Annotated in this window: 38 protein-coding genes and 1 riboswitch (1 of these 39 running past the window's edge); of the genes, 36 read left to right on the forward strand and 2 right to left on the reverse strand. The window is 50.9% G+C overall.

Features of this window, described 5'->3' with window-relative positions; all coding sequences use genetic code 11:
• Positions 1 to 619: 619 nt before the first annotated feature.
• The 12 genes from HI950_RS11450 (at position 620) to HI950_RS11505 (ending at position 21,873) form a co-directional block, all read left to right on the forward strand.
• Entirely contained in the window at positions 620 to 1,750 is a 1,131-nt protein-coding gene (locus HI950_RS11450) for an ABC transporter ATP-binding protein (RefSeq protein ID WP_169082592.1), read from the forward strand.
• On the forward strand, positions 1,747 to 4,698 hold the full coding sequence (locus tag HI950_RS11455; protein ID WP_169082591.1) for an extracellular solute-binding protein: 2,952 nt from the start codon (positions 1,747 to 1,749) through the stop codon (positions 4,696 to 4,698). Before HI950_RS11450 ends, HI950_RS11455 begins: the two co-directional genes overlap by 4 nt.
• Positions 4,695 to 5,666 carry a carbohydrate ABC transporter permease gene (locus HI950_RS11460; RefSeq protein ID WP_223285226.1) on the forward strand — a complete coding sequence of 324 codons (972 nt, stop codon included), beginning with the start codon at positions 4,695 to 4,697 and terminating at the stop codon, positions 5,664 to 5,666. The genes HI950_RS11455 and HI950_RS11460 overlap by 4 nt, the downstream gene beginning before the upstream one ends.
• Positions 5,667 to 5,670: 4 nt before the next feature.
• Positions 5,671 to 6,528, forward strand: coding sequence for a carbohydrate ABC transporter permease (locus HI950_RS11465; RefSeq protein WP_169082590.1), 858 nt, complete (start codon positions 5,671 to 5,673; stop codon positions 6,526 to 6,528).
• A gap of 27 nt (positions 6,529 to 6,555) precedes the next feature.
• Positions 6,556 to 8,571, forward strand: a complete 2,016-nt coding sequence (locus tag HI950_RS11470; protein ID WP_169082589.1) for a YIP1 family protein — start codon at positions 6,556 to 6,558, stop codon at positions 8,569 to 8,571.
• Positions 8,564 to 10,792 (forward strand): DUF5696 domain-containing protein, encoded by a 2,229-nt coding sequence (locus HI950_RS11475; protein WP_169082588.1) that lies wholly within the window; start codon positions 8,564 to 8,566, stop codon positions 10,790 to 10,792. Before HI950_RS11470 ends, HI950_RS11475 begins: the two co-directional genes overlap by 8 nt.
• On the forward strand, positions 10,792 to 11,685 hold the full coding sequence (locus HI950_RS11480; RefSeq protein WP_223285227.1) for a carbohydrate ABC transporter permease: 894 nt from the start codon (positions 10,792 to 10,794) through the stop codon (positions 11,683 to 11,685). Before HI950_RS11475 ends, HI950_RS11480 begins: the two co-directional genes overlap by 1 nt.
• Positions 11,682 to 12,665 carry a carbohydrate ABC transporter permease gene (locus HI950_RS11485; RefSeq protein WP_169082587.1) on the forward strand — a complete coding sequence of 328 codons (984 nt, stop codon included), beginning with the start codon at positions 11,682 to 11,684 and terminating at the stop codon, positions 12,663 to 12,665. The genes HI950_RS11480 and HI950_RS11485 overlap by 4 nt, the downstream gene beginning before the upstream one ends.
• Before the next feature lie 196 nt (positions 12,666 to 12,861).
• Complete coding sequence (locus HI950_RS11490) at positions 12,862 to 14,226, forward strand: ABC transporter substrate-binding protein (protein ID WP_169082586.1); 1,365 nt, start codon at positions 12,862 to 12,864, stop codon at positions 14,224 to 14,226.
• Positions 14,227 to 14,427: 201 nt separating this feature from the next.
• Positions 14,428 to 14,617: riboswitch (cobalamin riboswitch) on the forward strand.
• A gap of 152 nt (positions 14,618 to 14,769) precedes the next feature.
• Complete coding sequence (locus HI950_RS11495; protein ID WP_169082585.1) at positions 14,770 to 17,931, forward strand: S-layer homology domain-containing protein; 3,162 nt, start codon at positions 14,770 to 14,772, stop codon at positions 17,929 to 17,931.
• 76 nt (positions 17,932 to 18,007) lie between these two features.
• Complete coding sequence (locus HI950_RS11500) at positions 18,008 to 19,528, forward strand: S-layer homology domain-containing protein (protein WP_169082584.1); 1,521 nt, start codon at positions 18,008 to 18,010, stop codon at positions 19,526 to 19,528.
• 209 nt (positions 19,529 to 19,737) lie between these two features.
• On the forward strand, positions 19,738 to 21,873 hold the full coding sequence (locus HI950_RS11505; protein ID WP_169082583.1) for a right-handed parallel beta-helix repeat-containing protein: 2,136 nt from the start codon (positions 19,738 to 19,740) through the stop codon (positions 21,871 to 21,873).
• A gap of 57 nt (positions 21,874 to 21,930) precedes the next feature.
• Here the strand turns inward: HI950_RS11505 and HI950_RS11510 are convergent, their stop codons facing one another.
• Complete coding sequence (locus HI950_RS11510) at positions 21,931 to 23,529, reverse strand: esterase/lipase family protein (RefSeq protein ID WP_169082582.1); 1,599 nt, start codon at positions 23,527 to 23,529, stop codon at positions 21,931 to 21,933.
• A 358-nt stretch (positions 23,530 to 23,887) separates the two neighbouring features.
• On the opposite strand from HI950_RS11510, the gene HI950_RS11515 reads away from it, so the two are divergent.
• The 23 genes from HI950_RS11515 to HI950_RS11625 all read left to right on the forward strand — a co-directional run bounded on the left by HI950_RS11515 (position 23,888) and on the right by HI950_RS11625 (position 55,556).
• Positions 23,888 to 25,669, forward strand: coding sequence for a glycerophosphodiester phosphodiesterase (locus HI950_RS11515; RefSeq protein ID WP_169082581.1), 1,782 nt, complete (start codon positions 23,888 to 23,890; stop codon positions 25,667 to 25,669).
• A 27-nt stretch (positions 25,670 to 25,696) separates the two neighbouring features.
• Positions 25,697 to 26,425, forward strand: a complete 729-nt coding sequence (locus HI950_RS11520) for a uracil-DNA glycosylase family protein (RefSeq protein WP_169082580.1) — start codon at positions 25,697 to 25,699, stop codon at positions 26,423 to 26,425.
• 28 nt (positions 26,426 to 26,453) lie between these two features.
• Positions 26,454 to 27,242, forward strand: coding sequence for an SGNH/GDSL hydrolase family protein (locus tag HI950_RS11525; RefSeq protein WP_169082579.1), 789 nt, complete (start codon positions 26,454 to 26,456; stop codon positions 27,240 to 27,242).
• Entirely contained in the window at positions 27,239 to 28,150 is a 912-nt protein-coding gene (locus tag HI950_RS11530) for an ABC transporter ATP-binding protein (protein WP_169082578.1), read from the forward strand. Before HI950_RS11525 ends, HI950_RS11530 begins: the two co-directional genes overlap by 4 nt.
• Positions 28,143 to 29,114 carry an ABC transporter permease gene (locus HI950_RS11535; RefSeq protein ID WP_169082577.1) on the forward strand — a complete coding sequence of 324 codons (972 nt, stop codon included), beginning with the start codon at positions 28,143 to 28,145 and terminating at the stop codon, positions 29,112 to 29,114. The genes HI950_RS11530 and HI950_RS11535 overlap by 8 nt, the downstream gene beginning before the upstream one ends.
• A gap of 72 nt (positions 29,115 to 29,186) precedes the next feature.
• Positions 29,187 to 29,540, forward strand: a complete 354-nt coding sequence (locus tag HI950_RS11540) for a hypothetical protein (protein WP_169082576.1) — start codon at positions 29,187 to 29,189, stop codon at positions 29,538 to 29,540.
• A 238-nt stretch (positions 29,541 to 29,778) separates the two neighbouring features.
• Positions 29,779 to 31,164, forward strand: a complete 1,386-nt coding sequence (locus HI950_RS11545; protein WP_169082575.1) for a family 4 glycosyl hydrolase — start codon at positions 29,779 to 29,781, stop codon at positions 31,162 to 31,164.
• On the forward strand, positions 31,161 to 32,165 hold the full coding sequence (locus tag HI950_RS11550) for an aldo/keto reductase (RefSeq protein ID WP_169082574.1): 1,005 nt from the start codon (positions 31,161 to 31,163) through the stop codon (positions 32,163 to 32,165). Before HI950_RS11545 ends, HI950_RS11550 begins: the two co-directional genes overlap by 4 nt.
• Positions 32,162 to 32,527, forward strand: a complete 366-nt coding sequence (locus tag HI950_RS11555; protein ID WP_169082573.1) for a cupin domain-containing protein — start codon at positions 32,162 to 32,164, stop codon at positions 32,525 to 32,527. The genes HI950_RS11550 and HI950_RS11555 overlap by 4 nt, the downstream gene beginning before the upstream one ends.
• A gap of 12 nt (positions 32,528 to 32,539) precedes the next feature.
• Positions 32,540 to 34,345: a glycoside hydrolase family 36 protein gene (locus tag HI950_RS11560; protein WP_223285228.1), complete on the forward strand. Its 1,806-nt coding sequence runs from the start codon at positions 32,540 to 32,542 to the stop codon at positions 34,343 to 34,345.
• A 102-nt stretch (positions 34,346 to 34,447) separates the two neighbouring features.
• Entirely contained in the window at positions 34,448 to 35,404 is a 957-nt protein-coding gene (locus tag HI950_RS11565) for an ABC transporter permease (RefSeq protein WP_169082572.1), read from the forward strand.
• Between the two features lie 30 nt (positions 35,405 to 35,434).
• Positions 35,435 to 36,304 (forward strand): carbohydrate ABC transporter permease, encoded by an 870-nt coding sequence (locus HI950_RS11570; RefSeq protein WP_169082571.1) that lies wholly within the window; start codon positions 35,435 to 35,437, stop codon positions 36,302 to 36,304.
• Between the two features lie 156 nt (positions 36,305 to 36,460).
• Positions 36,461 to 38,059, forward strand: coding sequence for a type 2 periplasmic-binding domain-containing protein (locus HI950_RS11575; RefSeq protein ID WP_169082570.1), 1,599 nt, complete (start codon positions 36,461 to 36,463; stop codon positions 38,057 to 38,059).
• Positions 38,060 to 38,547: 488 nt separating this feature from the next.
• A complete protein-coding gene (locus HI950_RS11580) occupies positions 38,548 to 39,567 on the forward strand; it encodes a response regulator transcription factor (RefSeq protein WP_169082569.1) in 1,020 nt (339 codons plus the stop codon).
• A gap of 1 nt (position 39,568) precedes the next feature.
• Positions 39,569 to 41,392 carry a cache domain-containing sensor histidine kinase gene (locus HI950_RS11585; RefSeq protein WP_169082568.1) on the forward strand — a complete coding sequence of 608 codons (1,824 nt, stop codon included), beginning with the start codon at positions 39,569 to 39,571 and terminating at the stop codon, positions 41,390 to 41,392.
• A 264-nt stretch (positions 41,393 to 41,656) separates the two neighbouring features.
• Positions 41,657 to 43,957, forward strand: a complete 2,301-nt coding sequence (locus HI950_RS11590; protein ID WP_223285229.1) for a hypothetical protein — start codon at positions 41,657 to 41,659, stop codon at positions 43,955 to 43,957.
• 11 nt (positions 43,958 to 43,968) lie between these two features.
• A complete protein-coding gene (locus HI950_RS11595; RefSeq protein ID WP_187768072.1) occupies positions 43,969 to 45,543 on the forward strand; it encodes an extracellular solute-binding protein in 1,575 nt (524 codons plus the stop codon).
• A 33-nt stretch (positions 45,544 to 45,576) separates the two neighbouring features.
• Entirely contained in the window at positions 45,577 to 47,790 is a 2,214-nt protein-coding gene (locus tag HI950_RS11600) for an alpha-galactosidase (RefSeq protein WP_169082567.1), read from the forward strand.
• Between the two features lie 23 nt (positions 47,791 to 47,813).
• Positions 47,814 to 49,037 (forward strand): glucuronate isomerase, encoded by a 1,224-nt coding sequence (locus HI950_RS11605; protein WP_169082566.1) that lies wholly within the window; start codon positions 47,814 to 47,816, stop codon positions 49,035 to 49,037.
• A 6-nt stretch (positions 49,038 to 49,043) separates the two neighbouring features.
• The gene (locus HI950_RS11610) at positions 49,044 to 50,084 is read left to right on the forward strand and encodes a glycoside hydrolase family protein (RefSeq protein ID WP_223285230.1); all 1,041 of its coding nucleotides are present in this window, start codon (positions 49,044 to 49,046) and stop codon (positions 50,082 to 50,084) included.
• 3 nt (positions 50,085 to 50,087) lie between these two features.
• Complete coding sequence (locus HI950_RS11615; RefSeq protein ID WP_169082565.1) at positions 50,088 to 51,062, forward strand: Gfo/Idh/MocA family protein; 975 nt, start codon at positions 50,088 to 50,090, stop codon at positions 51,060 to 51,062.
• Positions 51,062 to 53,194 (forward strand): glycoside hydrolase family 31 protein, encoded by a 2,133-nt coding sequence (locus HI950_RS11620; protein WP_169082564.1) that lies wholly within the window; start codon positions 51,062 to 51,064, stop codon positions 53,192 to 53,194. The genes HI950_RS11615 and HI950_RS11620 overlap by 1 nt, the downstream gene beginning before the upstream one ends.
• A 31-nt stretch (positions 53,195 to 53,225) precedes the next feature.
• A complete protein-coding gene (locus tag HI950_RS11625; RefSeq protein ID WP_169082563.1) occupies positions 53,226 to 55,556 on the forward strand; it encodes a glycoside hydrolase family 95 protein in 2,331 nt (776 codons plus the stop codon).
• Positions 55,557 to 55,770: 214 nt separating this feature from the next.
• Here the strand turns inward: HI950_RS11625 and HI950_RS11630 are convergent, their stop codons facing one another.
• Positions 55,771 to 56,604 carry a sugar phosphate isomerase/epimerase family protein gene (locus HI950_RS11630; protein WP_169082562.1) on the reverse strand — a complete coding sequence of 278 codons (834 nt, stop codon included), beginning with the start codon at positions 56,602 to 56,604 and terminating at the stop codon, positions 55,771 to 55,773.
• A 593-nt stretch (positions 56,605 to 57,197) separates the two neighbouring features.
• Here HI950_RS11630 and HI950_RS11635 point away from each other — a divergent pair.
• Positions 57,198 to 57,671, forward strand: partial view of an ABC transporter substrate-binding protein gene (locus HI950_RS11635; protein WP_317618336.1) — the beginning only. Its footprint extends 885 nt past the window's final position; the window shows 474 of its 1,359 coding nt (coding positions 1-474); it begins with the start codon at positions 57,198 to 57,200; its stop codon lies beyond the right edge, outside the window.

The raw sequence follows: 57,671 nt of genomic DNA on the forward strand, positions 1-57,671 counted from the left end.
TCTAGAAACTAGATCTATTCTCGTCAAACTAGCTCGATTCACAGAAATAGGTCTAGAAAGTAGACCTATTATAGGCGGGCAACCCGCAAACTGGGCAGAAAAGTGCTCCGCCAGCGGAAATAGATCTAGAAACTAGATCTATTCTCGTCAAACTAGCTCGATTCACAGAAATAGGTCTAGAAAGTAGACCTATTATAGGCGTGCAACCCGCGAACTGACCTCCTGAGCACTCCGCCAGCGGAAATAGATCTAGAAACTAGATCTATTCTCATCAAACTAGCTCGATTCACAGAAATAGGTCTAGAAAGTAGACCTATCGCATGCGCGCAACCCGTCAAATGAGCAGCAGGACAGTCTTTTCAATCTTTTCAAGGTAGGAGTGGGAATTTGAATAGAGGCAGCCCTTAGCTTGGGCTGATCATTGAACAGCTCTCGCTTATGTACTCTTGCCCATTTTGGAAAGCGCTTTCCAAGCGGGAGGCGAAATTCGCAAATTTTGACCAATAGAAGCTAATTTTTGACTGCAAAAGAAAATATCGCCTCATATTTGCCAATGACTGGATGCGGTAACATGAATGGTAGCAAGAGGAAGAAAATACGCCATGAGAGGTGAGTGAGGGTGGGAAGCATTACGTTTAGCCATGTATATAAGCACTACAAAGGGGAGTCGCGTCCGGCGGTCAACGATTTCCACCTTTCCATTGAGGAGGGGGAATTCCTGGTGCTCGTCGGACCATCCGGCTGCGGCAAATCAACAACGCTGCGAATGCTGGCCGGTCTTGAGGAAATCACCGAAGGGGATCTGTACATCGATGATAAGTTCGTCAATTACGTCTCGCCAAAGGACCGGGATATCGCGATGGTATTCCAGAACTACGCTTTATACCCCAATCTAACCGTCTATGAAAATATCGCGCTCGGGCTGAAGCTTCGCAAGACAGCCAAGCACGATATCGAGCTTAGAGTAAACCGCGTTGCGAAAATATTGGAAATCTCGCATTTGCTGGAGCGCAAGCCGAGCCAGCTCTCGGGCGGGCAGAAGCAGCGGGTTGCTCTCGGCAGGGCCATCGCGCGTGAGCCGCAGGTGTTTCTCATGGATGAGCCGCTGTCGAATCTTGATGCGAAGCTGCGTGCCCAGACGCGGGCAGAAATTATTAAGCTGCAAAGCGACCTGAAGCGGACGATGGTATACGTTACGCATGATCAAGTGGAAGCGATGACGATGGGGACAAGAATTGTCGTCATGAAGGACGGTGTCATCCAGCAGGTTGCGCCGCCAAGGCAGCTCTACGATGAACCGGCTAATTTGTTTGTCGCTGGATTTATCGGCTCGCCTCAGATGAATTTTGTAGAGGGCAGCCTGATTTTGGAGGACGGACGATACTATTTCCTCAATAAACGCATGAAGCTGCTAGTTCCAGAGCGATATTATGAGCATTTTGCCATTAAAGGCGGATCGCTGCGCAACTGCGTGCTGGGCGTGCGGCCGGAGCATGTAAGGCTGAAGCGTGAGACGGCGGGGGATTTGGAGGAAGGCTTCGTTCGGTGCGACGTCCTGATGACGGAAGTGACGGGAGCCGATTCGTACGTTTACGTGAAGGCAGGAGATCACACGGTTATTGGCAGAACGGAGCCGGAGACGGTGTATGTCAAGGAGGAGAAGCTCGTTATGGGCTTCAACATGAGCAAGGTGCATTTCTTTGATCAACAAACGGGCGTATCCTTGGCGGCCGGAGGAGAGGAAGGATGAAGAGGATGAGGATGCTCGGCATCGGTCTTCGTCTTCTAATAGCCGTGGCGCTTATATTCGGAGCCATCCGCTGGATAACGGCTAGCGAGCCGATCCTTCACGCGACCTCCGTGAGCACCGAGCAGCTGCTTGGCTTCGAGAGCAAAGCAGAGGAGCTGCCTTACGCCAAGCTGATGCTTCAATATCCGGAAGCTGCCGAGACCGCTGAAAGCCTAAAACCTATCGCAATTACGCCAACTGATTACACGGCAGCTGCTGAGGAAGCAGAATTGAAAGCCGGAAGCGAGCAAGGCGAAGCGGCGCTGAGCTGGGAAAATGAGCAGGGCTGGGTAGAGTGGGCGTTTGAAGCGGAGCAGGCGGGCTGGTATGAGCTTCACTTTAACTACAAACCGCTTGAGGCAGGCAACGCCTCCGTCGTCCGCGGCGTGCAGATCGACGGCCGATATCCGTTCGTGGAATCGGAACGCATCGAGCTGGAGCGGCTGTGGAAGGATTCCAAATACCCGTATGACCGCAATGAAATCGGACAACAGATTCGTCCCGCTCAAGCGGAGCTTGCAGGCTGGAACGATAAGGCAGCAGCGATCTACTCAGCATCATCCGAGCCTGTGCTTTACCGCTTGGAGAAGGGGCAGCATACGCTGAGGCTTGTTGGGGTAAGGGAGTCAGTCGCAGTCCGCGAGATTGCCTTCAAACCGAGGGAGGCGATACCGAGCTACGAAAATTACAAGCGCTTACATCCAGAACCGGAAGCACAGCCTGGCTGGTACAGCATCATTGAGGCGGAGCAGTTCAAGCGAAAGTCCAGCCTCGCCATCCAAACCGATTTTTGGTCGGAGCCTTACATTTCGCCAGATCCGAAAGGTCGGATCACATACAATGTGCTGGGCGGCCAGCGATGGCGCTTGCCAGGCGAGTGGGTCGAATGGGAGCTCGACGTGCCGGAGAACGGCTGGTATGAAATCGATCTAAAAACGTTCCAAAACTATCGGAACGGCTTTGAGGCTTACCGAACGATCTCCATTGACGGGAAAATACCGTTTCAAGAGCTGCTCCATTACGGCATCCCGACCGAAAAGGAATTTCTAATTGGAACGCTTGCGGACAACGAGAAAACGTCATTTCAGTTTTATTTGGAAAAAGGAGCTCACACGCTACGGATGACCGCCGATTCGTCGATGGTTCAGCCGGTCTATCTGGCCTTAAAGGATACGCTGGATCAGCTGGCTGCATTCGACCGACATATCCGGCTGTTAACGGGCAATTACAGCAAATCGGGCTTCGATGCGAACATCGATTCGACGCGGACATGGGATATGAAGAAGCTGGAGCCCGATGTGGAGCTGAAGATGGCAGGTTTCATCACCCGTTTAACCGAGATTCGCAATTATATTAACGGACTGAACAAGAAGGATTCCGACTTATCGGAAGCGATTAAGGGCTCGGTTGCGATCTTGGAGAAAATGCACGGGGACGTAGATGAAATTCCGAATAAAATCAACGATTTCGCAACCATTCAGAACAATATCGGAACGTGGATGGCGACGCTGACGCAGCAGCCGCTGCTGATGGATTATATTGTGGTGCGGACGCCGGGTACGGAAACGAATCTGAAGGTGGCAAGCACGCTGTCGAGAGTGCCCTATTCCATCGCCGATTTCGGCCGCACCTTCTATATGGACTACGACACGCGCAAGCATAATCGCAAGGAGGCATTAACGATCTGGGTTCAGCGAGGGCGCGATTACGTCGAGCTGCTGCGCGAGATGGTCGATCAGGATTTTACGCCACGGACGGGAATCGAAGTCAACATCAATCTGATGACGAATCCCAACATGCTCATACTTGGAAATGCAGCAGGGGATGTGCCGGACATCGCGCTTGGGGTAGGAGAATCTACGCCAGCCGACTATGCGATGAGGGATGCTGTGCAGGATCTTACCGATTTCCCGGGCTTCGAAGACGTCTTTGACCGGTTTATTCCCGGCGTCGGGCGTTCGCTCAGCTACGATGGAGGCATCTACGGGCTGCCGGAGGTGCAGAACTTCCAGATGCTGTTCTATCGGACGGACATTTTGGAGAGCTTGAACTTAAAGGCCCCGGACACTTGGGATGACGTGTTCGACATGCTGCCGACGCTTCAGGAGAACGGCATGACGATGAACTATCCGAAGAGCGACTTCTCCACCCTGTTTTTCCAAAATGGGGCTGAGGCCTATTCGCCGGACGGCTTGAAGGCGAATCTGTCGAGCGAGGCCGGTCAGCAAGCGTTCAATCGCTGGACCGAGCTGTACCGGAAATACAATCTTCCTATTGATATTCCGGCTTTCTTCCAGCATTTCCGCGACGGGGATATCCCGATCGGAGTGGCGGATTTTAATACGTACGTCCAGCTTCTTGTTGCAGCGCCCGAAATAACCGGCCATTGGAAAATCATGCCATTGCCAGGCATTAAGCAGGCGAGCGGCGAGGTAGCCAGATGGTCGCCGCAGGGCATTTCCGCAGCGATGATCATGAAGAAGAGCGAGCGCAAGGATGACGCTTGGACGTTTCTGGAGTGGTGGACCTCTGAAGAGGTGCAGTCGCAGTACGCGAAGGATATTGAATCCTTTTACGGGATCGAATTCAGATGGAATACTGCAAACGTGGATGCAATGAAGGCGCTGACCTGGCCGAGCGAAGACCTGAAGGCGCTTCAGGAGCAAGCTCGCTGGGCGAAGAACATGCCTTATGTACCGGGTTATTACTTCCTGACGAGGGAGATGGAGTTCGCATGGAACCGCACCGTGCTCGAAGGCATTCCGGCGCAGGAATCGCTTGAGCAGGCCCAGCTTTCCCTGCAGCGGGAAATGAACCGGAGACAGAACAATTTTGGCATTATGCGTGACGACGATCTTCAGATTCCACAAATTACACAACCTTACGAATGGGAGGAACCGCAGAGATGAATACGCAGCTTTCTCCCAGCATAGCCAAGCCTAAGCCAAAATCAGCCCTCCGATTAAAATGGAATCGATTTTGGCGGGAAATGAGGCGCGACGCATTCTGCTATTTGTTTCTTGCCCCATTCCTGATTTGCTTCCTGCTGTTCATCGTCATTCCGGTCGTGATGGCCGGGACGCTTGGCTTTACGTCGTACGATGGCTTTGGCTCGCTTCATTTTATCGGGGTAGACAACTACATCAGCCTGTTCACGCAGGACATTATCTTTTTGACCAAAGCGATTCCGAATACGTTTTTGTTCGCGCTAATCGTTGGTCCCGGCGGGTATATTCTGGCGTTTCTATTCGCTTGGCTTATTCATCAGCTGCCGATCCGCATTCGCGATTATTACACGCTGGCGTTTTATGCGCCGTCGATGGCAGGCGGCGTAGCCTTGTCGGTCGTCTGGATCGCAACGTTCAGCGGCGACCGCGTCGGCTACTTCAACAACTTCCTGCTGAAGATGGGCTGGATCGACAGTCCGGTCATCTGGCTGCAGGACCCTAAATATTTGCTCAACATTATGATCATCGTATCGCTTTGGGTCAGCTTCAGCGTCGGCTTTCTCGCGATGCTAGCGGGGCTGCAGACGGTGAACCGAGAGCTTTACGAGGCGGGGCGCATCGACGGGATTTCGAGCCGGCTGCAGGAGGTTTTCTACATCACGATCCCTTCGATGAAGCCGCAAATGCTGTTCAGCGCCGTCATGTCGATCGTCGGGACGTTGAAGGCAGGCGGAATTTCCACCCAATTAACGGGGATGGCAATAACTCCTTCCTATTCGGGGCATTTGATCATCAACCATATCGACGATTACGCTTTTATCCGCTTTGAGCTCGGCTACGCATCGGCTGTCTCGGTCATGCTGCTGCTTATCAGCTATTTCGCCATGCGATTTGCCTACCGGCTGTTCGGATCAAAGGAGGAGCTGTAAAACTATGATTCGAAAACTTCGCAAAGTGACCTCGTTTCAGGTCATCCTTATCACTGTTTTTACCGCGCTTGCCGCGTTCATGTCGCTGCCGATCATCTTTATTTTGAACCATGCGTTCAAGCCGCAAAATGAGCTGTTTCTCTTCCCGCCGCGGTTTTTGGTGCAAAATCCGACGCTGCGCAATTTTGAATCGCTTATCCTGCATGCATCGAATGCGACGGTACCGTTCACGCGCTATCTTTTCAACAGCATAATCGTTGCAGGGCTCACGCTCGGTACTGTCATTATCGTCAGCACGATGGCGGGGTATGTGCTCGCGAAATACCAGTTTCATTTTAAGCAGCTCATCTTGGCGTTGATTACGTTATCGTTGATGTTCGCGCCGGAGACGGTTGGCATACCCAGATACTTGATCATCAGCGGCCTCGGCATCAACAACACGTATTTAGGCCATATTTTGCCCGCGCTGGCTTCGCCGATCGCCGTATTCATGCTGGTTGGCTTTATCTCGCAAATTCCAGGCGAGCTGCTTGAGGCGGCGAAGATCGACGGGGCAAGCCATTTTGGCATCTTTACGAAAATGGTGCTGCCGCTATCGGTTCCCGCCATCGCGACGATATCGATCTTTACTTTCCAGGGCGTGTGGGGGGACGTGGAAACCTCCACGCTGTTCATGCAGGAGGAAACGATGAGGACGCTGGCCTTCTATGTCAATAGTTTATTGAGCGGCCTTCAGAACAGCGTTTCGGGCCAAAACGTAGCCGCCGCTGCCGGTTTGCTCATGTTCGTGCCCAACCTCATTATTTTTCTGCTCTTCCAGCGGAGAGTGCTGGAGACGATGGTTCATTCCGGAATTAAGTAATTCAAACCAGCAAAGGAAGTCGTGACGATGAAGAGATTTCTAATATTCCTGCTTCTTGCGGCGACCTCCATGCTTGTCGCACCAGAGGCGATATACGCGGAGCTTCCCTACCGGACGACCTATTATGACAGCAACCAATCGAGCTGGCTGCGCATTCAGCCGATCTATACGCCGGCAGAAACGAAGGGCGCGCGCTTTATCGAGCCGGTCGACCTGCAGGTGGGCGAAGACGATAAGGTGTATGTAGCTGACAAAGGGTCAAGCAGAGTGATCGTGCTGGATAATGACGGAGCGCTTCTGCTAACGATTGGCGAGGAAGAGGGAGCCGGCATGCTTAGCGCGCCCGAGGGCTTGTTCGTCACTCCGGAGGGAATCGTTTATGTTGCAGATTCGGGCAATCAGCGCATTGCCGTGTTCGGTGCAGACGGCTCGTTCTTAAGGGAATACAAGAAGCCGGAGTCGACCTTTCTGGAGGGGGAGCATTTTGTCCCTGTCAAGCTTGTCGTTGACCGGCGCGGCGTCATGTACGTCAGCCTGAACTCCTCCTACCAAGGTCTGCTTCGGATGAATGAAGCTGGACAATTTATGGGCTTCTTCGGCGCCAACAAAGCGCAGCAAACGGTGCTTAACTGGCTGAAAAAGCTCATTCTCAACAAGGAGCAATTATCCAAGGAACTGGCCAGCCTGCCTCGGCCGATTACGAATGTCGCTATCGACGATGACGGTTTTATTTTTACGGCAACGGCTGCTGGATTCGGGCAGGGCGCTATAAGGAAGCTGAATGCCGGCGGCGTAGATGCGTTCAAAAACAAAACGCTCGTTAACGGCCACGGCATCGTCGACGTAGCAAGCGATTCGAAAGGGTTCTTGTACAACATCGATATGTTTTCGGGCGGCATTAACATTTATGACCAAAATGGAGAAGCGCTGTTTGAATTTGGCTTCATCGACAACGAAACGCAGCAGTACGGCGTACTCGGCTTCCCGACGAGCATCGGCGTGGATTCCAAATATGGCGTCTGGATTTCCGACAGCCGGACGGGAACGATTCACAAATTTGTCCGCACCGAATTCGGAAGCGACGTCATGAATGCGCTCGCTCTTTATTTGGAAGGCAAATATGAGCAGAGCAAGCCCTACTGGGATAGCGTTTATGCCCGCAATGACATGTACAACGGAACCTTTCAAGGGCTGGGCAAGGTGTATTTGCATGAAAATAACTACGAGGATGCCTTGTCTTTCCTGAAGACAGCCTTTGATACGAAAGGCTACTCCAAGGCTTATTGGCAAATCAGGCTCGACTTTCTGCAGCAGCATTTCGTATGGCTTGCAGTTTCCATTGCAGCTTTTCTGCTATTGCTCAAATATGGCACGCGTGCGATCCGAAAACGGTTCGAGCGCAGGCCATTGCCAGAAAAATGGCAGCGTCCGCTTGGCGATTTGCGGAACCTATGGTTCGTCATGCTTCATCCTTATCATGGCTTTTACCGGCTCAAGGAAGCGCGGGTTGCGCCTTGGATTATTATTCTGATCCTCACGGCGACGGTAGCAGTGAAGATCGGAACGATTTATTACACCGGCTTTTTGTTCCATCCCGTGGAGCTGTCGCAAATCAACCTGTTTGGCAGCTTAGGCTTATTCATAGTTCCGTGGATCACCTGGATCATTGCGAATTATCTCGTATGCAGCGTGAAGGACGGAGAAGGGAAATTCAGAGAGGTCATCCAAGGCAGCACGTATGCGCTTGCGCCGTACCTATTTTTCTCCATTCCGACCTTGCTGCTCTCTAATATCGTGACGCTTGACGAGCGGGTAATCATTGATTCGCTGAACACGATCATGTTTCTGTGGATGGGCGTCATGCTGATCGTCATGACGCAGGTCATTCATAATTTCGATTTTGTGGAGACGCTCAAAAATATCGCCATTACGGTGTTTACGATCGGCACGATTTGGCTGTTTGCTTTTCTCATTTTTGGTTTGTCCTACAATTTATACGACTTCTTCTATCAGCTTTACAAGGAGGTGACCTTCTATGGTTGAGCTCATCAAGCGTACTTCCCTTCGAGTAAAGCTCACAGCAATCGCAATGGGCGTGATCATTGTCATTATTCTCGCTGTCTTCCTGCAAGGTGATGAGCTAACGCCGGCAAAGGCACTAGAGAAGGCGGGAATTGAGGAGCCGATAGCCAGCCGTGCCCCGCTCTATGAAGGAGAAGCGTGGAAGCCGCAAGCTGGCGCCGATGGCTTCGCGGAGGCGCTCGCTAGCGACGACTTTGCGCTCTCCATTCATCCTGCCAGCACGCAGATCGCATTGGTGGATAAGCGGACTGGCTACAGATGGAGCAGCAATCCGACCGAAGCGCAGCTGAGCAGCGAGACGGTGAAGGGTGTACTGCTCGCCAATCTGAAATCGCCCTTTGTCCTGACTTATGTAAGGACGCAGGGGAAGGATCAGACGATCAGGGAAGTGCTGAACGCAAATGATCCTAAAATGCAGTCGACGCTGATCAAGACGGCGAATGGTCTTCAAGTATCGTATGTTTTTCCCGAGCGGCAGCTTGGCTTCACTATTCAATACGAGCTTACGCCGAAGGGGCTGAAGGTACGAATTCCGACGGATGGCATAAAGGAGGACGGCGAATACGCGATCTTTACGGTGGATCTGCTGCCTTACTTTGGAGCCGCCACTTCGGAGGAAGACGGCTATATATTCGTCCCTGACGGCCCTGGCGGCTTGATCCGTTTTGACACCGAACGCGCAGGCGTCTCAAGAGGTTACATCCATCAAGTATACGGGATGGAGTTGACCAATTCGGGCAATTGGAGCCGTTCCGGGGAAAGACGGGAAAATATCGCATACCCCGTGTTCGGCATGAAGCGCGGCAGCCATGCGTTTATGGCGGTTCTTACAGAGGGCGGCGCTTCGGCGAATATTGCGGCTATGCCGCCAGGCCTGAAATCGGGGCTGTACAATGTGTTCTCCAATCAGATTTACCGCGAGGAATATTTGTACAGAATGAGCCGGCTGGCTGCGCCTCTCAAGGCGGTGCAAAAGCAGCGCTTGGACACGGATAGAGAGGTGGAATATCGCTTCCTGAACGGAGAGGATGCCGGTTATGTCGGGATGGCAAAGGCCTACCATGATTATATGGCGGAGACAGGCAGGCTGAAGGAGCCGCTGAAGCCGGTGGAGCATATCCCGCTTTATCTCAAAATTATGGGTGGCAACTATACGGAGGCTTTTAACAAAATCAAATATATTGCCGCTACTACATTCCCACAGGCGACCAAAATCGTGAACAGCCTCATGGAGCAGGGCGTTGCTAATTTAAAGGTCATTTATTACGGCTGGCAAAATCAAGGCGACTATGACCTGTATGACCGATTCCCGATAGAGGAATCGCTTGGCGGCGAAGCCGCCGCGAAGGACTTTGTATCCGCAATGAGCAAGGAAAGCATTGACGTGCTGTTCGAGGATGACTTCGTGTGGATCGATTCGGAAAATTCGAATCTATCGGGCAAGTCAAACGGCATTCGCGGCATTGACGAGACGGTATTCATCGATGAGGGCTGGTTCATCAGCAAGCCGGCACGAACCGTCGCGATGGCTTATCAAACGATTGAAAAGCTGAAGGAAATCGGTGTATCGGGCATTTTGTACAACTGGCTTGGCGAGATGGTATTCCATGATTATGATCCGTCAGGCATCGCGACCCGTTCGGATACCATTGCGGTTTATGACGGACTGCTTGCTTACACAAGGCAGACGCTTGGCTCGGCTGGCGTATACCGCGGCAATGACTATGCGGCCCAGCAGACCGATTATATTGCCGGCTTGCCTTACGAATCCAGCTACGATTTTATGGTCGACGAGACCGTTCCCTTTTACCCGATTGCGCTGCATGGTTACGTATCCTACTCCTTTGGAGATGGAAATCTTCGCAATGACGTGGAAGCCGAATTTCTGAAAGCCATTGAATACGGCGCTGTTCCTTCCTTCTTCCTGACGCATGATGATTCTAGGAAGCTTAAGTATACGTCTGCGGGTTTTCTATTCAGCAGCCAATACGAGAAGTGGATGGAGCGGATTCAGAAGGAATATCAAGCGTTTGACTCGCTATCATCCTTGTTCGCTCAAAGGATCGTGAATCACGAGAAGCTGTCGGAAAATCGGTTCGCCACCGTTTATGAGGATGGCACGCGCGTAATCGTCGATTACGGCAGCAAGTCGTTCACTGTAGAGAAAGGAGAGGGCGCCTAATGCAAGCGAAGGAAAGAGGCCGTGCAGAGCGTCTATATCTCCGCAAACGATACGGGATGGGCCTGCTGTTCATGCTGCCTTGGATAATCGGCTTTGCGATGTTCGTGCTGATCCCGATTAGCTGGTCGTTATTTATGTCCTTTAACAAGGTCCAAGTAGCGGTCGGGGGATTCAAATATGAATGGATTGGATTCCGCAACTACCGTGACGCCTTCTTGAAGGACAATGTTTTTCCGATTGAGCTGATCACCTATATCCAGGAAATGCTGCTGATGGTTCCGATCATTGTCATTTTCGCTTTGCTGATCGCTTTGATGCTGAATCAGAAGTTCCCGGGGAGGTTCATTTACCGCGCGTTGTTCTTTCTGCCGGTCATTTTCGCAACGGGGCAGGTGCTCTCGGAGCTGTTCCTGCAGGGGGCGGGGGATATTCCGTTCCTTGAGCAGTACAATTTGCTCCCGTTAGTAGAGGAGTACGTAGGCAAGCAGTTTGCAGAGACGGTTATGGCCGTGCTTGGCAAAGCGATTCTGATTTTGTGGTATTCGGGCGTGCAGATATTGATCTTTATCGCCGGCTTCCAGACGATTTCGCCGACGATATACGAAGCCGTCCGCATTGACGGCGCTTCGCCATGGGACAGCTTTTGGAAAATTACGCTGCCGGCCTGCGTGCCGTTTATCAGCCTGAATGTGCTTTACACGATCATCGATCTGTTCACATTCCCGCTGAATCCGGTGCTAAAGCATATCAAGGACAATATGTTTAAGGTCGATACCGGTTACGGCTATGCCAGCGCGCTCGCTTGGATTTATTTTGGGCTCATATTCGCGCTGATCGCCCTCGTATTATGGCTGTTCAACCGAAGCCTCAAGACAAGGAGGGTACATTCATGATAACCGCGATGAAGGCTGAGCTAGAGAGGGCGGGCCGCAGTATCAGAGGCGTATTTTGGAGCCGCAGGGCGCAAAAAACAAAAATGCTCGTCATGGGGCGAAGCGTGTCCGACGGCCTGCTTGCAAAGCTCGTCCTCTATTTGCTGCTCTCGATTGTCGCTTATCTCTATTTGCAGCCCATTCTTTATATGGTCAGCACGATGTTCAAAAATATGAGCGATCTGCTCGATCCGACCGTGAAGTGGATTCCGCGCGAGATCACTTGGGAAAATGTTTCAAAAGCGCTGAAGGGCTTGCAATATCCGGAAGCGCTTAGAAACACAGCTCTGATAGCGGTGACATGCTCGCTCGTGCAGGTCGTCATATGCGCAATGACCGGCTATGCGCTCGCTAGGCTTGCGCTGCCTTTCAAGGGACTCTTTACGGCGCTCATTATTTTGACCTTTTTGATTCCGCCGCAGGTTATCATCATTCCGCTTTACGTCATTTTTAGCAAGCTCGGGCTGCTGAATTCGATATTTGTGTTTCTCATTCCTGCTATTTTCGGGCAGGGGCTTAAGGGAGCGCTGTTCATCCTTATTTTCCGGCAGTTTTTTAAGGCACAGCCGCCAAGCTTGGAGGAGGCCGCGAAGCTGGACGGAGCGTCCACTGCTAGGCTGTTCTTTGGAATTATGCTTCCGCTTGCCCGCTCGGCGTGCTTAGTCGTATTCCTGTTCTCGTTTATCTGGTACTGGAACATGTATTACGAGCCATCGATGTTTCTGACGAAAGGCTTTACGCCGCTGTCCATAAGGCTGGATATGCTCGAGGAGGTGCTGAACCCGTCCCTGCTCGGCAATACCCGCACGATTGTGAATCCGATTACGGAAAGCACGAAAATGGCTGCAGCATTCCTCATTATCCTCCCGCCGATCATCGTGTTTATGTTTTTGCAGCGCTGGTTCGTAAGCGGCATCGAGAGAACGGGAATCGTCGAGTAGCCCGCAAGTGGTTGATGAATGAGTGAAGGGCGCTTATCGGGGAGGTGATGTTCGGGCAAGGGTGTCGGGCTTATACAGCAAGGCGAACAACGAACATTGAGGGGAAGGTACGGAGCTAGCTTTTTTTTGCAGAAGGCCAATAGAGACTTACGTAGTTAGTGAGTTTTGCTCCACAAAACTTTAGGAGGTTAAAACAGTGAAGAACAAACGCGGATTCACATGGATGTTGACTATCGTTTTGATGTTTTCTGTCATTCTATCGGCTTGCTCCGGCAACAACGGCGGCAGCAACGCCCCGAGCAATACAGGCGAGGCGACCGATCCTCCAGCCGCAACCGAAAACCAGCCGGCTGAGGGTGAAAAGCATGATCCGGTTACGCTCAAGCTTATTTCTTGGTCGGATTCCTACACGGAATTATACAAAAAATTTAACGAGAAATATCCGTGGATTACCATTGAGCAGGTGCCGGTCAATAGCCAGCCGATCATGGAAATTATCGCTACCTTGGAAGCAGCCGGAACGCCTGCCGACTTGACATGGATCGACAGTGACTTGATTTCGTTTGACCAAGCCGGCCTAGTGGAAGATTTGACTCCATATATTGATAAGGACCCGACTTTCCAAGACGTTCAGCTTCCTGAAGGGTTTTTCGATACGATGACGTACAAAGACAAAAAGCTTGCCGTTCCTTTTGTAGACGTTCCCATGTGGATATTGGTGAACAAGGATCTGCTCTCTAAGCATGGCGTCGAAATGCCTCCGAATGATTGGACCTATGACGATTTTCGCGAAATTGCGAAAAAAATTACAGATCCGGAAGCAGGCGAGTACGGCTTGACGACGCAGCCGGAATTCCAAATGCGCGTGCTTAGCACAAAGGCAATCGCCGATGGGCATGCGGCCAACATTCATTATATGAATGAGGATTTGACGCAAAGCTTGCTGAATACCCCTGATGTCATGAACGATGTAAGATGGCTTGCTGATTTCGTCTGGAAAGACGGCTCGATGCAAAGCAACGCCAAAGCAGCGGAGCAGGGCGATGTAACGAGAGAGTTCATCAACGGCAAAACGGGCTTTGCAATCGGCGGAGACTGGGTGCTGCCTGGCCTCAAAAAGGATGCGAAATTTGAATGGGATGTTCTGCCTTTCCCTCGCGGTAAAGTAAGCCAGCCTGGCTACAGCATTTATGGCCCGCTTTCCTTGCTTAGCGGCTCGAAGCATAAGGAAGAAGCGTTCCTTTGGATCAGCTTCCAATTCTCGAAGGAAGCGCAAAAGTGGAAAATCGATCAAGGCGCGAACGCTTCCGTTATTGATCCGGAATTGACAGCTTACTATGACCAAACCCCAATGTGGGAAGGCAAGAATAAGGAAGCGGTCAAAATTGCGAAGGAAAACGCTAAAATTCAGCCAGGCGTAACGGTGCCGGCATGGTCCGAATACAACTGGAACAATATTTTGAACGAAATTATATTTGACGGGGCTGATATAAATAGGCTCATTCCGGAAACGGAAAAATGGAATAAACGGACGCTAGAGGTACGTGAGTCATTGAAATAAGCGTACTGCTGCCCCATAAGCTCGTTGCGAAAACACCCTTATGCTGCTTTTTAAGCAGCATAAGGGTGTTTTTTGATGCGATTTAATATTGCAGATCATTTGGATGATCCGGCTTGGCTTACTATAGTATAAAAAAACAAATAGAACCTTTGTCATATGGACTGGAATTTGATACAATTCACAAGTCAACATCTTACAATTTCATAGATTAGCTAGTATGGTGCTGCAATTTTATTGCAGCTTAATAGGGAAGTTCGGTTAAAGTCCGACGCGGTCCCGCCACTGTATCGCAGAGCTGACTATCATTAATCCACTGTTCGGATTGGACGGGAAGGAGATAGCTGAAGCTATGAAGCGAAGCCAGGAGACCTGCCATATAAGCGCTCTATATTTTCTCACGAGGATGGGAGGGAGATGTTATTCGTGCTGCGTCAATAGGGGTATCCCTATGCCATGCACCGAATGTAACAGCCCAAACATCTTTCCAGAAAGCGGAAAGATGTTTTTTTGTTGTCAAAAAAGGAACAAGAGGGAGAGAAAACATTGCTAACTTTTAAGAAATTCATGAAAAAAAGCTTGCCCGCCATTATTAGTTTTCTATTAATATTTACTTTATTTGCGCCGCAGGCCAGTCATGCGGCAGATCATTCCGCGAATGCTTCATTAAATGGAATGATCGACAAAACGGTTGATTTTTATAAAAAACAAAATCAGCCCTTGGAATCATGGTGGGAAATCGTAGCGCTATGGGGTGCAGGGCAAGACCTTGAGGATGGCAGCTGGAAGCTTCCTAGCTGGAAGACTTTAGAGCCGACAGGCGACGAAGCGTTAGAGCCTAATGCTAGCGGAACCGAGCATATCCGATATATTTATTCCTTGCTCGCGATGGGAGAAGATCCCGCCCACGCATGGCAAACGGATCGTAACCTGTATGCCGAGCTTGCTGCGCAGCAAAATCTGAATACTGGAGCATTTGCAGGAACTTTAAACAAGCATATGTGGGCGATGCATGCGCTCGACACAGGTGCGAAGCTCGGCAGTGACGTAGGAACTTGGGATACAGCAGCAAAGAAGAAGGCAGTAGACTATTTGCTTAGCAAGCAGCTGCCAGACGGCGGCTTTGCATTTTTCGGAAGCACTTCCGAGCCTGATATGACGGGGATGGGGATGCTTGCGCTCGGTAATTACCAGAGCGATAGCGCTGTTCAACAAGCTATTGCAAAAATAAAAGCTTATTTAAAAACAAAGCAGTTAAACCAAGAAAATGTCATGTATGGAGACAACTCGAACAGCATGTCCGCTGTCGTATCCGGATTGACTGCAATTGGCGAAGATGTATTGTCTGATACTTGGGCTGCCAACGGCAAAACCGTCCTTGATACCTATTCATTGTTTCAGCTTGCAGATGGTTCATTAAAGTGGATTGAAAGCAATACGTCTGGAAATTTAATGGCAACTGAACAAGGCCTTATTGCGCTAACCGATATTAAATACCAGAAAACCGTATGGCAACGCTTTGGCGATGAAATCAAACAGCCCGTTCCTGTTTATGTTACCGCTAAGCTTCAAGTAGATGGTCTAACCGGTTCTGTCTATGGTGAACAAGCAGTAATGGTTAAGAGTGCCGGGAAGCCAGCAACTGCGTTAGATGCACTTCAGCAAGGACTGGATCAAGCCAATCCGAAGATCAGCTACAAAATAGTAGATAGCAGCTTCGGGCCTTATGTATCAGCTATTGACGGGCGAGCAGCCGGCAGCCTGGGCGGATGGGATGGCTGGATGTATGAGGTGAACGGGATAGCTCCACTGGTTGGAGCAGGCGCATATGAGCTCAAGGAAAATGATAAGGTTCGTTTCTATTACAGCACCTATCCCGCTCTTTCAACAGAATCGAAGATTGCAAATGGTGCTTTGAATCCAACGATTAATGTGAAGCTTGTTGGAGATGAATACACCAGCCAGGCTGGAATCAGCAGCAATTGGACAATTGACACAGGCAATACAGAGCTTAAGGTTAACTCATTTGTTCGTGATGGAAGCCAAATCATCATTTCGTTTACAGGAACGGCAAAAGGCGGCGCTATTACGATTAAAGCGCTGGGGGCCGCGCTTGTCGGCGGCTACGATAGTGAGTCATTCAATGTTGCGGTACCTCGCGTTGTCAGTGAAACAACGGATCAGGCGATTGCCATCAATAAGAATGAGACAGAGGTAGTCATTGGAGCAGCAGGCGAGGGTCAAGTCACTAACAATGTGACTCTTAACTTTGAAACGACGGCATTGCCAAAAGTAACGGCAACTCGCGGAAACACCGTGCTTGAGATTCCAGCTTCTACGGTAGTGACTACGACAACTTGGGACAAGGCGATAGAGCTTCCCAAAAATTTAAACACAGCTGAAAGCGGTCTGTCTAACAAGCTGGATTCGGCTTTGTCGGCAGGCAATAAGAAAGTAGAATCTATCGCGGTACGGATCAAAACGGGCGGTGCCGAAAAAATTCAATTTAACCAGCATGTTGCGATAACCATTAAGGGACAAGGCGACAAGGAAGCTGGCTTCATTGATCAAGCAGGCGTATTCACGCCTATCAACAAATATTCGGATTCATCCGTACGTACGGATGAGGTATATGCTTATAATCAAAATGGCGATTTAGTCATTCAAACAAAGCATTTCACTGAATTTTTGGCCTTCAAGACAACTTCAACCTCCTTGCCTGGCGGCACAGGCCCAGCGCCTGTCGCCGATAAGGTAACGTTATCCGTTGAGAAGCGTTCGATAAATGAAGGGGATTTTGTTGCTCCTGCTGCTATGACTATACAGGCAGGTGATACGGCGTTTACCGTACTCAAACGTACGCTTGATGATAAAGGCATGGCTCTTGAATTCTCAGGCTCGGGAGCGAGCATTTATGTAAAAGCGATTGGCGGGCTTAAGGAATTGGATGACGCTCATGGAAGCGGCAGCGGCTGGATGTATTCCGTTAACGGAACTTTCCCTAAAGTGAGCGCGGGTATATACACGCTCAAAAATGGGGATGTTGTTCGCTGGCAGTATACGAAGGATCTCGGCAAAGATATTGGGGCACCTATCGATTCAGATCAAACAGGCGGCCAGAAGCCGGGCGAAAAGCCTGACGAGAAGCCGGAACCATCTACTGTTCCAAAATATACAGATGAAGCAAAAATTTCGAGCTGGGCGCTTGATGCGGTAACAAAAGCAACTGCTCTTGGCTTTATGCAAGGAACAAGTACAGCAAATCCGACATTCGAGCCTAAGCGTCAGCTGACTCGCGCTGAATTTGCAGCTCTAATGGTCAAGTATTCAGGTGCTGAGCCGCTGCTCGCTGATTCCGGGTTTAAGGATGTCAGCAGCCAAAATTGGTATTACGGGTATGTAGCGGCAGCAAAAGAAAAAGGGTTGATGTCAGGCGTAACTGACACAGCGTTTGCACCTAACGAGCCGATTACAAGGCAGGAAATGGCTGCTGTTATCGTTAGGCTGAAGGGCTTGACTGCTTCCAATGCGCCGCAGGCTGCGATCAAAGATCGTAGTGCCTTATCGGCGTGGGCCGTTCCTTATGTGAACGTAGCTTATCAGAATGGTCTGATGACGGGCGATAACGGATTATTTCATCCACAAGCTCTTGTTACAAGAGAGATGGCTGCCGTTACGCTCATTCGACTGCATGAATTGAAATCATAATCAGACAATAAGCTGTCTCATGGGCTAAACTTTAGCCGTGGGACAGCTGTTTTCTTGGAAGGGGAGTGTTTTTAAGATGGAGGCTAAATCCGTTTCGTCTAAATGGTTCATGCATTTGCTCTGCAGCGCATTAATTGCTTCCGTTATTTGCTCGGCTCTATTACCCATGCAGCATGCGGCTGCGGCGGAGAACCTAGACGTCAGCAGCGAAATAAAGGCTGCCGCCGAGCAAATGCTGAAGAGCGGCTCAATCAGCGATTGGGAGGCGATCGCTTTGTTTCGCTCCGGTCATCAAGTGCCAGCAAGCTATTTGAACCAGTTGACTGCTTATTTGAAAGAGAATAATGGCGAGTTCCGAAAGGTAACCGATTTTGAACGATTCGCTCTTGCTATTCGAGCAGCAGGTCAGGATGCTGCAGCCTTCGCCGGCTACAATCTCATTCAAAGCATTTATAATCATGCAAGAATGACGAGTCAGGGCACGAATGGGCCCATATTTGCATTGATCGCATTGGATAGCGGCGGCTATGAGGTACCGGCAAATGCGTTATGGTCGCGAGAGAAGCTAGTTGATTGGCTTGTGAAACAGCAAAACGCCAGCGGTGCATTTCCGCTTTCAGAAAAAGGCGAAGACAATTTGGATATTACCGCTATGGCGATTACTGCTCTTTCTTCCTATAAAGAGCAAGCAAGCGTCAAGAAGGCAATCGACAAGTCTGTAAAATGGTTGTCGGCCCAGCAGCAGGAAAACGGCGGCTATACAGCCTTTGGCGAATCAAACAGCGAGAGCGTCGCGCAAGTTATAATTGCAGTGGCTTCCGCAGGCATGAGCCCGCTGGATGCCAGCTTTGTGAAAAAGAACGGCAACCTGCTCACGAATTTACTCAGCTTCCGTCAAGCAGATGGCGGCTTTGCGCACATGGTTGGTCAGCCTGCCAATGAAATGGCGACAGAGCAAGCGTTGATGGCGCTGGTCTCTTATGACCGATTCATGAAGCAGAAGCCATCCCTATTCAACATTTCTGCTGACACCTCAGTCTCCGACGTGAAGCAAAGCTTCGTCGATAACAGCCTCATTTCAACCTGGGCTTATGATGCCGTGTACCGGGTATTCGATGCGAAAGTTATGGTAGGGGTTAGCGGCTCAGAGCTGCGCTTCGATCCCAAAAAGCAGATGACAAGAGCAGAATTCGCAACGCTGCTTATTAACCTGCTTGATGAAGAACCATCCAATAATGCTTCTAAATTGTTCAAGGATGTTTGGCCGGGCGCCTGGCATTACGGAGCGATTATGCGTGCGAAGGAGATTGGCTTCATCCAAGGGATTACGGTGGATACGTTTAAGCCGAATGAGGCTGTATCCAGGCAGGACATGGCGATCATGATCGCCAAAGCGTTCAAGCTCAAAGGCCGTACCGAGCCATTGCCCTTCCAGGATGCGAATGCCATTCATGAAGGCGCAAAGGCTTATGTCAATGCCGTTTATCATAACGGATTGATGCAAGGCGCGGATGGGAGATTTCTTCCAAAAGCACCGGTGACCAGAGAGATGGCCGCTGCAGTAGCGGATAAGCTGCTTCAGCTGCCTGCGGCGTAAATTCATAAAGCGGAACAAGAAAGCGAGCTGCTCTCTTGCTCCGCTTTTTTATATAAATTCACAGTTGCTGGGAATCATATTTTAATAGCGAACATTTTTTAATTATTTGTTCTTTATAAAGAATGAATAGAATGTTATATTTAAGAGGTGAAGGGGTGGGAAATCTTTCACTGCATCTGATTTATTTCGACAGAAACTAGGAGGTCAAAGTGAATATTTTAAAGCTAGTGTTGGTATTTTTGCTTGGCATGCAGGTATCGCTGCTGTCTAAGGACAGCGTGCAAGCGGCGAATGCTGCTGCATCAGATTCAAAGGAGTATTACTTGATTGAGCTCGCACGCTTTGGCATTTATAAGGATGGAACGCATCCGGTCGAGACGACAAAGGGAATTAATAACGCGCTGCAATGGGCAGCACAAAATGGGAAAACGACAACCTCGCTCCCGCCCGGAAAATATTTGATCGATAAAAATAGCCGCATTAATATGGTTAGCAATATGATATTCGATCTGCCCATGGATGCCGTTCTAAAGAAGGAAACAAACGGCAAAGAGAGCTACCAGCTTATGTATTTGGGCTATGAGACCCAAAATGTAACGTTGAGGGGCGGAACGTATATCGGGGATAAAGAAACGCATGATTTTTCCAAAAAAGATCATAAGCACAGCGCGGGAACACATGAAAGCGGATATGGCATTATTACGCAAGGCGCAACGAACGTGACGATTGATGGCGTTAAAGCCATTAATTTTACAGGTGACGGCCTTGCTCTCGGCGGTTATGGAACGATGATAAAGGATTTGTATGAAGGGCAGTTTATAAACGGCGATTTTGACGATAAGGGAAAAAATATTTCTAATCCCAAGAAGATTAGAACGAAGGAGCCTTTAACGTTCTCACACGCTATTTTCAAAACAGAAAATTCATTTGAATTGTCCAATACAATTAAGCTGCCTAGGGCATTTGATATCTTCTTCTATAAAGCGAACGGTTCATTTATTACGAAGAAGGCTAATGTGAAGGCAAGAGATATTATTCAAATTCCAGAAGGAGCTGCCAAGTTCCATCTTGTTTTCGATCAGGCAACCAAGAAAGCTGCTTACGTGGAATTCTGGTTCCGAAAGGTGACAAGCAACGTCGTTGTTCAAAATTCGGAATTTGCCTATAACCGAAGACAGGGCATAACGGTTGGCGGCGCGAATCAGGTGCTGATTACGAATAATACGCTGCACGACATAAAGGGAACGATGCCTCAGGCGGGCATTGATCTTGAGGGCGGCTTTGGCGAGAATGGGCATCGCAATAGCAACATTACGATTAAGAGCAATAAATTTTACAATAACGCTTCTTACGATGTCATTCTTTATGACGGTAACGACGCTATTGTAGAGGACAATCACCTTGCGTCAAAAGGTGCGATCGGCCTCGCGATTTCCGATCCGTTTAAAGGAGCGTTAGTCAAAAACAACCATTTTGACGGCTCGCGGATTATAGCTGCACATGATGCGACGTTTATCGATAACAAGATGAATGACTCCTACACGACATTTGACGGGCCTAATATCAAAATAGACGGTCTAACATTAACGGATTCCATGTTTGCTATAAGCGCTAAGGTTGCATTTGGCGTCAGCGCATCCAATATTACGATAAACAACAACAATAAGAGCGATTCAGGCTTATCCGTATGGGGGAAGCCGGTTCATCTTAAGGACATTACCATTAACGGCCAAGGCAAGCTTAGAGTCGTGTCGGGCGGAGCTGCAGAAGGCTCGATTTTTGACAATTTAAAGGTAATCGGCTATAACACGACCAATGGCTTATCGCTGCCTCCCGGTACATACAACAATTGCGTGTTCGAAGGCGCAGAAGGCACCGGTAAATACGGCTCGATCAACATTTCGCTCGGAAGCAAATATGTATTTGACCAATGTTCTTTTAAATCTCCGTCAAATCTCAGCACCTACTTGCTCGGCGAACATCCAAAGCTTGATCTTACGATCAAAAATTCAACGTTCGAGCTGCTAGGCAATACGCAGGCGATAAGTATCCAAGCGGCCAAAAACGTGCTATTGGAAAATAATACGATTACGGCAAATAAAATTACGTCCGATAAAACGGAGATTATTCGAATCAATGATCTATGGAAGCGCAATGAGCGGCATGATGTCCTTAAAGCCGTAGTAAGAGGCAATACAATTACAACGAATAGGGCTGCGATCGGCATTGCAACGTTGTATGCTGGTACTGGTGCACCGGCGTATACGATTGAGAACAACACCCTGTACACGTCAAAGCTGCTCGTCAAAAGCAATGATACTGTAAAGAACAATACGTTAAAATAGTAGAGTATTCATGGAAGAAGCCCTGACGAATGTTCGTCAGGGCTTCTTTTGTTGTGATTATGATGACGAATACGTGTTGCCATTCTCATCGATATAAACTGACTTTACGATGGTACGGCGGTATTTGAAGCCTTCATCGGTTTCGCCTTCAACCTCTGCGGTAACGGTATAAACACCGCTGCCTTCCGAGGCAGGAATGACCAACTCATCCGTGGCGGACAGAGACTCCTGCTGCTTTACGCGCTTGGATTGATTTTGCTTGCGTTGATAGTTGCCAGACTTATCGTTCTTACCGTTAACGAAATCAACCTTGTATCGGACAGTTGTCTTCTCATCCTTCAGGCCGTCAACGTCAAGCTTCAGCTTCTTGTTATCCCGAACTTTGTTAAGCTTTGCAGCTCTCTTGCCATTTGTATCATAGGAGATCGTTAGCAGATAAGCGCTGGATCCGTTGCTAGCTGCTGACGCTGTCCATTCGCCAACTGCCGGTCTTGCAATCGTTGCCGTATGATGCCAAGCTCCGTTTAGCACGCCATCATCAGCAATTGAAGATACACTTACGTTTTGGCTTGCGCCATCAGGACCGATAATGTCCAGGCTATCGAGTTTTTTGTTGCCGATCCAGTCAATCGTGACGGAGGCTACATTATTTTCGACTGTGAAGGCCTCAGATGCTGCTCCGCCAAATTGGCCGCCGCGAATGAAGGTTTGGTTCTGCTGCTCTCGTCTTGGAGCCAGCGTCTGAACGGACTGCTCCTTCCCAGCAGCAACTTCATCAAAACGATAGGAGGATTTCGCTGATTGCAGCACCAGATAGGGCTTAATCAATGCAAACATATTAGCGCCTGTCTTCACGCTTGTATGATTCCACTTTCCGATTTTGACCATTCTCCCGTTCGGCAGATGAGCGCTGCTAACCGTCACGACGCCGTCATTATCACCATAGTTGGACAAAAATAATCCGCCAAACAGTTGCGCGATGCTGCCGGATTCATAATCATTGCCGGCAAAGGTGAAAAATTTGTTTTTACCCACATTCGCATGGTTATTCGTAACGGATCGGAAATATTGCATGTAGGAGGTTTGCATGGAGTAAGTACCCGGATTTTGATATCCGATCAAGGTGGAGAGCCAGCTAGCCCAGCTGCTGTACGCTAAATCCGCCAGCTGTGAGCCGTTATGCGGACTGCCTAGCGTAATGACATTGGAAACGTATGGATAAGCATTGTAGTGAACGAGTGCGGTTTGGGTATCAATGCCGCCTTTACTGTGTGCGACAATAACGAGCTTTTTGCCAAAATGATTGCTGATCTCCTTGATTTTCGCTGCCAGAAGCTCGCCATTTGACCACATGTTTTGGGAGGTGCCGGTAATATCATGCAGGTTAATAAATGCGGTTTGGTAGCCATTATTGTAAGCATACTGGTACATATCATTGTCCTGATACCAAGTGGAAGCACTTCCGTTGAGGCCGTGAACGAACAGGATGACCGGATTGTACGGATTGATCGTAGCAGGATCGGTTCCTTTGCTCCATGCTCCGGCAACGCTGCCGACGTTCGGATTCGTAAATCCGGCAGCTTGAGCCGGGGCAATCCCTATACTTAATGCGAGAATGAGCGTGAACAACAGTGAAGACCACTTCTTCAATTTCATTATTCTCCTCCTTATAGTTGAACTTCATTGCTATCATAGACATGAATAGTTTGGGTAAAATTAACTCTGTTTGGATATATTGTTAATTTTACTTAACTATTCACTTGAAAGCCGATGCACTCTCTATGAAACGAAAACTTCCATAATTGGTAATAATATAAGTTTTATAGAAATAAAAGTCAACAAAAAGCGTTGAAATGATAGAATCACGGTTATGGTCTGTAAGCACTTTTTTTTTCGGATCGCGCCGATTCGACGCGGGGGTAGGGGCATAAGCTATAATAAGGAAGAGGAAATTAGGCGCATGCCTCCGCAGTCCATGCTTTGCTTACAAACATGAAGAATAGGATGAATGAACATGCTTCAACTTTTTGGCAAAAGTATCCGGGACTTTCGCGATACGTATAAGAAACATCTGCTGTTTGAATATTTGTTTATGCTGCTGACGAGCTTTGTCATCATCCCGATTATTTCGTTTATTTTTAACCGGATTCTTCGCGTTGTAGGCTCTGGTTCCGTATTGAATGGCGAGGTATACAAAATTGGGCTTAGCTATACGGGGGTAGCGGGGCTAATCGCCATTTGTTTGGTGGCAATGCTGGTGCTGTTCCTCGAATTTGGCGTCGTCATTACGATTGCGCAGCAGCATTATTTTGGCAAGGACGTCTTGATCGCAGATGCGCTGGTCACGACGCTGAGGCAAACGCCTAAGCTATTCGGATTTGGTATTATTCAGCTCCTGTTCTTTCTGCTGTTTCTTGTGCCGTTTATCGATTCGCCGCTGTCTTCATCCTTGTTTGCCCAGTTTAATGTACCGATCTTTTTCAATAGCCGTATCCTTAGCTTGTCTTATATCATGTTGGCTGTATACGGATTGTTATTTTTGGCAGGGGTATATGTCGTATTGCGTTGGATTTTTGTTTTGCATTTCATTATGATCGAAGACAAGTCGATTCGCATGGCAATTAGAAGCAGTTTGTTGTTAACGAAGGGCAAACGCTTGTCGATCTTTATACAGTTATTCTTGCTGAATGCGGTAGTGTTCTCGCTTGGTTTTATGACGATATCGGCGGTCGCATATTTGCCGTCGTGGCTGGACATCAATGTGCTCAAAGCGATATCGGACCATTATTCCTTAACGTTATCGACGGTGCTAACGTATATGTTTACGCTGATGCTCGTGCCGATAAATATTATTTTTTTGACGAGGCAGTTTTATCATTTCAACCGCAAGAAAGGCTCTTTGCCGAGAGATCAGCTGCGGGTATACAAAAGCCGCATAGCGGGTCCGATTGAGAAGCGACTCTTGTTATTTCTAAAAGGAAGAACTCGCAAACATGTGTTATATTCTTCGGTACTGGCTGCGTATTTGGCATTGGCGTTATTCGTCAGCTATGCGGCTAATGACAATTTGGTGTATGTGAAATGGAATGTGCTGCTCTCTGCCCACCGCGGCGATACGCAAGCCGCACCGGAAAACTCGATTCGCGCCGTTCGCAGCTCGGTAGAGCAGGGCATCGATGCCGTCGAAATCGACGTTCAGCTAACGAAAGACGGCATTGTCGTACTGCATCATGATTTTAATTTGCAGCGGATGACAGGCGTGCCGAAGCGAGTGAACGAGATGACCTATGATGAGCTTGCGAAGCTAAGCCTTGGCAGAGGCGGAAATGAAGTAGAGGAAATCGACCGGATTCCGATGTTTGCCGAGGTGCTTGCCGAAGTGCGGGGGAAGGCGAAGCTTATTGTTGATCTTAAGCCGTACGGCCCGGGCGAGGAGCTGGCTAATCAGGTTGTTTCCCTGATTGAACAGTTCGATATGGTGCAGGATGTCTATATTCAGTCATTCGATCGTATGACGCTGCAGCAAATTAGGAAGTTGAACCCTGACATTAAGATCGGACAAATTCTTTATTTTGCAATTGGCGATCTCTCGCTGCTCGATGTTGATTTCTACACGATCGAGCAAGTGATGCTGACGGAGCAGCTCGTTGAGCGTGCGCATAAAAAAGGCCGTGAGGTGTGGGTGTGGACGGTCAATAGCGAGCGCAATTTGAAAGAGGTGCTCAAATTCGAAATCGATGGCATCATTACCGATTATCCTACACGCGCGCACAATATGGTTGAGCTTAATTTATAGCAGCGTGTTGCAAAGGGGCGGATAAGCATGACTCAAATCGAAAAATACAAAGCGTTCATCCTGTCGCTCCCGTCAGGAAACCTGTCCAAGGAGCAGCTGTTCGTGAAGGAGCTGCTCCTTCACGAGCATCAGGATATGTCTATTTACTACGTGCCTTATGAGTATGTGAACGAGCAGGCTAAGGTGATGATCATTGGCATTACGCCGGGCTTTACCCAGATGGAGCTTGCGATTCGAAGCGCGCGCGAGGATCTGCTGAGCGGAGTGCCCATCGATCAAATCGATCGGCGGGCGAAGAAGCTCGCCAGCTTCGCGGGCTCGATGAGGAAGAATCTGATCGACATGCTGGATCAAATCGAGCTGCCTGCTGCCATTGGGCTTGCAAGCTGCGCAGCCTTGTTTGAAGAGCATAGAGATCTGCTTCATACGACCTCCGCCATCCGCTATCCCGTGTTCGTGCATGGCAAAAACTATACGGGCCATAGCCCGCCTATATTAAAATCGGACGTGCTGTACCGCTATGCGGAAGGCATTCTGCTTCCGGAATTGCTGGCGGTGAAGGATTCGCTGATCATTCCGCTTGGGAAGTCGGTATCAGAGGTGGTACAAGCCTTTGTGGATAAAGGCTTGATCAGCAAGGCGCGTTGCTTGTTCGAAATGCCGCATCCTTCGGGAGCGAATGGCCACCGAAAAAAACAATTTGAGCTAAGCAAGTCCGCTATGCAGCAGCAGGTCTGGAAATGGTTCAGCCGCTAAAGGCTGCGACAGAGAGGAGTGAAATGTGATGCACAGCAAAAAGGTTCGGTTTATTACTGCTTTTGCCTTCCTTGCCTGTCTCCTTTGGCTATTTGGATTAGGCTGGACAGTTAAAGATTACTTGCTCGGAGCCAAACCCGCGGCATCCTTACCGTCCGCAACGGAGCAGCCGCTCATTCCATCCGACGAGCTGAAAATCGTCGCCCTGGGGGATTCGTTAACGAGAGGCACCGGTGATATTGAGGGTAAAGGTTACGTTGGTTATGTCAGCGACCAGTTGAAGCAGGACGGCATGGAAATCTCCTTAATTAATTTAGGTATTAAAGGACTGGTTTCGTCGCAGCTGGCGGAGCAAATGAAGGAGACGGAGATCAAGCGTCAAATCGGACAAGCCGATGTTATTATGATGACGATTGGCGGCAATGACTTATTCCTTGGCGGACAGACGCTTTCGGATCTTTCCGAGGCCAGCATCAAGGGGCTGGAGGAGGCGTATCTCATTAACCTAAAAACGATTATATCGGGCATTCGTGCATTGAATAAGGAGGCGGCCATTTACTTACTAGGTCTTTACAATCCGTTCAGTGAGCTGCAAAACGGAGAGCTGATGTCGAGCGTCGTAAGGGATTGGAACGCCAAAACGGCGGAGACGCTGGCGCAGTTTAGCCAGGCTGTATTCATTCCAACCTATGATTTGTTTCAGCAAAATACGAGCAGCTATTTGTTTACGGACCATTTTCACCCGAATGAAAAAGGGTACCGGTTGATGGCTGAGCGGGCAGCCGCATTGATTGCAGGAGCAGGAGGACAACGATGAGCGACGTCACATTATCGGTTCAAGGACTTCGAAAGGTGATCGGCAAGCGCACGATTATAAAGGATTTAAGCTTTGAGCTAAAGCGAGGCGAGGTTTTTGGCTTTCTGGGGCCTAATGGGGCAGGAAAGACGACCACGATCCGAATGCTGGTTGGGCTGATTAAGCCGACTTCAGGTACGATACATATTTGCGGACTGGACATATCGAAGCATTTTACAAGGGCAATGAGGCATTTGGGCTGTATCGTCGAAAATCCAGAGCTGTATCCGTTCTTAAGCGGAATGGAAAATCTTCGCCATTTTGCCGTTATGATTAACGGCATTTCGCAGGAGAGGATCGATGAGGTCGTCCGTTTGGTCGGCATGCAGGATCGAATGAACGATAAAGTGAGCACCTATTCGCTAGGCATGCGGCAGCGGCTCGGCATTGCGCAGGCGCTGCTCGGCAAGCCGGATGTCCTGATTTTGGATGAGCCGACGAATGGACTCGATCCGTCCGGAATTCGGGAAATGCGCGCTTTTATTCGGTTTTTGGCGGAGGAAGAGGGATTAACGGTGCTCGTATCCAGTCATTTGCTGCATGAAATTCAGCTAATGTGCGATCGGGTTGCGATTATTTCCAAAGGAGAAATCATCCGAGTAGATTCCGTAAACAGCCTATTGGCCAGCGAAGAGAGGCTGGTGTGGCGGCTGATGCCCCATGCGTTAGGCAAAGAGGTTTTAAGTGAGCTTACTACGATCATAAGCGAGACGGGGGAAAACGTAACGACAGCCTACGTCGACCACGCGGTAGGGGAGTGGAACCGCAAGCTCGTGGAAGCGGGAGTGAGCGTGCTGGAGATGAATCGGAGGCTGCCCGCGCTTGAAGATTTATTCCTTGAGCTGACAGGAGGCGAAACGATTGATTAATCTCGTTCAAAATGAAATGACGAAGCTAATTGGCAAACGCCGATTTATCATTATATCGATTATTATCGTCGTCCTGCTCTCCATGTTCTCGTATGCGCAGGTGAAACAGTCCGAGTCGACAAGGGAGCGATTGGGCACGGTCGATTGGCGCGCCGAGCTGCAGCAGCAAATCGTCGATATGCAAAACAGGCTGAGCAGCGCAGGGCAATGGCGCGAGCAAATTCAGATTCAGATCAAGCAATCGCAATACTATTTGGATCATGACGTCAATCCTTCCGAGCCCGGTGCGCCAACCTTTATAAGAGGGTTCGTTCAAAATTCAGCAGAGCTGTTTCTGCCGCTTTTGGTCATGATTATCGCTGTTGATCTTGTCTCATCGGAGCGGAGCATGGGAACGATCAAGCTGCTGCTGACAAGGCCGGTGAGCCGCTTTAACATTTTGCTCAGCAAATATATCGCCCTTATTTTATCCGTTTCAATCGTTATTTTTCTGTTCGGCTCGCTTTCCTATGTTATCTCGGCGATTATGTTCGGCAACGCGGGCTGGTCGGCACCTGTATTAACGGGCTTTTCCACGCATGGAGGCGAGCTCGACATTTCGGGCGTCCGCCTCGTATCGCAGTGGCAGTATATCATTCAGCAATTCGGGCTCGCATGGTTTATTTCGCTGGTCGTAGGGACGTTATCCTTCATGCTGTCCATCCTGATGAGAAGCAGCGCTGCGGGCATGGGAACGATGCTTGCCTGCCTGATCGCGGGAGCGATTTTAAGCAATATGGTATCTTCATGGGATTCGGCTAAATATTTGTTTCTGGTCAACCTTGGCTTGATGGACTACATCAGCGGAACGGCTCCGCCAATCGAAGGAATGACGCTGGGATTCTCGCTTGCCGTGCTTGCAGCATGGATGGTCGGCTCGCTGCTCGTCTCGTTTACGGTGTTTATGAGGAAGGACATTTATTAATTGGCGCGAGGCTCGAACGACTTGTCTTAAAATCAATCCCTCTGCATATGCATGTAGTAGAAGAGGAGCGTGATGGCTATGGACAAGACCGTGCGAAGATATTACCAGCAAAAGCAAAAGCAAAAAGAGATAGAGCAGGAGTTATCCGAGCTGCGCAGTGAGATTATGGCTTATTTTACAGAGCAGGGCGTAAATGAATTGGAGACCTTGAGCCATAAGGTGAAAATTGTCGTGCAGGAGCGTAAGGAGTACGACGACACCAAGCTATTCGAGGCGCTGCCGGACCCGGAGCTGTGGCGGCTGTTATCGAAGCCCGATGCATCCAAAATTACGAGCCTGGTCAAGCTGAATGTCATTTCGGAGGATAAGCTGAGGGATACCTTCTCCACGAAGACGGTAAAGCTGCTTCAGGTGGACAAAAAGTAAGCAGGAACAGAGCTTCTATGCGCAGTGGTGGATTTTGCGCGTAGAAGCTCTATTTGTTGGGCGAGGGATGTACGGGCAATGGTGTAGAGAGATGAAGAAGGCCAACCGGCACTGCTGGTTGGCCTTTTGCTGTTCCCGCAGTAAAAAACGACAACTGAGCCAAAGTTTTTCCATACCGCAGTCTATATATGAAATCTATACTGAAGTGGAATCGTTAGCAGAAGGAGGAACGGAACGCATGCGGTATGCAAACGGTAAGGTGAGTGAGATTCAAATTGCTTATATCGGCGGCGGGTCGATGTATTGGGCGAAAAACTTAATCGCGGATCTGGCGCTGGAGGAGCAGCTGTCGGGTACGATTCGATTATATGATTTGGATTTTAGCAAAGCGAAAAATAACGAGAAGCTTGGGAACTCGGTATCTTCTTATGAGGAGACGAAGTCTAAGTGGAAGTACAAAGCGTACGAGACGCTGAAGGAAGCTTTGACTGGAGCGGATTTTGTTTTCATCTCGATTCTTCCCGGCACTTTCGCAGAAATGGCAGTCGACGTCCATGAGCCGGAGAAATATGGCATCTATCAGCCTGTCGGCGATACGACGGGGCCGGGCGGGCTGATCCGGGCGCTGAGGACGATACCGATGTATGTGGAATTCGCGGAGGCGATCGAGCGCCATGCGCCGAATGCTTGGGTATTCAACTACACGAATCCGATGACGCTTTGTACGCGAACGCTGTTTGAGGTGTTTCCCAAAATTAAGGCGTTTGGCTGCTGCCATGAAATATTCGGCACGCAAGGCCTGCTGATCCGGATGCTGCAAAATATGGAAGGCATAGAAGGCGTACAGCGCGATGATATTCATGTCAACGTGCTAGGAATTAACCATTTTACATGGATCGATAAAGCGACCTACCGAAATGTTGATCTGTTCCCCTTATATAGACAGTTTGCCGACAAGTATTACGAGGAAGGCTTCGAGACGAGCAAAAACGGTTGGCGGACGAATACCTATACCGCTGCGAACCGTGTGAAGTTTGATTTGTTCCGCAGGTACGGTCTTATCGCTGCTGCTGGCGACCGACATCTCGTAGAGTTTATGCCGCCGTGGTACGTGAAGGATAAGGAGACCATTGCTTCGTGGATGTTCGGTCTCACTACAGTGTCTAGCCGTGTCGAGAAAAACGAAGCTGCCGCCGCGTTCTACGCGAGGCTGATCAGCGGCGAGGAGAAGCTGCCGCTTAAGGCATCCGGCGAAGAAGAGGTTCGCCAGCTAAAGGGGCTGCTTGGCCTGCAGCCTTTCGTGACCAACGTTAATTTGCCGAACGTCGGTCAAATGAAGGGCATTCCGCTTGGGGCGGTCGTGGAGACGAATGCCGCATTCGCAGGCAACAGCCTGCGTCCCGTACAGGCCGGTGAGCTGCCTGTGGAAGTGAACGCACTTGTGCTGCGCCATGTGATGAATCAAGAGACCATTCTGAAAGCAGCGCTTAACCGTGACAAGAGCTTGGCATTCCATGCCTTCGTCAACGACCCGCTCGTGGCGATTGACGTCAATGAAGCGGAGGCGTTGTTCGATACGATGATGAAACAAACCAAATCTTATTTGCCGGGGTGGAATCTATGACAACCTATTATGCCGCCGATGATCGTTACGAGACTATGACCTATAACCGATGTGGCAATAGCGGATTGAAGCTGCCCGCCATCTCGCTTGGACTGTGGCATAATTTTGGCGGAATCGATGCGCTGGAGAACGGAAGGCGAATTTTACACCGTGCTTTTGATCTCGGCATTACACACTTTGATCTCGCGAACAATTACGGTCCGCCTCCAGGCTCGGCGGAGGAGACGTTCGGCCGCATTTGGAAGCGCGACTTCGCTGGCTATCGGGACGAGATGATCGTCGCCACGAAGGCTGGATATACGATGTGGCCCGGCCCGTATGGCGAGCGCGGTTCTAGAAAAAGCATGCTTGCGAGTTTGGATCAGAGCCTATTGCGCATGAATATGGAATACGTCGATATTTTTTACTCGCATCGATTTGACGCGGAAACGCCGCTAGAAGAAACGATGGGTGCACTGGATCAGGCGGTTCGCCAAGGGAAAGCGCTGTATGTCGGCATATCCAATTATGGGCCAGAGCAGACCAAGCAGGCAGCAGCGATACTTCGGCGACTAGGCACGCCCTGCCTTATTCATCAGTCGCATTATTCGATGTATGAGCGCAGATTGGAGCAAGGCTTGCAAGAAGCGCTGGAGCAGGAGGGCATGGGAACGATTGCTTATAGTCCGCTTGCAAGGGGGCTGCTGACCGATCGGTACTTAAAGGAAATTCCCGCAGATTCACGGGCGGCAGGCGCGAGCACCTTCTTGAAGCGAGAGGACATAACGGAGGAAAAGCTGTCGAAGTCACGAGAGCTGAACAAGATGGCTGAGGAGCGCGGGCAGTCGCTCGCCCAGATGGCGGTTGCGTGGGTGCTGCGGCAGGGCCGCGTCGCATCGGCGTTGATCGGAGTCAGCAAGGCAGAGCAGATCGACGACATCGTAAGCTCGCTAAGCCAGCTTGACTTCAGCAGCGAAGAACTGAACCAAATCGAGCGAATTCTGGGAGGTCGGGCACAATGATCCGTGCAAAGCTAAGCGAGCTGACAAAGAAGGATCATGCAGCTGGGCACTTTCTTGGTGACTTGCTGCCTGGCGATTATTTGACATCGGGCGGGCTTTCGTTTGCAGGGCGCGGCGACCGCAGCCATACGAATGATGGCCCGGACGGCAGAGACTATCATGTTCATCGCGACCGGGAAGCTTTTATTATTTTGCAAGGAACAGGAACGATGGAAATTGATGGCCAGCATCATCCTGTTGCTGCCGGCGATATCATTATCGTCGAGCCAGGGGAGGATCATCATCTTTGCTCAAGCGAGGAGGACCCGATCGTTACGGTCTGGTGCCACGCCGGAGAGAACCGCCATCACAATCAATCCTAGGAGGAATGCGGCTTGATTACGGTATCGACCAAAAAACATCAATTTATGCTCGTGTGCGAAGGCGAGGAAAATGCGGATAACGGTTTCCAAATCTCCTTAATTTCGGAGAATAAAGGAGAAGGCATTGAGCTGATTCGGCTCATCATGAAGGCAGAGCGGGAGCTGAATCCGCCAGCTTTGACGCTGCGCTGGCATCATCCGGCTGAAGATGTTCAGGTAAGCTGGCACCCTGCCCAGGATCGGAACAAGAGCTTCAAGGCGGATTGGATGCGCAACCTGCGCGCTAATGCCGCGACCTCTGCGCCTGTATATGCGCTCTTCAATATCAATGGCACCAACAGGCTGACTTTTGCCTTTTCTGATGCCCTGCATACGACCCTCTATGCAGGGGGCATTCGCGAGGAGACCGCGGAATTCCAGTGCAGCGTACAGCTGTTTAAGGAGCCCACTGCGCCGCTTCAATACTACGAGGCAGCGCTGCTCGTGGACACAAGAGATATACCTTATTACGAGAGTCTGAAGGAAGTGCAGCGCTGGTGGAGCGAGATGCCGGCCTTCATGCCTGCCACTGTGCCGGATACGGCGAAACGTCCCATGTATTCGACTTGGTACAGCATGCATCAGAACGTAACGGCGGAGAGTGTCGAAGCGGAATGCGAGACCGCCCGTTCGCTCGGAATGGATGCCGTTATCGTGGACGATGGCTGGCAGACCGAGGACAATCGCAGAGGGTATGCCTATACGGGCGACTGGGAGCCTTGTGCTAGCAAGTTTCCAGATATGGCTGGACATGTCCGTGCGATTCATTCGCTCGGCATGAAGTTCGTCCTTTGGTATGCCGTGCCTTACGTTGGCAAGCATAGCAAGGCGTGGGATCGCTTCAAGGACAAGCTTGTCCGCTATAACGAGAACAGCAATGCCGGCGTGCTTGACCCTCGGTATCCCGAGGTGAGGGAGTATATTATCAACACCTATGAGAATGCCGTAAGGGACTGGGACTTGGACGGCTTTAAGCTCGATTTCATCGATGCCTTCTATTCCCCCGAATTGCAGCAGCCATCAACAGCGGAAGGCCGCGATTGCGAGTCTATACCGGCAGCAGTCGACCGGCTGCTGACCGATTCTTTGAGCCGGCTGAGGGCGATGAAGCCGGACATTATGGTTGAGTTTCGCCAGCCCTATGTCGGTCCAGCCATGCGCAAATACGGCAATATGTTCCGCGCCTCCGACTGCCCGTACGACGGCATTCAGAACCGTGTCCGCACGCTGGACATCCGGCTTCTATGCGGCGATACCGCGGCTCATGCCGATATGGTGATGTGGCATCCCGAGGAGCCTGTGGAGAGCGCGGCGCTGCAGCTGATCAATCTGCTGTTCTCCGTGCCGCAAATCTCGATGACGCTGAAGTCGCTGCCAGACGAGCATCGCTGGATGCTTAAATACTGGCTCGAATTTTGGACGGAGCATCGGGATGTTCTGCTGGATGGGAATCTGGCGCCTGCGAGCCCAGAGCTTCTCTATCCCGTTGTGCAGGCAGCCAAAGGAGGCAAAACGATCATTGCCACCTATTACGATGCGATGATCACGCTAGCAAGGGCGCAGGAAGCTGGAGCGTCACAGGAGTGGATCATCGTGAACGGCAGATTGAAGGAAGGGGTTTTCGCGGAGGTGGCGGATTCGCTTGGGAGCGCGAAAGTCATCATTAAAAATTGCTGCGGCAATGTCGTAAGCAAGCAGCTTATTCAGCTTGGGGCGGGGCTTCACAAGCTGTCTATTCCGCCGTCAGGCACTGCTGCAATTCGAATCGAATCGTCGTAAAAAAACACAGGCTGTCTCTAAGTTACGCCATGGCTGCCTGACTATTTCACAGCTATGATGATAGGGACAACAAACAATCGAACGAGGAAAGGGGAGGAGAGCATGGCTGGCAAGCTCGAAAGCTCCAACAGCATCACGTATCAATTCGCAACGCCTGATCAAAAATGGAAGTTTATGCGCAAGCATTGGCCGCTGTATGTGCTGTCGATTCCTGGCATCATTTTTTTTCTATTATTCCGATATGTTCCAATGTTCGGATCGGTCATTGCATTCCAAGACTACAATATCTTTAAAGGCATCAAGGGCAGTGATTGGGTAGGTCTCTACCACTTTAGGCGAATGTTCGAATATGCGGAATTTTTGCCGATATTAAAAAATACGATTCTCATCGGCGTATACGATCTATGCTTCGCGTTCCCGGTGCCGATCATTCTGGCGCTGCTGCTGAACGAGCTGCGTATCATGGCCTACAAGCGGATCGTGCAGACGGTCGTTTATATGCCGCACTTTCTATCATGGGTCATCGTCGGAGGGATTGTGGTCGGCGTACTGTCCCCGTCTACAGGAATCGTTAATCATCTTCTGTCGCTGTTTGGCATCGACTCGATCTACTTTCTAGGGGAGAATTCCTATATCCGGACGATCTTAATTGGATCGGGCATCTGGAAGGACAGCGGCTGGGGGACGATCATCTATCTTGCCGCAATCGCAGGCATCAATCCCGATTTGTATGAGGCGGCACAGATGGACGGCGCAACCCGCGTGCGGCAGGTCACCTCGATTACGGTTCCGTGTATTTTGCCAACGATCGTTATTTTGTTTTTGCTGCAAATCGGCAATTTCCTGGACTTCGGCTTCGAGCGCGTGTTTGTGTTTTTGAATCCGCTGAACAGCGAGAATGGAGAGATCATCGATACGTATGTGTACCGAGCGGGTCTCGTCGACCGACAATACAGCTATACGACCGCTATCGGCTTGTTCAAGTCAGTCGTCGGCCTCGCGCTCATCATGCTTGGCAATAAATTCAGCAAGAAAGTAACCGGTGATGGGCTGTACTAATGCTATTGGAGAAACGAGGTGGAATTCGCTATGATCATGACAAAAGGTCAAAAAATATTCAACGCATTCAATATTGCCTTTCTCGGCATCATCGGCCTAAGCATGGTGCTGCCGCTCATTCATATCGTTGCGCAATCGCTTAGCGACGCGGTCGCCATCAACGCGGGAAAGGTCAGCTTCTGGCCGATAGGCTTCACGTTTAGCAGCTACAAGCTTATCCTGCAGGATCCGTCCATTTGGGCCGGCTTCCGGAATAGCGTCATTATTACCGTGTTCGGTACGCTAATTAATTTGATGATGACGGCGATGCTTGCTTACCCGCTGTCGCGCCCGGAATATCTATATCGTAAGTTTGTGCTTATCCTTGTATTGTTCACGCTCGTCTTCAGTGCGCCGCTTATTCCAAACTATCTACTGGTGAAGCAGCTGGGCTTGCTCGATACGCTGTGGGCATTGATGCTTCCGATGGCGATCAGCGCGTTCAATCTGTTTATTATGCGCTCGTTTTTCATGAATCTTCCGAACGAGCTTATTGATTCGGCGAAGATCGATGGCTGTGGAGAGTTTCGGACTTTTTGGAAAATCGTACTGCCGCTCTCTAAGCCGGCAATGGCGACGATGGGAATCATTTACGCGGTCGCGCATTGGAATCGTTATGCGGATGCGGTGTTCTATATTAGCGATCGGCGCTGGATACCGCTGCAGGTGCGTTTAAGGGAAATCGTCTTCACCGATCAATTAGGACAATCGGACGTTACCTCTGAGCTGCTGCTCATGGTATCGCCGGAGGGCATTAAGATGGCCGTTATCGTGGTCGCGACGCTTCCTATTATGATGGTCTATCCGTTTCTGCAGAAGCATTTTATCCAAGGCATGCTGGTCGGCTCCATCAAATCGTAAAGGTTTGCTCGTTTCCTGGGTTTATTCAGGCCACCATAGAAAAATACAAGGAGGCTTAAATTACGACATACAGAATGGCGGTAATTGTTTCTATAATTGCTCCATACAACACGAAAGCGCTTGCAAATAATAATTATGGGAGAGCGGGGTTATGGTATGAAAAAATGGTTGGGCATGGGACTTTCAATGGTTCTGGCAACAAGCCTGGTGGCTGGCTGCTCGGGGAACAAGCCAGCTGAGCAGAAGCCTGCAAACGAGCAAACGGATAACGGAGAGAAGCAGCAGACGGATGAGGGCAAGAAAACGCCAACGAAATTTTCGTATTTGCTGCCAACGACGGTGAGCTCTGGCTATCACACCCGGGTGCCGGATCTAAACAAGGACAAGTGGGTACTGAAGTTGGAGGAGCTAGCGAATGTAGATCTGGACATCAAGGTTATGGAGGACGCGAAGTTTGGCGTCATGTTCGCGAGCAATGATATTCCAGATGTCGTGGGCAGCATCGGCGGTCCGGGCAGCAAGTCGATGTCGGGCTCCGTGGAGAGCGGAATCTTCATGCCGCTGGACGATCTTCTTAAGGAGCACGCGCCGGATCTGATGAAGCTTGTGCCACAGTCCGCTTGGGACACCGTTTCCTACGATGGAAAAATCTATGGCATACCTGAGTTTCTGAAGAGCCCGTCGCGCCGGGCCACTTACATCCGTACCGATCTGCTGGAGAAGACCGGCCTGAAGGCGCCAACGACAGTCGAGGAATTTCTGGACGTGCTGCGCGCCTTCAAGAAGCTTGGCGTCGAGACGCCTTATCAGATGCGCGAAAACTTCAAGTACGCAGATATTATTCTAGGCGCTTATGACGTTCTGCCGTACAAGGACCAATTCGAGCTTGTCGACGGTCAGGTGGTGCCGAAGTTTTTTGACTCGGAGAACATGCAGAAGGCACTCCAAGCCTACAAGACGATGTATGAGGAAGGTCTTATTGCGAAGGAGTTTGCGACGATCTCATCAACCGACTTCACGAAGAGCCTGGATGCGGGCAAGCCGGCCATGTGGTCGCAGAACGCATCGGGCATGCCAGGTTACCGAACAACAGTAGGGCGTGCCGTGCCGGAAGCGAAAATTGATATTATCCCTTCACCGAAGGGTCCTGAAGGCAAGGGCGGTTATTTCCTCTATTCGCCAGTCGTGCGTACGTTCTACATCAACAAAAATGTAGAGGAAGCAAGAGCAATCGAGATCGTGAAGTTCTTTAACTGGATGGTATCGCCTCAAGCGGAGGAGTTTTTCACCTTTGGGATTGAGGGAGACACTTATACGAAGGATGCAGCCGGACTTGTGACTTACAAGTTCCCGGACAGCAAGGAACTTCAAGAGGAAGAGAGCTGGAGAAGCGGTACGATGTGGGCCGTGCACGATGCCACATACAATAAGCTGAGACTGGCGCTTAATGAAGATGGCAAAGCAACGCTTGCTGCGTTCGACAACGTATTGTCACAGGAAGGGTTACCGGGCATCGGGTTCTATCCGGAGCTGAGCAGCTTCAGCAAGTATCCCGATCTTGCCGCACCGCAGCCTGATGTTGGGCCGAAGCTGATCATCGACCACATGGTCAAAATGATCTATGGCAAGGAGCCAATCTCCGACTGGCCGAAGGTAATCGAGGAATATAAGGCGAAGGGCGGCGACGAGATTATTAAAGAAGCGACGGAGCGCTGGAACAACAAGCAGGGCGCCGTTATGATTGATAGAGAATAATAGGCTAGCGGCTATAAGCAGCATTGGCTGAACCAAAGAGCCAAATTGTATAATAGCTATTGAAAAAGCCTCCAACTCCACTGTGAAAGTGGAGCTGGAGGCTTCGTTTTTGTGTCAGAAACGTCTGATGGCAGCTCGAAGCATGCATTTGCTCTTACAGCCTACAAATCAAGTGTTAGTGAGTTGTAAGTGCACATTTGCGCTCTCAGCATGGTTTTTAGTCCTATGAGAAACCTCTAAAGGCAATTACCAACCGATTCAGAAAAGCTTGGGCTTGACATACTATTGGTTGTTTTTTTATGCTCATGTAACAATAAAAATCATAAAAAAACACAAGTGTCCTAAAAAATACCCTTTCGCCAAAAGTATTTATGCGTCATGATAATGATAGTGCAATCATTTCTTACTTCCATTAAAGCAAAGCATAAGCGTAAATAATTTGTAATATTAAACGATTTGATAGACGGACAAACAAGGGGGAACGATCGATGCATGTCCTCATCGTAGACGACGAGCCCGTCATTCGCAAAGGAATTTCGAAGATGACGGAGCAATATGTACCGGCCTTCGCTAAAGTAACGACCGCCGAGAACGGGCAAGCCGCGCTCGAGCGAATTCGGGCGTCGGAGCCCGATATCGTGCTGACAGATATTCGAATGCCGAAGCTGGACGGACTGGAGCTTTGCCGCATACTTCATGAACAATATCCGCATATCAAAACAGTAGTCATATCCGGCTACAACGACTTCAGCTATGCGCAGAAATGCGTGGATTACGGCGTAAAGCATTATTTGTTGAAACCGATTACAAAAACAGATGTGCATGAGGTGCTCGCCAAATTGGTCAAGAAGCAGTCGGCTGGGTATATTGCGCCATCCCGCTATATGGAATGGGTGGATCTCATGGAGCAGCATATATGGTCGCTCCAGACAGACGAGCTGGACGAGCTGAGCGAACGCTGGCGGGAGTACTGCCTGTCCGCAAACTTATCGCTCGCGAGATTGAAGGAGCTGCTCGGCGATTGCTGCGACATGCTTCTGAAGCGGTTCCAGGCTCGGAACTTTGTTCCGAAGCCGAATCTGAGCTTCCTGCAAGCAGGCACCGTGAAGGATGCGCTTGATGCCTTTGAAGCGGAGCTTCGAAGTATACGGGACGGACTGGCATCGGTACGTAGCGGAAATTTTCGCGATCCGATGGAAGAGGCAAAAGCGTATATCGACAATAAGCTGTCGCAGGAGATTACGCTTGATCAGGTAGCGGCGATGGTTGGGCTTACGCCGACATATTTCAGCTCGTTGTTTAAGAAAATGACGAATGAGACGTTCGTCAAATACCGGATCAACAGAAGGATCGACCGCTCCAAGGAGCTGCTGGCCGTACCGCATTTGCGTATCGTCGACATCGCGTCAGAGGTTGGTTATGACGACTATCCACATTTTACAAAAACGTTCAAGAAGCTTGTCGGCGTCACGCCTTCCGAATACCGGGCAGCTATGGGGATCAAATGAGATGAGATTCCGCAGCCTGTATGCGAAGCTGTTTTTCTACTTTCTTGTTGTGATCGGACTGACCTTAAGCGGTGTAGGCATCTCTTATACGACCTCCTCCCGCGAGCTCGACGAAATGGCCGAGAAGCAAATGGAGCAAATAGCAAGCAACGCAGTCCATCATACCGATCTGTATTTAAAGGATTACGAGCGCTCGATGGTCTCCTTGCTGACGTTCCGCTATGTCATGGAATTCATGGATTTGCCTGCCGATCGGGAGGAGTACGATTTTTATTATTACCGCAAGACGATACGCGAGGTGGGAGCGGATCCGCTGTTCATCCGCAATCCGAAGATTGCGTCTATTTCCTTGATTAGCGACAAAGGAAACGCCGTCTACTATTTTAACGAAGCAAGCGAACAGTCGTTCACCCCCGAGGAAATCATCAAGCAGCGGGATTATTACATGAGCAATACAAGCCCGCAGGGCCAACTGAGTATTTTAAAAAGCAGTATTTTGACCGGTCAAGAAAATCAGATGGTCACGCTCGTCCGCCGCATACGCGGGTACAGCTCACCGGAATTGAAAGGGCTGCTTGCGATTGAGCTTCGATCGGCCGACCTCTCCGCCCTTTGGAAGGGTGTAGATCTAGGCAAATATGGTTACCTGTTCATTACGGATGCGAAAGGGAAGATCATCTACCACCCAGAGAAGAACAAGGAAGGAACGTTATTGCCGGATGTCGTAAACAAAAAGCTCGAGCAAGCAGGCGATAATTCCTTCTTCGATGGAACCGAGGGCAGGAAACGAATGTACAAGGCGAGGACATCGGACTATTCGGGCTGGAAGCTGATCGTTTCCATGCCGGTAGATGAGGTGAGAAAGCCCGTTACCAACATTCGAAATTCAACGCTTACTGTCGGTTTATTTACGCTATTGCTCGCTATTTTTCTAGCATACCGATTCGGAAAATCGATTACTAAGCCGATTCAGGCGCTGAAATCGGGGATGCGGGAAACAGAGAAGGGCAATTGGGTGCCTATCCCGCTGCCAAAGCATCGCGATGAGATCGCAGAGCTGATGCTGCGCTACAATCACATGGTTAAGCGGTTGTCTGACGCGGTGGACAAGGTGGTCCAGGTCGAGCTGAGCAATCAGGAAATTCAAATGGAGCGCCAACGCGCCGAATTCCAGTCGCTTCAGCTGCAGATTAATCCGCACTTTATGTACAACACGCTTGAGACGATCATCTGCTATGCAGCCGTGCAGGATTCCGAGGATATAGCCGAAATTGTGCAAGCGCTCGCCTATATGCTGCGCTATTCGGTTCAGACCAATCTGGAAGAGATTACAGTTGCAAACGAGCTGAAGCATGTCTTGTATTATATGAAGGTCATGCAGCACCGGATCGGCCGCGAGTTCGAGATCGATGTCGCATTAAAGCCGGAGTATTTGCTGCATGCGATGGTTCGTCTGACGCTTCAGCCGCTTGTGGAAAATGTTTTTCAGCATGCTTTTCCCGAAGGAGTGGAGGAGTATCATTTCATTCGCATCGATTGCGGTGAGGAGAATGATGTCTTTTGGGTTAGTATCGAGGATAACGGCTGCGGCATGAAGAGCGACCGCTTGGTTGAGCTGCGGCATAAGCTGGGAGCAAACCGACTCGCTGACGGCGAGGAGCAGGATGACGCTGGCCATAAGAGCGGCATAGGCGTTTTAAACGTGCATCGGCGCATCCAGATGGTTTTTGGCGATAGGTTCGGTCTTCGCATCGATAGCGAGGAGCAGCAAGGCACAAAAATTACGATGCTTATGCCGAAGGGGCGTCAAATAAAAAGGAAATAAGACGCTCATGCAGCAAAAACGCCTCTGCCGCGACAATCGTCATTGAAGACGGTAAGCGGTCAGAGGCGTTTTTTGTTTGTTCGAGGCGGTTGAAAAGGCTGTGTTTCCTTGTGTCTAATGTGGAGTTTCTTACGATTTCAAGAGAAACGTATCCAGTCAGCATAGGAAAACACATTTCGATGTGAAGAAATGACATGTCAATGTGAACGAAGCGGGGGTATTATGAAGGCGTTTCAATAAACGGTGAGAGGTGGGAAATGAAACATGAATAGAGTGAGGAAATTCAGCTTGAGCCTGGCGGTACTGCTTTTGTTCGCGGAAATAGTGCCGTTCGGAAATCATCCGGCTACGGACGCAGCGGCTAATGACGGCATCACAGAGCAAGCCGCGCCTTCTGATCTGAAACGTATTTATTTTGTGGATGAAGAGGGCAAGGAGTATGGAACGAATGGTGAAATTAGACTGAATAAGGGCGATCTCAAGAGCTTGTCGCTGAAGGGCCGGATAGAATCCGACGAGGAAGTGGATCTAAGCAGCATCACAAAAACGTACACAACCTCGACTTCTGACGTATCGATTGATTCAGCGGGAGTCTTGACGGCAAATCAAGTAGGAGCCTCACTTATTTATGCAGAAGTGAAAACAGGGAGTGCCCATTTAAAGACAAATGATCTATGGGTAGATGTCGACGATCCGAACGAGTTCTCGGCGGAGGAATATGTTTTTTCCAACGTATCGGTTACGCATTCAAGGATGGTTGCAAAAATTGGCCACCCCGCTTTAATCGAGCCCGGAGATTTTTATCCGGAGGTAGCGCTGCTCTCCAACATAAATGGACGCGTGAGCGGAGAGCTGATTTTGGACGGTGCGTCGGTTGTAGGCCAAATCCCTGCGACGTCGCTTCAAAAAGGGGATACGACAAAGCTATCGCTTCCTGGCAAGGCGAGCAAGCAGGGCGTATACGAGCTTCGTTTGACCATTGAGCGCGAAGGTGCGGGGCCTGTTTATGACTCTTACTATTTCACAGCCTGGAATCAGAAGGACATCTCAAAAGGAGAGAGCGAGATTGCTTTCCTAGGCAAGAAAAACAAGATGGTCTATGTCAGTGACTATAAAGGCAATAAAATTATGGACTTCTCGAACGCCGGCTACAAAGGCGGCGGAGTGAAGCTTCCCGATATTCCGGTGCAAGAGGTTGTCGAGCCTGGTGATGGAGACGATACGGCGCGCATTCAAGCCGCAATCGACCGCGTGGAGCAGCTTCCTGCAAATGAGCAAGGCTTCCGCGGCGCGGTGCTTCTAAAACGAGGAAAGTTTGAAGTAAGCGGCACGCTCTACATACGAGCAGGAGGAATCGTTCTGCGCGGCGAAGGCGACGACGAGAGAGGGACGGTCATTCACGGAACCGGCACGACCAAGCGAAATCTGCTTATGATCGGCGCCTCAACCGGTCCAAAAATCGAGTCGGCAACGCGTGCGGATATCGCCGACCTGTACGTGCCGTCCAGCGCGAGAACCTTTCGGGTAACGGATGCTTCCACCTATCGTGTAGGGGATCAGATCATCGTCCGCCGTGCTGGAAATGACCGCTGGATTCACGAAATCGGCATGGATTATATCTATAACCGTCCGGGCGGAGGAGCGACCCAATGGTCCGCATTCAACCTCGACTTCGATAGAGTCATTACTGCAATCGAAGGAAATGAGGTTACTGTCGATGCGCCGATCTCAAACGCGATCGACCGCAAGTGGGGCGGCGGCGCCATTTATAAATATTCCGATGCTGAACGCATCGAGCAGGTCGGCGTCGAGCATATTCGCGTAGACAGCGATTTTGACAAGAGTATCATTGAAACGGTCATGGACAATGAAACGACTGCTCCCTATTACGCTGACGAAAACCATGCCGAGCGGTTTGTCGTGTTTGGCGGCGTCAAGAACGGTTGGGTTCGAAATGTAACGGGCTACCATTTGTCCTATTCGCTTGTCCAAGTGAGCCGCAATGCAAAGTGGATTACGATACAAGATAGCAAAATGTACGATATGGTCAGCATCGTAACGGGCGGCAGACGGTACGCTTTTCACTTCATGGGGCAGCTGAATTTGGCGCAGCGCATTTATACGGAGACAGCACGGCACGCATTTGTTGTAGACAGCCGCGTTATGGGTCCAAATGTCTTCTTGGACAGCGAATCAACCAAGGATTACAACACGAGCGAGCCGCATCACCGCTGGTCGGTCGGCGGGCTTTTTGACAGCGTGAAAGGTTTGATCTCCATTCGGGATCGGGCATGGCTTGGCAGCGGGCACGGGTGGTCTGGTGCAAATTATGTCACTTGGAACACGGAAGGCGAGCTGACGAGCCAGCAGCCGCCAACGGCGCAGAACTATGCAATCGGCCATATTGGACCGAAGGTTCCGGGTCTGGTGCCTTCCACTTATGATCCTCGCCCTCGGGCAGATGCCTATTGGGATAACGAAGGAAAGCATGTTAAGGTCGACAGCCTTTATAAACAGCAGTTGGAAGAGCGGCTCGGCAAGCAAGCGGTGAAAAACATTAAGTAGAGGTGAAGAGCATGAGACGAAGATTAAAATTGACAATGATTACGGCATTAATCGCCTTAGCTTCAACGGGATGCGCAAGCAACAGCACGACAGGCAATAAGCCTGCCAATGGCGAGAGTGCTCCGGAGGGAGGCAAAACTTCATTCTCGATGTCCATGGCGACCAGCGGCAACAAGCATGCGGAACGTTCGGCTGACGTAAACACGGAGAAATGGGTACTCAAGCTGGAGGAGCTGACGAATACGGATCTGGATATTAAGATGATCCCTCTTAAGGACTTTGCCAGCAAAATGTCGCTGCTATTTGCTTCGAACGACATTCCTGACGTCGTTCAGAACGTGGGAGGGGCTACATCCAAAGGAATGTCCGGCTCTGTAGAATCAGGCATATTCATGCCGCTCGACGACTTGTTGAAGGAGCACGCTCCTAACTTAATGAAGGCGGTTCCAGCGGAAGCCTGGCAGGAAACCAGCTACGACGGCAAGATCTACGGCATTCCAGCTTGGCTGTCGAATCCGTCGCGCCGCGCGCTGTTCATCCGTACCGACCTGCTTGAGAAGACGGGGCTGCCGGCACCGAAGACGGTCGACGAATTTTTGGACGTCATGCGGGCGATGAAAAAAAATGGCGTGGAGTTCCCGTACCAGATGAGGGAGAACTTTAAATACGCCGATACGGTTATGGGAGCCTTCGACGTGCTGCCTTCGCAGTTCGAGCTGCAAAATGGAGAGGTCGTTCCGAAGTTTTTTGACGTGGAGAACATGTCAAAAGCGCTGGAGACTTACAAAACGATGTACGATGAAGGTTTGATTCCGAAGGACTTCGCCTCGCTGACTTCAAGCGACTATAGCAAAAACAACGAAAGCGGAAGGTCAGGAATGTGGTCCGCTAATGCACAGCTGCTGCCGGAGGTTCGCGGCAAGCTGAAAAACGCGGTGCCTGATGCGAAGCTGGATATTATCGCTTCGCCGCGCGGTCCCGAGAACGTCGGCGGACATCTGCTCTACTCGAGCATTAACACTTCGTACTATATCAACAGCAAAGTACCGAAGGAGAAGGCAATCAGCATTATCAAATTTTTCGAATGGATGCTGACGCCGGAGGCTGAAACGTATTTCTCATTCGGCATAGAGGGAGATACCTATACGAAGGAGAGCGACGGCAAAATCAAGTTCACGCCGCCAACAGCGCCCGAAGCGATGGATGAGGACCGGTTCCGCAGCATGTTCTGGTTCGTTCACGACATGATTTACAACAAGGCGAGGGAGGAGATGACGGAGGACGGGCGCGACATGATGAACTTCCTGGATACGGTTGTGTCGAAGGAAGGGCTTGGAACGGTTCGTTTCTCTCCTGCACTGGAAACATTCTCGAAATACCCGGATGCATCCCCGCTCGGCGATGACGTCGGACCGAAGCTGATCATCGAGCACATGGTGAAAATGATCTACGGCAAGGAGCCGATCTCCGACTGGCCAAAGGTCATTGAGGAATATAAGAAAAAAGGCGGTCTCGAAATTATTAAGGATGCGACGGAGCGCTACAACAACGGAGAAGGCGTCATTGTCACGGAAAATCGGAAATAGAGGACGCTAAACCTTTACAATCGGAGGAAAACCATGACGATCGTATATGACGAGGCTGCGCAGACGTTCCATCTGCAAAGCCGATCATCGAGTTATATCATGCAGCTTATAAAGTCCAAATACCTCGCACACGTTCACTGGGGAGGCAAGGTTCGGGGCACAAGCCCCGGACAGCTTCTTGCGATTCGGCGCAGATGCTCCTTCTCTCCGTCGACCGATCCAAGCGACCTGACACTGTCGCTCGATACGCTTCCGCAGGAGCTTCCCGGCTTCGGAGGCAGCGATTTCCGTGTTCCCGCGTATCAAGTGCAGCTTGAGAACGGCACAACAGTCAGCGAGCTGGTCTATGAAACGCATCGCATCTATGCCGGCAAGCCCGCGCTGGATAGCCTTCCTTCAACCTATGCGATGGAGGCAGGCGAGGCAGAAAGCCTAGAAATCGTCCTCTGCGACTCTCTTATCGGGCTGAAGGCAGTTCTGACCTACACGATTTTCCGAGAGCTGGATGCTGTAGCCCGTTCCGTTCGCTATGTTAACGAAAGCGGCCGCAAGATGAAGCTGCTGCGCGCGCTCAGCATGGGTATCGACTTCCCGCACGATGACTTCGATATGCTTCAGCTGTCAGGAACATGGGCGAGAGAGCGCCATATCGAGCGTCGCCCGCTCGTATCAGGCGGGTCGGTCATCGAGAGCAGGAGGGGAGCGAGCAGCCACTCTTTGAATCCTTTCCTTGCGCTTCTCTCGAAGGGCGCGAACGAGGAGCAAGGCGAGGCATTCGGCTTTAGCCTCGTATACAGCGGCAGCTTCACGGCGCAGGTGGAGGTCGATCCGTATCATACGACTCGCGTCGTTATGGGGATTAATCCGTTTGACTTCTGCTGGCTACTAGAGCCGGGAGAGTCGTTCCAAACACCGGAGACGGTGCTTGTCTATTCGTCTGAAGGGCTCGGCGGCATGTCCCGGACTTACCATAAGCTGTATAGGACCCGCCTATGCCGCGGCGCTTACCGCGACCGTTCGCGCCCGATCCTGCTCAACAACTGGGAGGCAACGTACTTTGACTTTGACGCGGACAAGATCGAGCAGATCGCTCAGGAGGGCAAGGAGCTCGGCGCGGAACTGTTCGTGCTTGACGATGGCTGGTTCGGCAAGCGGGATAACGATAAGAGCTCGCTGGGCGACTGGTTTGTTGATCAGCGCAAGCTGCCAAACGGCCTGCCGGAGCTAGTCGAGCGGGTGAGCAGGCTGGGCTTGCAGTTTGGAATATGGTTCGAGCCTGAGATGGTATCGCCGGAGAGTGAGCTGTACCGAACGCATCCAGACTGGTGCTTGCATGTGCCTGACCGCCGTAGAACGGAGGCGCGGCAGCAGTTAGTGCTCGACTATTCCCGCCAGGATGTTCGGGATTATATGGTTGCGGCGATAACGAATATTCTGCAAAGCTGCCCGATCACTTACGTGAAGTGGGATATGAATCGCAATATGACGGAAGTCGGTTCGGCGCTGCTTCCTCCTGAGCGGCAGCGGGAGACTGCGCATCGCTGCATTCTCGGCTTATATGAGGTGTTGGAGCGTCTCACCACGGCCTTCCCGTATGTGCTGTTCGAGAGCTGCTCCGGCGGCGGCGGGCGCTTTGACCCCGGCATGCTCTACTATATGCCGCAGACCTGGACAAGCGACAACACCGACGCTGTCGAGCGGCTCAAAATTCAATACGGTACGAGCATCGTCTACCCTATCAGCGCGATGGGCGCACATGTATCTGCCGTTCCTAACCATCAGGTGCATCGGACTACGCCAATCGAGATGCGCGGGCATGTCGCTATGTCCGGCAACTTCGGCTATGAGCTGAATCCGGCCTTGCTGACTGAGGCGGAGAAAGCGATAGTGAAGCAGCAAATCAGCTTATATAAGGATATGCGTTATCTCATCCAGAGCGGTGAATTTTACCGATTGCGCAGTCCGTTCCAAGGAAACGATACGGCGTGGATGTTCGTGATGGAGGATGGCTCTGAAGCGCTGGTCGCTTATTACCAAGTGCTCTCTGAGCCAAATGCGCCGCTGAAGAAGCTTCGATTGAACGGCCTGAACCCCGATCAAGACTATCTTGTATACGATGCAGATCGGCCTGAGGACGGCGAGGAGCTGTTCGGCGGCGACGAACTGATGAGGGTCGGATTAAAGCTGCCTGTCTGGAAGGGCGATTTCCGCAGTAGGCTTTACCGATTAAGAAGGGTCAATAGCTAAAGCAGATAGAAGGAGATGTTCACATGAGCTCGATTGGGAATGGCGGTACTAAAGCACAATTCATAAATCGCGTATTGGAGCTGCCGGTATTCGATACGCATACCCATTTGGTAGGCGACCGTTTGGGCGCTCGCGATTTTTGGGAAATCGCGCATTACTTCTGGCTGTTCCGGGAGCTGCAGGCGGGCGGTTATCCAGCAGATGCCGATAAGCTGCCGGAAGAAGAGCGTATCGCTGCTTTTCTAGACGCTTACAAGGAAACGAGAAGCACGCTGATGAACTGGGCCTTTACTTCGATTATGCGAGAGCTATACGGCATCGAGATTAAGGATGCCGCATCCATTAGAGAAGCGATTGCCGCGGTTAAGCGCTCCAGTGGAGGCGAGGGCTTGGCGCAGCAGACTGCTGACCGACTGAACGTACGCAGGTTCGTCGTGAATCATCCGGAGCATGCGGCCTTCGATGGGATGCGCGAGCATGCGGTGCTTATTCCACGAATAGACGGGGCACTCGGCCAATGGGGAGATCGCGTGGCTCGCTCCGATGATCCATCGAGTGAGTTTCTGGTCGTGCAGTCTGAAATTAGTCATTTGCTGGGCGCTTACGGAGACGCCGGTTTGCCCGGCGTTATGACGACGCTGCCAGCTTATGGAGCTAGCGCTCATATTCGCCGAACGATTGGCCATGGTAGCAGCCGCGACGAAATTATGATGGAGCTCCTGCATGCGGTATGCGCAGCGGCTGAGCATAACGGCCTGCTCGTTCAGCTCTTTCTAGGCGTAGAGCGCTCGTGGTGCGGAACTGCCGTTCCCGTAAACGATACGGAAAGAATTTTAAAGCTGACAGCCTTATTTGAGAAATATAGCTGCCCATTTGAGCTGGTGCTCGCATCGGAGCTCAATAATCTAGATGCGGTGCAGGCAGCATGGAATTTCCCGAATGTGCATATCGGCGGCATGTGGTGGTTCAACTTTCGCGCAAGCACCTACCGAGACAGCATGCAATATAGGCTCGAGGCACTGCCCGCAAGCAAGAGCTCTCTCATCGTATCCGATGCTCGCTGCATGGAATGGAGCTTTGGCAAAATTTTGCTCGTGAAAAAGCTGGCCGCCGAATTCCTTTGGGAGCGGTTGGAGTCGGGATGGATCGATTACGATACCGCGCTGCATACCGCGGAGCAATGGCTGTACGGGAGCGCGGCCAAGCGCTATGCCTTGAATGAAAAAAGACAAATTCTGAAAGGATGAGACGCCATGAAGGCAAACAGCTTTGCAGGAACTATGCTGCCGGCTCCACGAAGCGGCGGCTTTAAGATAGAAGGCTACTGGGTCTGGTGCGGCTCCGTCGTTCAAGGCGACGATGGCCGGTTCCATATGTTCGCCTCCAGATGGCCAAAGAGTTTGCCTATGCATCCGGGCTGGCTTGTTGCATCAGAGATTGTGAGGGCTGTATCCGATACGCCCGAGGGGCCTTATGCTTTTCAAGAAATTGTGCTTCCGGCAAGAGGAGCGGAATATTGGGATGGGCGCAGCACGCATAACCCGCATATCGTCAAGCATAATGGCGTCTATCTTCTCTATTATATGGGCACGACGCATCCTTTGTCGGAGCCCGCTTCTGGCGACGGGTACGGACTTGAGGATCCGCGCTGCATCGTTGCCCGCTCGAATAAACGGGTTGGGCTTGCGGTTGCAGACAGCGTATTCGGCCCTTGGAGAAGGAGTGACACTCCGCTTCTTCCGACCCGTCCCGGGCGCTTCGACAGCTACTTGACGTCGAACCCGGCCCCATGCGTGCGGGAGGACGGCTCTGTGCTGCTCATCTACAAGGCGCGGCGTTATGAGGGAAATGAATTCGGCCAAATGACGATAGGTGTCGCCGAAGCGAAGCACTGGAGCGGTCCTTACAGCGTCAAGTCGGAGAAGCCCGTATTCCCGCCCGAGCAATTCCATATCGAGGACCCGTTCATCTGGCAAACGAGTGACGGGTTCTCGCTAATTGCCAAAGATATGGACGGTACGTTAGGCGGAGAGAAGCATGGGGGCATTCAGGCATTCTCCAAGGACGGCATTCATTGGGAGCTGTCCGATCAACCGAAAGCCTATTCGCGCACCGTTCGCTGGGATGACGGAACGGTACAGACGATGGGAAGCATGGAGCGGCCGTTTCTGTTGTTTCAGAACGGGAAGCCGACACACTTATTTACTGCGGCAGCGGATGGACCGGGAGGCTTTCGGCAAGCCTCGCATACATGGAATATGGTCATTCCGCTAGAGGAATCGGGAGGAGAATGAGCAATGAAGGCAATATTGGTTGGTCTCGGCAGTGCAGGCTTTAGCTGGTACAAAAGATTAAGAGACAGGGGGCTGCTCGCAGCTGTCGTTGAAGCGGACCCCGCCATGAAGGCTAAGCTGGAAGGGGCGCCTTATCCGTTCTATACCTCTTTGGAGGAGGCGCTTGCGTGCGAGGAGGCTGACTTCCTCGTCAATGTGACTTCGCCGGCGGCGCATACGCGGGTGAACCATGCTGCATTCGACAAGGGACTTCCCGTCCTCTGCGAGAAGCCGATCTCGTTCGATTATTCGGAATCGGTAGAGATCGTGGCAAGAGCTGCGAAGGAGAATATTCCGTTCATGGTCGCAGAGAATTACCGGCGTTTTCCTTATGTCCGCAAAATGAAGCAGCTTCTGGACGAGGGAATCATCGGTACAATCTCGACGATTGACATTCAGTTCCGCCGCTATCATCAGGTTCAGCGCAAGTATGCTGTACGTATTTTGGATGATATAGGCGTACATCACTTCGATATGCTGCGTTATTTGACGGGACTGGAGGGAAAGGCCATCCAGGCGAGATTATATAATCCGATTGGCAGCTGGGAAGAGGAAGGCGCGCTAATTAATGCAAATGCGATCATTGAGATGGAGGGCGGATTAATAGCGGGTTACACGGCAACGATCGCCTCGAGAGGCCCGGAGACGTTATGGGGCGGTGATTGGCAAATCGAGGGAACAAACGGCGCGCTGGTGCTGACCGGCAAAGAAATTCGGGTTTACAAAGAGGGCGGGATACAGTTGATTTCCGACTTCGCCGATGTAGGCGAAACGGATATTTTGACTGAGTTTCTATCCTCGCTTGAGACAGGACGTGAAGCAGAAACAAGCGGCAACGATTATCTGCTTACGCAGGCGCTCGTTCATTATGCTAATCTATCCGGCGAAACGGGACACAGGATGCCAATCGAATTGCCGGATTTGGGGAGGGCCAAATAATGACGGCTTTGACATGGACGGAGGCTGCGCCTGGAGTATGGCGCGCCACTATAGGAAATTCACAGGCACTTACCCCCTTATCCTTGATCGGAGCAGAGCCGAAGCTGGAAGCGCTCGGACAGATGGCGAAGGCCGCTCCGCCCTTTGAATGGGAAGAGGTTCGAATCGAGGAGTCAGCAAGCGGACGCCGCACGCTCGCGCTGCCGCTGGCAGCGAATGAGAAGCTTTATGGAACTGGGCTTCAGTTCATGCGAATGAATCAGCGTGGGCGGACCCGTTATCTTCGCGTGAACAGCGATCCGAAGCAGGATACTGGGGAGACGCACGCACCGGTTCCTTTTTATGTCAGCGACCGCGGCTACGGTGTTCTTATAGATACGGCACGCGCGGTTACGATGCATCTTGGCTCGGCTGTTCGCTTGGACGCGATGAGCAAGGAGGATGCGAAGGACCGCAATCGCGACGCGAGCTGGCGGGCAACGCTGCCATCATCGCGAGCGGAGATCCGCTTGCCGGAGGAAGGAGCGGACATCTATGTTTTCTGCGGTCCAGCGCTTCGCGATGCTGTTAGCCGCTACAATCTCTTCTGCGGCGGCGGTGCTTTGCCGCCTAAGTGGGGGCTTGGCTTCTGGCATCGCGTGCCAACCTTATTCAGCGAGAAGGAGGCGCTGGCAGAAGCGATGGAATTTCGCAGACGGGATTATCCTTGCGACGTAATCGGTTTGGAGCCGGGCTGGCACAGCCGCAGCTACCCGGTTACGTATGAGTGGGATGAGGAACGCTTTCCGGCTCCTGAGCGCTTCGTTCGCGAGCTGGCGGATAACGGCTTCCGCGTCAACCTATGGGAGCATCCTTATGTATCGCCAGAGAGCGAGTTATACCGAGCGCTTAAGCCGCTATCGGGCGATTATGCCGTTTGGGGAGGACTCGCCCCCGATTACGCGCTGCCGGAAGCCCGCGAGCTGTATGCGCAGCAGCATAAAGAGAAGCATGTCGCGATTGGCGTGTCAGGCTACAAGCTGGACGAATGCGACGGCAGCGAGCTGACAAACAATTCTTGGATGTTCCCGGAGCACGCCAGCTTCCCGTCGGGGTTGGACGGTGAGCAGATGCGGCAGCTGTACGGCTTGATGTTTCAGAAAATGACAAGCGACCTGTACCGCGCAGACAACCAGAGAACCTATGGCTTGGTGCGCGCATCCAATGCAGCAGCCTCTTCGCTGCCTTATGTTCTTTATTCGGATCTGTATGATCACAAGCAATTTATTAGAGCGCTTTGTAATTCTTCCTTCAGCGGGCTGCTCTGGTCGCCGGAGGTGCGCCGAGCGCGCAGCGCCGAGGACTGGGTAAGAAGAATGCAGACCGTCTGCTTCTCGCCGCTGGCGATGCTGAACGCTTGGGGCGACGGGACGAAGCCTTGGTCATTTCCCGAGGTTGAACCGATCATTCGCCGCTATATCAAGCTGCGGATGCGCCTGCAGCCTTATTTATATACGGCTTTTGCCAGCTACCGGGAAAAAGGGATACCTCCTTTTCAAGCGATGCCGTTCGTCGTAACGCCAGAGGAGATCAATCGCGCCGAGGAGCAGCGGATGGAGGCGGAGAAGCTGAATACGACGGATGGCGCATATGGAAAGCGGACTATTCCGCAGTGGGACGATCAATATATGATCGGGGATTCCCTGCTCGTCGCTCCTCTCGTGGAAGGTGAGAGCGAGCGTGAGGTGCTCCTGCCCTCCGGCTCATGGATCGGGTTTGAGACTGGTGAGCAATACAAGGGGGGCGGCGTAATAAGGGTCCGCGCTGAGCTTGCGACGATACCGATTTTTGTACGCGACGGCGCGGTCATTCCGATGATGGCATCGCTGCCGCATGCGCTCCGTCCCGGCGAGCAGGCTCCGCTTGAATTTGTGCATTTTGGTTCTGAAGCTGGATCATGCTTGCTGTATGACGATGATGGGGTAAGCTTGGATCATGAAAAAGGCGCATGCGGCTGGTGGAAGGCAGATGTAACGAAGACGGAGGATGGCGGGTTTCAAGGCGCACTGTCGGGCGAAACGGAGCTTCCGGACTCTTATTCCGGCGTGATGTGGCGCTTTGCCACGATGGGGCTGGGCCTTCATGACGAATAGACGGGACAACTAAGAAAGGGGGATAGCAAAGATGAAGCAAAGGCTATGGTACGAAGCGCCGGCAGGCAAATGGGAGGAAGCGCTGCCTATCGGCAATGGGCGGCTTGGCGGCATGGTTTTTGGCGGCGTAGCGAAGGAGATCGTGCAGTTGAACGAGGATTCGCTTTGGTACGGCGGCTCGATTCGAGGAAATAACCCCGAAGCGCGGACTAACCTGCCGGAAATTCGGAAGCTGCTGCAGCAGGGCAAGCAGAGCGAAGCGGAGCATTTGGCGCGGATGGCACTCATGTCCAGCCCCAAATATCTGCATCCTTATCAGCCTCTAGGCGAAATGCTGCTGTGGATGCAGGGGCATGAAGACGCCGCGGGGTATGAGCGGGAGCTTGATCTGGAAGATGCGGTCACCAGGGTTCGGTATGAACGAAATCACGTTACTTACGAAAGAGAGTACTTCAGCAGCGCAGCCGATCAGATTCTTGCTGTCCGATTGACAGCTGATAGGCCCGGTGCATTAACGATCGGCGTCAATCTGATGCGCCGTCCCTTCGATGAAGGGACGGCGGCGGCAGGTGAGCAGACGATTCTGATGCGCGGGCAATGCGGTCCCGGCGGCGTGCAATATGCCGCAGCGGTGCAAGCGGTGGCGGAGGGAGGAGCCGTACGGGTCATCGGGGATTTCCTATCGATTGAAGGGGCGGACGCGGTTACGCTGCTGCTCGCAGCGAATACCTCATTCCGGCATCCCGATCCGCAGCAGGCATGTCTTGATCAACTGCAGGCTGCGAGCCTGCTGCCCTATGCAAAGCTGCGTGAGCGGCATGTGAGCGATTACTCTGCTTATTATCAAAGGGTCGAGCTTGAGCTTCGCGGCTCAGGGGATCAGGCACAAGAAGAAGCAGAGCAAGCTGAGAAGCTGGCTACAGATGCTCGTTTGCGCAGACTGGCTGAGGGTGCGAATGATGCAGCGCTCTTTGCTTTGTATTATCAATTTGGCCGCTATCTTCTTTTGTCCTGCTCGCGTCCGGGAACGCTTGCTGCCAATTTGCAAGGAATCTGGAACGCAAGCTTTACACCGCCGTGGGAATCCAAATATACGATTAATATCAATACACAGATGAATTATTGGCCTGCGGAGGCCGGCGGTTTGCCGGAATGCCATGAGCCGCTGTTCGATCTGGCGGAGAGCATGCTCTCCGCGGGCAGGATTACGGCTCGCGAGCTATACGGCTGCCAAGGCTATGTCGCTCATCATAATACGAATTTGTGGGGCGATACGCATGTCGAAGGCATGCTTGTCTCATCCTCCATATGGCCGATGGGAGCAGCTTGGTTATCCCTTCATCTATGGGAGCATTACAGGTATGGGCTGGACGAGGAGTTTCTGAAGCGGCGCGCATATCCGCTACTGAAGGAAGCGTCCTTGTTTTATCTTGGCTATATGACAGAGGACGATGCTGGCAGGCTAATTACGGGACCGTCGCTCTCGCCGGAGAACCGCTTTGTTCGTCCAAACGGCGAAACAGGCACGCTTTGCATGGGGCCATCGATGGACAGCCAGATTGTTTATGCGCTATGGAGCTCTTGCGTAGAAGCGCTTCGTATATTGGGCATTGAGGTTGCGTTTCGCAGCGAGCTGGAGCAGGCGCTAGCCAAGCTGCCCCAGCCTGAGATCGGCAAGCATGGACAAATCATGGAATGGCTGGAGGACTACGATGAAGCGGATATCGGACATCGGCATATTTCGCAGCTGTTCGCGCTGCATCCTGGTGAGCAGATTCATGTACGGAGGACGCCGAAGCTGGCCGAGGCAGCAAGGCGGACGATTGAGCGCCGATTGGCTCACGGAGGCGGCCATACCGGATGGAGCCGGGCTTGGATCGTAAATTTTTGGGCAAGGCTCGAGGATGGTGACGAAGCTTATTCCCATCTCCGTCAGCTATTGACTCATTCGACCTATCCCAATCTATTCGATGCACATCCGCCGTTCCAGATTGACGGCAACTTCGGGGGCACGGCCGGCATAGCCGAGCTGCTTCTGCAATCGCATGCTGGGGAGCTTGCTCTGCTGCCGGCGCTGCCTTTGGCTTGGAGCAGCGGCAAGGCGACGGGGCTGCGGGCAAGGGGAGCGTTGACCGTCGATCTCGAATGGGAGGACGGCTTGCTCAAGGAAGCACGTTTTACAACAAAGAAGAGCGGAGAATGCTGCCTAAGATGCGGAACGTCTTCCATCGTTGTTTTTGATGGCGATAAACGGGTAGGCGAGAGCTCAGGCGGCTCCGATATCGTAATGCTTCAGTTGGAAGCGGGCAAGACATATCGAGTCGTTAGACAAACGGTTAAGCAAGGAAGAGTACTCGAATGACAGAGCTCGTTTTTTAAAGGAAGAGAAATTGACCTTATGGTGGGAGAAGGTTCAGAACAAGGCGGAACGGACGATAAGCGAATTCGGCGATAAGTCGCCTCATGTCGCGGCTGCAGATAGCTTCGTATAAACGTGGATCTTACAATAGCCCTTGATAAGCAAAGGGCTATTGTTAGTTCTGATTGATTTACATGATCATACGGGGGTTACTTTATCACAGGGATATACCGAGCTCCGCAGCCGTGGTTCGGATGTAACCCGCTGCTTGCTCGTACTGTTCGTTGGTGGATAGATGCTCGATGATCAATGGAATATCCGGGTGCAGCTTGTTAAGCTCCGTTAGAAATGCCCGGTAATCGAGTACGCCAAGGCCGGGTATGACTTCATCCATGTGCACGGTTAAGTGGCCTCGCAGCAAAATATCTTTGGCGTGGCAATTACGAATATACGGCCCCAGCTTAGCAAAAAAATCCTTTATCATCTCCCCATTCCGGTAATAGATCCGAGGGCTGGAGACGATATTAACGGGATCAAAATGAACGCCAAAGCCTTTCCGGTCGATTGCTTTGATCAGTGCAACATAAGTATCTGCCGAATCAGGGAATACCCAGGGCATCATTTCTAACGCAAATACGGTACGCTCAGGCTTTACTGCATCGATAATTTCGCGTGTCGTCTCTACGATCAGCTCGAAGGTCACATCGCTGAAGTTTTCCGCATCAGGACCGTCCCATTGCTCGCCGCGGGAGCCTGCAATATTTACGCAGCAATTGGCTGCTATCCGTTCAGCAAGTTCCAATCGTTTGATACAGTAAGCGATGGCAGTTTTCCTTGTTTGCCCGTCCCGGCTGATGGGATTGCTCCACGCACCGACCTCGGAAATGAGAATATCATGCTTATTAGCCGCCTTCATGTAATCATCGAGCTGGCTTATATCATCATCTCCGTTAATCGGACAGGTCGTCGCGCGGAAGGCTGCTTGGTTTAGTGCATGTGCCCAGCTTTCCGGATTTTTGTCTTCTAGAAATACCTGACCTCCAAGCCGCATTATAATCCCTTCCTTTGTCTACTGGGTATTTGGATAGCAGAAATAATGATGTTGTGAGAAGTATATCATGAACACGTGTTTATACAAGTCCTGACTTTAGGTCGATGCAGCAGCTTCAGCATATTTTTAATTTTTATTCGTGTGAAATGGATTGACAGCGTTTTTATGCATTGTGTATGATAAGCTCATAAACACGTGTTCACGTTTGAAATTGAACAACATGTAAGCAAGAGAGCTGTTAAAAGGGGAATAATCGTTCGTTCATTCGGAAACGACCAACACCGTAAAGGATTATTTTCCTCAATTGAAAGGCTAATAGCCGAAGTCAGGCATCGCTTGCTTAATCGCAGCCTAATGAGTCGGGAATCATGTCGAGATGGTTAAAAATTTCAGCAAATAATAAACACGCGTTCATGATTGATGTCGTTATTCCTTGAATTACATATGTTTTTTTGCCGAAAAATGAACACGTGTTCACATCATTTGGCGAGGAGGGGATTCACATGTAGTTTTCTTTGATATTTAGGATGGAAATGGCCAATGCGAAGGCTTTCAGCTTACTGACTATTACTTTTACCTAAGGGGGATTTTCCGTGAAAAAAGGATGGACGACATTAGTTGGCATCATGCTTTCCCTTATGCTCGTAATAACGGCCTGCTCAGGCCCCGGCGGCTCTAATCCAAATAAAACGCCGGAAAACAACAATTCCGATAACAACGGTGATGCGACTGCGGATAACGGGGGAGAACTGAATTATTGGTATCCTTGGGGCGGCGATTCGGAGAAGTGGGATAAATGGCGGATAGGCGAGTTTGAAAAAACCGGCTATAAGATTAATGCCACTTATGTGCCGCCGGATGGCGGTCTGACGAACGGTAAGCTCGTATCCGCGATTTCCGGTAAAAACCCGCCGGATGTCGTTATCAGCTCCGAATATGCGAGCGCTTACTCGCTGGCAGCGCAAGGCGCGCTAGAGCCTCTTGACGAATATCTTGCAGCGCTGAACTTTCAAGAATCCGATGTGCTTTCCTCTTTTCTGCCGCTGATGAAATATAAGGACCAGACC

The sequence above is a fragment of the Paenibacillus sp. PL91 genome (assembly GCF_012935325.2).
In the GTDB taxonomy this organism is placed as follows: Bacteria; Bacillota; Bacilli; order Paenibacillales; family Paenibacillaceae; genus Pristimantibacillus.

Excerpts from the sequence above, each read along its gene's own strand:
- HI950_RS11455 (WP_169082591.1), top strand. The coding sequence starts at position 1,747 with ATGAAGAGGATGAGGATGCTCGGCATCGGTCTTCGTCTTCTAATAGCC.
- HI950_RS11460 (WP_223285226.1), top strand. The coding sequence starts at position 4,695 with ATGAATACGCAGCTTTCTCCCAGCATAGCCAAGCCTAAGCCAAAATCA.
- HI950_RS11465 (WP_169082590.1), top strand. The coding sequence starts at position 5,671 with ATGATTCGAAAACTTCGCAAAGTGACCTCGTTTCAGGTCATCCTTATC.
- HI950_RS11470 (WP_169082589.1), top strand. The coding sequence starts at position 6,556 with ATGAAGAGATTTCTAATATTCCTGCTTCTTGCGGCGACCTCCATGCTT.
- HI950_RS11475 (WP_169082588.1), top strand. The coding sequence starts at position 8,564 with ATGGTTGAGCTCATCAAGCGTACTTCCCTTCGAGTAAAGCTCACAGCA.
- HI950_RS11480 (WP_223285227.1), top strand. The coding sequence starts at position 10,792 with ATGCAAGCGAAGGAAAGAGGCCGTGCAGAGCGTCTATATCTCCGCAAA.
- HI950_RS11485 (WP_169082587.1), top strand. The coding sequence starts at position 11,682 with ATGATAACCGCGATGAAGGCTGAGCTAGAGAGGGCGGGCCGCAGTATC.
- HI950_RS11500 (WP_169082584.1), top strand. The coding sequence starts at position 18,008 with ATGGAGGCTAAATCCGTTTCGTCTAAATGGTTCATGCATTTGCTCTGC.
- HI950_RS11510 (WP_169082582.1), bottom strand. The coding sequence starts at position 23,529 with ATGAAATTGAAGAAGTGGTCTTCACTGTTGTTCACGCTCATTCTCGCA.
- HI950_RS11515 (WP_169082581.1), top strand. The coding sequence starts at position 23,888 with ATGCTTCAACTTTTTGGCAAAAGTATCCGGGACTTTCGCGATACGTAT.
- HI950_RS11520 (WP_169082580.1), top strand. The coding sequence starts at position 25,697 with ATGACTCAAATCGAAAAATACAAAGCGTTCATCCTGTCGCTCCCGTCA.
- HI950_RS11525 (WP_169082579.1), top strand. The coding sequence starts at position 26,454 with ATGCACAGCAAAAAGGTTCGGTTTATTACTGCTTTTGCCTTCCTTGCC.
- HI950_RS11530 (WP_169082578.1), top strand. The coding sequence starts at position 27,239 with ATGAGCGACGTCACATTATCGGTTCAAGGACTTCGAAAGGTGATCGGC.
- HI950_RS11540 (WP_169082576.1), top strand. The coding sequence starts at position 29,187 with ATGGCTATGGACAAGACCGTGCGAAGATATTACCAGCAAAAGCAAAAG.
- HI950_RS11545 (WP_169082575.1), top strand. The coding sequence starts at position 29,779 with ATGCGGTATGCAAACGGTAAGGTGAGTGAGATTCAAATTGCTTATATC.
- HI950_RS11550 (WP_169082574.1), top strand. The coding sequence starts at position 31,161 with ATGACAACCTATTATGCCGCCGATGATCGTTACGAGACTATGACCTAT.
- HI950_RS11555 (WP_169082573.1), top strand. The coding sequence starts at position 32,162 with ATGATCCGTGCAAAGCTAAGCGAGCTGACAAAGAAGGATCATGCAGCT.
- HI950_RS11565 (WP_169082572.1), top strand. The coding sequence starts at position 34,448 with ATGGCTGGCAAGCTCGAAAGCTCCAACAGCATCACGTATCAATTCGCA.
- HI950_RS11570 (WP_169082571.1), top strand. The coding sequence starts at position 35,435 with ATGATCATGACAAAAGGTCAAAAAATATTCAACGCATTCAATATTGCC.
- HI950_RS11575 (WP_169082570.1), top strand. The coding sequence starts at position 36,461 with ATGAAAAAATGGTTGGGCATGGGACTTTCAATGGTTCTGGCAACAAGC.
- HI950_RS11580 (WP_169082569.1), top strand. The coding sequence starts at position 38,548 with ATGCATGTCCTCATCGTAGACGACGAGCCCGTCATTCGCAAAGGAATT.
- HI950_RS11585 (WP_169082568.1), top strand. The coding sequence starts at position 39,569 with ATGAGATTCCGCAGCCTGTATGCGAAGCTGTTTTTCTACTTTCTTGTT.
- HI950_RS11590 (WP_223285229.1), top strand. The coding sequence starts at position 41,657 with ATGAATAGAGTGAGGAAATTCAGCTTGAGCCTGGCGGTACTGCTTTTG.
- HI950_RS11595 (WP_187768072.1), top strand. The coding sequence starts at position 43,969 with ATGAGACGAAGATTAAAATTGACAATGATTACGGCATTAATCGCCTTA.
- HI950_RS11600 (WP_169082567.1), top strand. The coding sequence starts at position 45,577 with ATGACGATCGTATATGACGAGGCTGCGCAGACGTTCCATCTGCAAAGC.
- HI950_RS11605 (WP_169082566.1), top strand. The coding sequence starts at position 47,814 with ATGAGCTCGATTGGGAATGGCGGTACTAAAGCACAATTCATAAATCGC.
- HI950_RS11610 (WP_223285230.1), top strand. The coding sequence starts at position 49,044 with ATGAAGGCAAACAGCTTTGCAGGAACTATGCTGCCGGCTCCACGAAGC.
- HI950_RS11615 (WP_169082565.1), top strand. The coding sequence starts at position 50,088 with ATGAAGGCAATATTGGTTGGTCTCGGCAGTGCAGGCTTTAGCTGGTAC.
- HI950_RS11620 (WP_169082564.1), top strand. The coding sequence starts at position 51,062 with ATGACGGCTTTGACATGGACGGAGGCTGCGCCTGGAGTATGGCGCGCC.
- HI950_RS11625 (WP_169082563.1), top strand. The coding sequence starts at position 53,226 with ATGAAGCAAAGGCTATGGTACGAAGCGCCGGCAGGCAAATGGGAGGAA.
- HI950_RS11630 (WP_169082562.1), bottom strand. The coding sequence starts at position 56,604 with ATGCGGCTTGGAGGTCAGGTATTTCTAGAAGACAAAAATCCGGAAAGC.